At 37.1% G+C, this 50,477-nt stretch carries 37 protein-coding genes; 4 read left to right on the plus strand and 33 right to left on the minus strand.

What is annotated here, in order from left to right:
- Positions 1–8 precede the first annotated feature (8 nt).
- From QME45_01360 to ypeB, 10 genes are all read right to left on the minus strand, one after another.
- Complete coding sequence (locus QME45_01360; GenBank protein ID MDI6617307.1) at positions 9–1,496, minus strand: hypothetical protein; 1,488 nt, start codon at positions 1,494–1,496, stop codon at positions 9–11.
- A 43-nt stretch (positions 1,497–1,539) separates the two neighbouring features.
- Positions 1,540–2,430, minus strand: a complete 891-nt coding sequence (locus QME45_01365; GenBank protein ID MDI6617308.1) for a carbohydrate ABC transporter permease — start codon at positions 2,428–2,430, stop codon at positions 1,540–1,542.
- A gap of 1 nt (position 2,431) precedes the next feature.
- Positions 2,432–3,370 carry a sugar ABC transporter permease gene (locus QME45_01370; protein MDI6617309.1) on the minus strand — a complete coding sequence of 313 codons (939 nt, stop codon included), beginning with the start codon at positions 3,368–3,370 and terminating at the stop codon, positions 2,432–2,434.
- 47 nt (positions 3,371–3,417) lie between these two features.
- Positions 3,418–6,276 carry an extracellular solute-binding protein gene (locus tag QME45_01375; GenBank protein MDI6617310.1) on the minus strand — a complete coding sequence of 953 codons (2,859 nt, stop codon included), beginning with the start codon at positions 6,274–6,276 and terminating at the stop codon, positions 3,418–3,420.
- A gap of 95 nt (positions 6,277–6,371) precedes the next feature.
- The gene (locus QME45_01380) at positions 6,372–8,393 is read right to left on the minus strand and encodes a hypothetical protein (GenBank protein MDI6617311.1); all 2,022 of its coding nucleotides are present in this window, start codon (positions 8,391–8,393) and stop codon (positions 6,372–6,374) included.
- Positions 8,394–8,449: 56 nt separating this feature from the next.
- Complete coding sequence (locus QME45_01385) at positions 8,450–9,766, minus strand: glycoside hydrolase (protein MDI6617312.1); 1,317 nt, start codon at positions 9,764–9,766, stop codon at positions 8,450–8,452.
- Between the two features lie 602 nt (positions 9,767–10,368).
- Positions 10,369–11,388, minus strand: coding sequence for a LacI family DNA-binding transcriptional regulator (locus QME45_01390; protein ID MDI6617313.1), 1,020 nt, complete (start codon positions 11,386–11,388; stop codon positions 10,369–10,371).
- A 45-nt stretch (positions 11,389–11,433) separates the two neighbouring features.
- Positions 11,434–14,115 (minus strand): beta-galactosidase, encoded by a 2,682-nt coding sequence (locus QME45_01395; GenBank protein ID MDI6617314.1) that lies wholly within the window; start codon positions 14,113–14,115, stop codon positions 11,434–11,436.
- Between the two features lie 139 nt (positions 14,116–14,254).
- Entirely contained in the window at positions 14,255–14,434 is a 180-nt protein-coding gene (locus tag QME45_01400) for a small, acid-soluble spore protein, alpha/beta type (GenBank protein ID MDI6617315.1), read from the minus strand.
- A gap of 64 nt (positions 14,435–14,498) precedes the next feature.
- Positions 14,499–15,881, minus strand: coding sequence for a germination protein YpeB (gene ypeB, locus QME45_01405; GenBank protein MDI6617316.1), 1,383 nt, complete (start codon positions 15,879–15,881; stop codon positions 14,499–14,501).
- A 211-nt stretch (positions 15,882–16,092) separates the two neighbouring features.
- Between ypeB and QME45_01410 the strand changes: the two genes are divergently transcribed.
- Positions 16,093–17,229, plus strand: a complete 1,137-nt coding sequence (locus QME45_01410) for a glycosyltransferase (GenBank protein MDI6617317.1) — start codon at positions 16,093–16,095, stop codon at positions 17,227–17,229.
- A gap of 140 nt (positions 17,230–17,369) precedes the next feature.
- Here QME45_01410 and spoIIR read toward each other — a convergent pair whose 3' ends face one another.
- The 18 genes from spoIIR to QME45_01500 all read right to left on the minus strand — a co-directional run bounded on the left by spoIIR (position 17,370) and on the right by QME45_01500 (position 39,048).
- Positions 17,370–18,221, minus strand: coding sequence for a stage II sporulation protein R (gene spoIIR / locus QME45_01415; GenBank protein MDI6617318.1), 852 nt, complete (start codon positions 18,219–18,221; stop codon positions 17,370–17,372).
- A 76-nt stretch (positions 18,222–18,297) separates the two neighbouring features.
- Positions 18,298–19,500 (minus strand): Ger(x)C family spore germination protein, encoded by a 1,203-nt coding sequence (locus QME45_01420; protein MDI6617319.1) that lies wholly within the window; start codon positions 19,498–19,500, stop codon positions 18,298–18,300.
- Complete coding sequence (locus tag QME45_01425) at positions 19,501–20,595, minus strand: endospore germination permease (GenBank protein ID MDI6617320.1); 1,095 nt, start codon at positions 20,593–20,595, stop codon at positions 19,501–19,503.
- A gap of 27 nt (positions 20,596–20,622) precedes the next feature.
- On the minus strand, positions 20,623–22,176 hold the full coding sequence (locus tag QME45_01430) for a spore germination protein (GenBank protein ID MDI6617321.1): 1,554 nt from the start codon (positions 22,174–22,176) through the stop codon (positions 20,623–20,625).
- Between the two features lie 43 nt (positions 22,177–22,219).
- Positions 22,220–22,432 carry a hypothetical protein gene (locus QME45_01435; GenBank protein ID MDI6617322.1) on the minus strand — a complete coding sequence of 71 codons (213 nt, stop codon included), beginning with the start codon at positions 22,430–22,432 and terminating at the stop codon, positions 22,220–22,222.
- Positions 22,433–22,718: 286 nt separating this feature from the next.
- The gene (gene ispE / locus QME45_01440; GenBank protein MDI6617323.1) at positions 22,719–23,576 is read right to left on the minus strand and encodes a 4-(cytidine 5'-diphospho)-2-C-methyl-D-erythritol kinase; all 858 of its coding nucleotides are present in this window, start codon (positions 23,574–23,576) and stop codon (positions 22,719–22,721) included.
- A gap of 172 nt (positions 23,577–23,748) precedes the next feature.
- Positions 23,749–24,192, minus strand: coding sequence for a J domain-containing protein (locus QME45_01445; protein MDI6617324.1), 444 nt, complete (start codon positions 24,190–24,192; stop codon positions 23,749–23,751).
- 361 nt (positions 24,193–24,553) lie between these two features.
- Positions 24,554–27,196 (minus strand): cyanophycin synthetase, encoded by a 2,643-nt coding sequence (gene cphA, locus QME45_01450; GenBank protein MDI6617325.1) that lies wholly within the window; start codon positions 27,194–27,196, stop codon positions 24,554–24,556.
- Positions 27,197–27,285: 89 nt separating this feature from the next.
- On the minus strand, positions 27,286–28,089 hold the full coding sequence (locus QME45_01455) for a cyanophycinase (protein MDI6617326.1): 804 nt from the start codon (positions 28,087–28,089) through the stop codon (positions 27,286–27,288).
- A gap of 270 nt (positions 28,090–28,359) precedes the next feature.
- Positions 28,360–29,922, minus strand: a complete 1,563-nt coding sequence (locus tag QME45_01460; GenBank protein MDI6617327.1) for a DUF3794 domain-containing protein — start codon at positions 29,920–29,922, stop codon at positions 28,360–28,362.
- Between the two features lie 284 nt (positions 29,923–30,206).
- The gene (gene argF / locus QME45_01465; protein ID MDI6617328.1) at positions 30,207–31,187 is read right to left on the minus strand and encodes an ornithine carbamoyltransferase; all 981 of its coding nucleotides are present in this window, start codon (positions 31,185–31,187) and stop codon (positions 30,207–30,209) included.
- Positions 31,188–31,245: 58 nt separating this feature from the next.
- Positions 31,246–32,469 carry an arginine deiminase gene (gene arcA, locus QME45_01470; protein ID MDI6617329.1) on the minus strand — a complete coding sequence of 408 codons (1,224 nt, stop codon included), beginning with the start codon at positions 32,467–32,469 and terminating at the stop codon, positions 31,246–31,248.
- A 396-nt stretch (positions 32,470–32,865) separates the two neighbouring features.
- On the minus strand, positions 32,866–33,360 hold the full coding sequence (locus QME45_01475; protein MDI6617330.1) for a DUF4362 domain-containing protein: 495 nt from the start codon (positions 33,358–33,360) through the stop codon (positions 32,866–32,868).
- 115 nt (positions 33,361–33,475) lie between these two features.
- Positions 33,476–33,742, minus strand: a complete 267-nt coding sequence (locus QME45_01480; GenBank protein MDI6617331.1) for a Veg family protein — start codon at positions 33,740–33,742, stop codon at positions 33,476–33,478.
- A 190-nt stretch (positions 33,743–33,932) separates the two neighbouring features.
- The gene (locus QME45_01485; GenBank protein MDI6617332.1) at positions 33,933–35,366 is read right to left on the minus strand and encodes an N-acetylmuramoyl-L-alanine amidase; all 1,434 of its coding nucleotides are present in this window, start codon (positions 35,364–35,366) and stop codon (positions 33,933–33,935) included.
- 87 nt (positions 35,367–35,453) lie between these two features.
- Positions 35,454–36,311: a sporulation peptidase YabG gene (gene yabG, locus QME45_01490; protein ID MDI6617333.1), complete on the minus strand. Its 858-nt coding sequence runs from the start codon at positions 36,309–36,311 to the stop codon at positions 35,454–35,456.
- A gap of 219 nt (positions 36,312–36,530) precedes the next feature.
- On the minus strand, positions 36,531–37,529 hold the full coding sequence (locus tag QME45_01495; protein ID MDI6617334.1) for a CotS family spore coat protein: 999 nt from the start codon (positions 37,527–37,529) through the stop codon (positions 36,531–36,533).
- Between the two features lie 184 nt (positions 37,530–37,713).
- Entirely contained in the window at positions 37,714–39,048 is a 1,335-nt protein-coding gene (locus tag QME45_01500) for a cation:dicarboxylase symporter family transporter (GenBank protein ID MDI6617335.1), read from the minus strand.
- Between the two features lie 367 nt (positions 39,049–39,415).
- Here QME45_01500 and QME45_01505 point away from each other — a divergent pair, with 367 nt between their 5' ends.
- Genes QME45_01505 through QME45_01515 form a run of 3 tightly spaced genes read left to right on the plus strand, consistent with a single transcriptional unit; the run spans position 39,416 to position 42,957 of the window.
- Positions 39,416–39,784: a metalloregulator ArsR/SmtB family transcription factor gene (locus tag QME45_01505; protein ID MDI6617336.1), complete on the plus strand. Its 369-nt coding sequence runs from the start codon at positions 39,416–39,418 to the stop codon at positions 39,782–39,784.
- A 20-nt stretch (positions 39,785–39,804) separates the two neighbouring features.
- The gene (locus QME45_01510; protein ID MDI6617337.1) at positions 39,805–41,949 is read left to right on the plus strand and encodes a heavy metal translocating P-type ATPase; all 2,145 of its coding nucleotides are present in this window, start codon (positions 39,805–39,807) and stop codon (positions 41,947–41,949) included.
- Positions 41,950–42,009: 60 nt separating this feature from the next.
- A complete protein-coding gene (locus tag QME45_01515) occupies positions 42,010–42,957 on the plus strand; it encodes a D-2-hydroxyacid dehydrogenase (GenBank protein ID MDI6617338.1) in 948 nt (315 codons plus the stop codon).
- A gap of 146 nt (positions 42,958–43,103) precedes the next feature.
- On the opposite strand, the gene QME45_01520 is transcribed toward QME45_01515, so the two are convergent.
- The 5 genes from QME45_01520 to QME45_01540 form a co-directional block, all read right to left on the minus strand.
- A complete protein-coding gene (locus QME45_01520; protein ID MDI6617339.1) occupies positions 43,104–43,817 on the minus strand; it encodes a SprT family zinc-dependent metalloprotease in 714 nt (237 codons plus the stop codon).
- Between the two features lie 3 nt (positions 43,818–43,820).
- Positions 43,821–46,961, minus strand: a complete 3,141-nt coding sequence (locus QME45_01525; protein MDI6617340.1) for a type I restriction endonuclease subunit R — start codon at positions 46,959–46,961, stop codon at positions 43,821–43,823.
- Between the two features lie 35 nt (positions 46,962–46,996).
- A complete protein-coding gene (locus QME45_01530) occupies positions 46,997–48,250 on the minus strand; it encodes a restriction endonuclease subunit S (GenBank protein MDI6617341.1) in 1,254 nt (417 codons plus the stop codon).
- Between the two features lie 14 nt (positions 48,251–48,264).
- On the minus strand, positions 48,265–49,782 hold the full coding sequence (locus QME45_01535; protein MDI6617342.1) for a type I restriction-modification system subunit M: 1,518 nt from the start codon (positions 49,780–49,782) through the stop codon (positions 48,265–48,267).
- A 246-nt stretch (positions 49,783–50,028) separates the two neighbouring features.
- The gene (locus QME45_01540; GenBank protein MDI6617343.1) at positions 50,029–50,181 is read right to left on the minus strand and encodes a hypothetical protein; all 153 of its coding nucleotides are present in this window, start codon (positions 50,179–50,181) and stop codon (positions 50,029–50,031) included.
- Positions 50,182–50,477: the final 296 nt, after the last annotated feature.

Here is a 50,477-nt window from a genome sequence, read left to right on the forward strand (position 1 = left end):
GACATTTTCTACCCATTTTTTTTATTATATTTATATTCCGAATAAAACAGGGTAAAAGTTATTAATAAAAATAAAGCCGCAAACCAGCCTATATATTTCTGAATAGCCAGGCTTCTGTAACCATTATATGCTTTTGAATAATAGCTCTTGCTGTTGCCAAGTTTTAAATAATACATTGCCTTTTCATACTGATCCTGCATCAGATAATTTCTTCCAACTCCGGTATAACCTACATCGTAATTAGCATTCAATTTTACAGTTTCATCAAAGAGTTTCCCTGCATTATTCCAGTTGCCCTTGTAATATTGTTCTGCAGCATTCAAAACTGTCTCACCAAATTCCGTTGGTTCATAAAGATAACAAACGCCTAAGTCTTTGTCAGATATAAGTAATTTTTTGCCAAGCCATGCAATACCTGTTGGATTCTTTACATTCCCTTTCAAATCTCCGGATGAACCAAATATATTCAGCAGATCGCCCTCAAAATCGTAAATAAAAACTCTCCCTTTAGTTTTATCAAGAAGTGCATATACTCCAAAATCGGAAACTGCTATATCAACAAACTTGGATTTCTGTGCAATCTGATTGCTATTACTTGAGTCATTACTGGATTCAATATTTTGAACCAAATCTCCAGTCACCGGCAAATATCCATTTTCCATAAGAACATTTTCCCCTTTTGAATCAAAGCGAAATACCATATTCTGTGCCGATGCATCATATGTAGTAGCATAAATAAGCCCATCCTGGTCAATAGTCAGGTTGTTGAATGACGGGGCGAATACTTTCTTCATTTTTTCTTTCTGTTTTCTTGTAGCTATGGATTCCCATAGTTGATCTATCATATTTACCTTAGGTTTGTTTAATCCAAAATATCTGGAAAACGTGCCATCATTATTTAATTGTATTATGCCTTCGTAACTTCCCTGCACAACAATACTTATTACCCCATCTTTCCCGACTACAAGCTTTGATGGCTTAAATTGTGTAACACCAACCATATTGTCGGGTTTCTCTATTATACGACTGAAACTATATGTTTTCCCATCTAGCACTACAATTCTTTCAGCCGCTGTATCTGCAATATATAATAATCCTGTATTATCATCCATGAATACACCTTCCGGATTTGTAAGCATCAACTGCTCATTGGTTTGAGGATTGACTACAATTCTTCCATTTGCATCCCTTATCAACTTAATGGATACAAGAAAATTAAAATTAGTATCAAATACATTAACGCGGCTTTCCATTGTATCTACCAGAAATATTCTGTCTTTGCTTACAAACACATCGTCGACTTCCGAAAACTTTATATCTTTCATAACGCTGCCATCTATAACATTAACAAATTCAAAGGCCGGAAGGCTTTTATTGGCCTCTCCCCAGTAATTATAGATATAATTGTGTTCAAATGTATTGGCAGCATATACTTTTGTACATGGAAGCATCAGAAAAATCAAGCAAATTATAATAACCGAATATTTAAATTTCATAGCTTGTACATCTTCCTCTCTTCTAGAAAAATATAAAATACACTTATTCTTTAATTCCAGATGTCGCCATTGTTTGAATTACATTGCTCTGGAAAATAACAAATACAACTACCGGTACAATAAGCATTATTAGGGTTACTGCTGAAGCAACTCCTATTCTGGCAATACCTGAATTAACTATTTGTGATAATGCATAGCTTACGGGTTTCAATTTTTCAGTATATAAAAATGAACCTCCCGTCGTACCCCACAAAGTCTGGAAAGATAATATTACCAGTGTTATCCAAGCTGATTTTGAAAGAGGCATCATTATCTTCCAGAATATCGTAAATTCACTTGCTCCATCTATCTTTGCAGCTTCAAGAAGCGAGTCAGGTACTTGTACCATAAAATTCTTCATTAGGAATAATCCCAACGTAGATCCTATAGCTGGAAGAATAACGGACAAATAAGTATCAACCATTCCTAACCTTGACATTATTATGTAATTAGGCAAAGCAGTAACAGTACCATTAAACATAAGTGAATAGACAATCAAGTTAGACATAAATTTCGAACCTGGAAATTTATATTTTGCAAGAGGGAAAGCAGCCATAGAACTTATTATTACAGTTCCAATAGTTCCTAGCACGGTTATAAGTATAGTATTAAAAATATACCTTGATATGGGTATCCACGAATTTCCCACAATAATTGATAAATCAGCAAAATTAGACAAAGTAGGCTTTTGCACAAACAATCTTGGCGGGAATAAAAATATTTCATTAAGCGGTTTAAAAGCATTACTTATGGCAAATATCAAAGGCCAAACACTAAATAATCCAAATATACCAAGAAAAATGGTTAACAATATATCAACAGCTAAGCTTCTGTTTCTGCGGGAAAATTTTCTGGAAGCATAGGATTTCTTTATTTTGCTTAAAATATTAACCAAGTTAAGCACCTACCCTTCTTAACGCCTTCTGTACAATAATATTAGTAAATATCATTATAAAAAATAATATTGTAGCTATTGCCGATGCATATCCCATCTCATATCTTATAGTTCCATAATCATATAAATGAGTCAAAATAGTCTGACCGGAATATTCTACCGAAGGGTAGCCTGCAAGTTCAATTGATATTTGAGATACAGATAAAGAACTCGTTATCTGCATAACTGCTCCAAATAAAAGCTGGGGTTTCATGTTTGGCAAAGTTATATACCAGAGTTCCTGCCAGCGATTCTTTATCCCATCTATTTCTCCTGCTTCATACTGTGTTTTGTCTACATTCTGCAAACCTGCAATAAATGATAGAAAACTTACTCCAAGGCTCAACCACAATTGAACTATTATAAGTATAGGTAAAACATACTCTTTTTTATTAAAAAATAAAATAGGTTCATTCACTATTCCTAGCTTCAACAGCCATGAGTTTGCATATCCATACATATCAGAAGAAAAAATCAATTTCCATATAAGATAAGCATTGCCTGATATAGATGGTGCATAGAAGACTAGCGTCATAATTGCACGAACTTTTGGAGGCAGCTCATTTATTAACCATGAAAATACAAAACACATAAGATAGCTAATCGGTCCGGTTATTAATGCAAATAGTATAGTATTTTTTACTGCGATTAAGAATACATCATCATTTATTAAAAGGTTAATATAATTACTAAGTCCTACAAATACCGGTGCCTCAAGCATGTTAAAAGAGGTAAAACTTATTACAATAGAAGTTATTACAGGTATAACAGTAAACACAATAAATATAATAGAGAATGGCAGTATCAGCAGATATTTCTCTTTATGATATTTCCATATTTCCTTTAATGACATTGACATTTTATAATTATTTTTTGTTGTTTTCTTTTTAATCATCAACATACTACCAGCACCTCTTTCAATCCATTCAAATACATACGTTGAATATCCTAATTTTCATCTTTATAGGACAGATGAAATTCTTTCCGCATTCTTGTAAGCTCCTTATTCACCTGTTTGGTATTTAGATATAGCGCTTCTCTCGGATTTTCACTTGCGCCTCCATTTGTTGTCGCAACTGAACGAAATGCATAATCGGCAGCTCTCATTGTCATATATCCGCCTGGTACTTCAGGCATTCCTACTGTATTTTTAAATTGTTCTTCCAGTTGCTTAGAATACTTTAAGGGCCATGGAAGCTGTTTCATTACATCTATATTGGCTGTCGGATATCTCGCAGCAGCGCCCATAACGGACTCAAGTGAGTTTGCATATCTTGTCTGAGTATTGGTATCAATCCACCAATTCATAAATTTCCATGATTTGTCCTTATCTTTTGCAGATTTTAGCAAAATACAATCGACAGTCTGAGATACTGCTGTATTATTTATTGTCCCATCCGCCTTATTTAATCCTGGCAAAGTAACCATTGACCACATTCCTTTTATTTCCGGTGCAAAAACTTCAAGTTGGTTATATGTAGTATAAGGTGCAATACCTATAGGAATTTCACCCGTCCTGAATCTGTTTGAAAAATCGGCGGATACAGGCAGCTTGTAACTTGTATAAAATTTTGTCAGCTCATTGAATGCCACCATGGCATTATCATCTGTCAATCCGCTCTCTATTCCATAATCACCGCCTGTACCTTTATATAAGTCTCCACCATACTGATATATTAATGAAGAATAAAATTCCACGCCCGGCAAGTAAAAATCATAGTTGTTTGTATGCAAGACAGATATATCATATTTGACTTCATCCCATGTTTTTGGTGGTTTTAATCCCAGCTGGTTCATGATATCTTCACGATAAAACATCATCATGAATGTCTGTTGCTCCGGTAAACCATAAATACCATTTTTGAAGGTCACAGTTCTTATCGCACTATCAAAAAACATTCTTCTTATATCGTCAAAACCATCAAGTTTTGAAAGATCAATAAGTGCATTTCGCATTGCAAAATTAATTACTGTCGCTTGTGGAATATTTAATGCCACATCAGGCCCATTACCTGCTAATGTCGCCGGAAGAATTACATCTGCAGGGATAAGTTGAAGATTCACTGCTATACCGGTTTTTGGCGTGAAGTCCTGGTCGATTAAGTTTTTTATTATCTGAGCCTGGTCACGTCCGGCAGATGTCCATACTTTTACAGCATTTTTAGTCGATATATCTGATATTTTCGTTTCATCTATAAAAAATGTAGAGAGAAATCTTATTGTATTATAATAGAAACGAACAAATATATTAGGTTCAGCTCTGACAAGTTTTGCATTCGGCGCAGATAATGTAAAGCTGTCAAGTTCGAGAGGCATTTTTGATATAGACGTAATCCATGTGCCCAATCCCGCAATATTGCTTTCAAAAGTATTTATCTCATTTACTACATTCTCTGGCTTTGAAGATAGCTCCTCTGCCTGCAATTGCATTTTTTCAATAATGGCAGTATTCTCGCCTTTATCTCCTGTAATACGTATCAATTCATCAACAACATTTTTCAGGCGGGTGCTCTCAGTTTTGAATGTTTCAGCAAATCCTGGAATTTTTTTTGTTATTTCATAATCTATGTTTTTATCGGGTACAACACCTGTTATCTGAGTAGTTTTACGATAAATATCATTCAAAATAGAAACACTTTTTTCCACCTGTGAAAGTGGCAAAGCTAAATCTCCAAGAACCACCTCAAGTGAAATAGTGTTCTTTCCTTTTTTAAAGTGAAATAGAAAATCTTCTTGTCCCTTTCCCATGATATAATTAGCAAAACCCGTATTAAAATCAAATCCTATTGCTAATGCCTCGCTAAATGGTACTTCACCATTAATCCTTAGCCGTCTGTACGAAGTTACGCCTCTGTTAATATTTTGTTTGCCTCTAAAGGAAATTCTATATAAACCTTCCTCTGGTACATTGATTTCCCATTCAATAGTATCTCCTGGCATACTCCAGCTAGTACCACCAATAGTATTCAATCTAATCTTATATGGACTGTATGGTACAGTATTAGAACTGCTGTAATCGGTTGAAAGAATAATATCAGGAGAGGATTTTTTAATATCTAAAGTATTCTTATCTATCCTTTCAGCCTGATATAAGATATTAGTCCCATTATACACATTATATTTTTGCTTCCATTCCTTTAATACATCTACATAAGGTTTTATCTCTGGAGCTGTTTTAAGAGTTATATCAGCAATCTTAAGCGGTTCTTTAACTGATTCAAAAGTTAATGTATGCAAACCTTTGCTAAAATAAAATTTATAAGGTTCAAAATCTCTTCTTTGAGAATCATTTATATAGATAGTTGTCAGCTCAGGTTTTTCTATTGCCACAGGAAGAATCTCGTTACCATTTTTTTTCGCAATTTGCTTGCCATCACTATTATCCCATACTCTGTTAAAGATTATCTGGTTCATCCCATCAAAGAAAATTTTATCATCAATATACATTTTTCTCTCAATTTGAGAATTGGTCCCTTTTACCGGAATATAAGCAACTACAATATTATAAAAACCATCCTCTTTTACTTGAAAACTCCATTCGATCTTACCATTGTCGTCGGTAAATACTCCATCATTCCCTGTGCTTGCTTTCATGCCATCCGTTGTTTTGTATGACGATATATCTACTTTTATTTCATCGGATGCGGTTTTACCAGAATAGTTCTGACTATCGAGATATTTTATATAGGACTCATCATAATAGACCTGCTTATCAGCCGATTTTGCAGTATCTATTGCTTTGCAATCTGTATTAAATAGAAATAAAATAAAAATCATTATAATACTTGAAAATAATACTCTCTTCATATGATCAGTCCCCCATTTGAATCACTTTTATCAAGTTCTTTGATGCTGTGGAATTTATCACAGCATCAAAGAACATTAATATATCTTTTCTTTTATTATTTGACTTCTACAGAAATCTTTAAGTCAGTCTTATTTCCGACATAATCCTTAACTGTCAAAACAACATCATATTTACCTGCAGTAGTAACATCAAGCTGGCTGATATCTGCTGTTACATATGCTTTCAAATCAAACCCATCTTTATCAACAGCTTTATCTATAAAATCATTTGCCCAGTTTATCTTAGCTGCATCTTCATTTTTTGCTATTGTCCTGTAGGTGGCTTTTGCTTTTAATGTGGGAGCCGTCTTGTTATTAGTATCATATACTATAATAGCAAAATTCCCCTTGCCCTCATTACCTGCTTTATCCTTTGCAGATACAGCTAGGCCTTTATCATACTTACCAACCTTATCGAACTTTACAGCAGAAGAATCAAATTTAATATCTGAAACTTTTATATCACCGTCAACGCCATCAGTAGCTTTTACATATTTGTTCCAGTCGATTTTGGATGCATCTGTACCGGAAGGTAGAGCTATGTCTTTTCCAACTAAAGCAAATGTTGGGGGCATATTATCTGTAGGTGCCGATGAACTTAACGCTTTTTCGGTAATACTCATGGAATCATTAATCATATTTTTCATTGAATCAATCGCCGCAGAATATTTTGGCGTATTATTAAGTCCATAAATTGAATTACCTAATATTTGATCAGACCAAATACTAGACCACGGCATAATATAAGCATTCTCATTAGGTTTGTTTCCAGATATAGCGACAAAAGCCTTCATTATATCCTCACCTAATGTTTCATTAGTAACATCAAATCCCGCATTTATTGCCTCGGCTTTAGCATTTTTCTTAAAATAATCAAGAGCCTTATTGCTATTTGCCAGAGTTTTATAATATGTTGAAAAATACAACTGATAAGCTTTTAGTGCAAGCTCCGTCCTTTCTTTTGATACTCCTTTCAATATGCCCATTTGGTCACTCGGCATAACTAGTTGCTGATATTTCTGATCACCTGATGGGATATTGTCAGGCCTTGGGAAAGGTACCACACCCATGGACTCTCCGCGCTTTGCAAGTGCCTGTCCTGAACTATTCGACATCCATGGAACCATATTGGTAAATACGGTCTCCCCATTTGCAAAATCATTTGCATTCCAAGTCCAGCCTGGGACAGGGTTATCATCTCCGTATCTTACAGACATCATTAAATTCTTGGATTTAAGCTCGTCAATATACTGGATAGCCTGTTTAACTTCTGCAGAATCAACTGTAAGGCCATTAGCGCCATACAATGCTCCGCCATTTGCATGTATTGCTTGAAGAGCCGTATATCTATAGTCTGTCTCAAAGGCCTTAATAGGTACATCTGTTCTTACAGGTGCTTTTTTATTTGAATAATATGCATTTACCTTTGTTAAATAATCTTCAAATGCCGACCATGTCCATTTATTCTCTTTCCATAAATCCGTAGGATATACAGTTTTTCCGTTTTGCTTTAGAGCATCAACCTTATCAAGATACTGGACATTGTATACCAAAGGCCATACATTTATAAACGAAAGTATAAAGTTTAAAAAATATGTATGCCCAAACATTTTGTCGCCAAACATCCATGAACTGTCCGGGTCGCTGAATATGCTCTGATAACTATCCAGAGGCTGAAGTATATTCTGACCGAGTATTGTCCCCTGAGAACCGCCCCAGAATAATGCCACGTCACAAACGGGGTCATTGGCTAATACCGATTTCAAGAGTACTTCACGGACATCACCAGAATACTGTGTCCATTTAACCTTTACATTGAGTTGTTTAAGAACGGTATCCATAGCCTTCCTGGCTGCTTGAAGTCCCTCAGGCGACATACCCGATTTACCAGTAACGGGATCTTTCCACTCTGGATTAATTCCAGATTCCGAATGGGTGCCAAATACGATAACAGTTTGTCCCCCTTTCTTAGCAGATGTTGCTGCATTTTCCCCCCCTTTGCCACATGCGCTCATAAATGATAAAAACATAAAAAATACAATTACGAGTGAAATAACTCTTTTAGATTTGATTAACATTTTATTTCCTCCTTTTTATTTTTTTTGCAGCCTTTTATATTTCATGCTAATATACACTACTTAGCCTGAATAACAAAAGTTGTAACTGATTCTGATGGCAATATATAACTCTGTAAATCAGCAATTTTTTTTACGAGACTGCAATTATAATTCACTGATGTTTCGTATACTTCACTATATTTACCATTTAAGCCATTAAAAACTATTGACTTTTCTTCCTTTGATGGATTTACAAAAACAATAACAGTTTTATCTGACTTGGGGGAAACATATGCCGATACAAGCAAATTGTTATCTTCAATTTCTGCCTTTATACGCCTGTAACCCGGCCTGATAAACCTGGAATAATTCCCAAAACTCCATAATCTTTTGGAAGTTTCATATTCTTCAGTTGCTGTATTAACATATACAAGGCCGTCGCGGTAATCGCCCTTTGCTACAGCTAACCAAGCCTCCCAGGTAGAAACCGATAAAATGGTCATATCCTCATGTATCGTTTTGGCAAGGACCAATGCTGCGTCCATACCCTTGGCATTTCCATTTTTCATCTCACACCACTCTGTTTGGTGAAGAGGAAGCATGTTATTAAACTGTGAAAAATATATGGCAGCTTCTCTTTTATCATCTGCATTGGACCAGTAAGAATGAACTGCAAAATGATCAATGGCTTTTGAAAGCAGATCATCCTGCATTACGGTCCTGTACATCGAAAGGGTATAATCACGATCATTCCACTTCCCAGATTCATCTATTGAAAGTTTTACAGGGAGCTTTCTTTTTTTAAGTTCTAAAGTTACTTTTCTTGATAAGTCCAGCACCTGTCCGGGCTCATAGTGGCAACCTTCTTGCCCACTTTTCCAATTCCACTGGGGTTCATTTATAGGGCTTAAATATTTGACAGGTATACCTTTTTCAAAGAAGAGTTGAGTTATATCGGCGAGATACTTTGCATACTCATCTTCATTTTCTTCCGAGAGATTCGATTTTCCAGAAGCTTCTCCGGAGGAATATCCGGACTTAGTTAATCTTGCCGGTGGACTAACTGAAAATAATTCAACTGTAGCTCCATGCTTTACTGCTTCCTTCATAGCATTTATAGAATTTTTATCTCTATTCATGTCATATAATCCGGGAGAAACCTCTATAGTTTGTGTAGAACGCCAGGGATCATCTGTCAAGCAAGGATATCCGGCCCCAATATTATATCTATATATATTCAACCCTATCCCCTTTTTACTCTCATAAAGGAAATCCATAATTTCACTAATATTACTCCATCCGCCGACATCCTGAGCCCACCATGCGCCGGATGCACCAAAGCCCTCGATCTCCTGGTATTTGATATTATAGTTAAGCTTTACCTGTATCCCCATTGGATTAACCCCCTTAAAAGTTTGTTTACTATTTTTAGAAACCGTTTTCATAAAAAGCCAAAAAAACATCGAAAGTAATATTAAAAAAATCAATATTGCTAAAACATATTTTCCCCATAGGTATCTCATCTATATTTCTCCCTTACAGACATATATCCATTATTTTTAAAAATAATATGATTGCTATAAAAAATTTAACAAATGCCATAAAGCATTGTAATATCTTAAGAGATAAACATTCATGAACAATACCCTTCTGTTTTTAAATAAGACTTTTGATTTAAATATTGTATTAGATAGATTGATTAATATAATTATTTTTTGATGAATACTATATTAAAAATCAGTTTATATTATTATGTTTATATATAATATCTATTAATTATAAAAAACATTTAGAATTAATAGATCAAATAAACATTCTATTAACATGAAATAGGTTTCATATAATTTACAAAACATATTATACTACATTATCCTCGAATTGTTAATATTTATTTCAAATTTTTGAAAATTTTTGTTATGAACTTAATTCAAAGAGTAACTTCATGTTTATACCATCAAAATGGTGGAAGTTACTCCTACAAAACGATATGTAAACTTCAATATTGTTTTGATTTCGAACATGATTGCCTGATAGTAAGGCTTGTTTCTATAACCTTTTCTCTTGATGATTTTTTGCCTGCAATCATGTCCACAGCAGTTTTGGTAAGTTTTGGTATATCATGGTTTATAGATGTTAAAGTGGGTGACACAATATCACAAAGATAAGAGTCATCAAAACCTGTTAACGAAATATCCTGTGGAATTTTGATGCCCTGTGAATAAGCATATTTCATAGCACCAATTGCCACAAAATCATTTATGGCAATAACTGCCGTAGGTATTCTGCTTAAGGAAAACAAAGTTTTCGCTGCATTAAGTCCATCATCAATAGAAAATCCGCTGAATATTACCCAGTCTTTATTATATTCAAGTCCGAAATGCTTTAATGCATACTTTAATGCCTTGTGTTTTATAGATGTTGATGTAATGCTAGATATTCCACCTATAAGGCCTATATCTTTATGCCCAAGGGAAATAAGATACTCTATAATGGAGAAAATTCCAGCTCTTTCGTCGCTCCTTACCTTAAAACAATCAACACCGCTCATCCGGCCATTGATCATTACGATTGGAACCTTATCGAGCACAGCATTCATCTCATCTGCAAGCTGCTTGTTGGTTCTTACCATATTAATTCTGCCGCCTAAAAATATTATTCCATCGACCTGCTTTTCAACTAACATTTTTAAATAAACCGACTCTAAATCAATATTAAATGCGTTGCAGAGAATTATAGAGTAACCTTCGGCAGTTAAAAGTTTCTCTGTTTCTAAAAATATATTGGCAAAAAAAGGATTGTCAATACTTGGCATTATTATACCTATAGTTTTTGATTCCTTTTTTAGCAGACTTCTTGCAAGAGCATTAGGTTGAAAATTGTACTTATCTATTATTTCCCTAATTTTACGGCTTTTTTCTATATTTACTCTTGCACTGCCGGTTATCACTCTCGAAACAGTCGCGGGTGAAACTTCAGCTTCTTTTGCAATATCATATATTGTTATATTCTTTTTCAATTTTTATCCCATCCTGTTTAATATACTGTAATATCAGAAATTTATTTAATGCAAATATTCCAAAACAATCTTATCAAATACTGGAGAACTTCCTATTGCCTCAACCAGCATGTACAATTTATTACCTGTCTTATTAAACCATGGCCCCGGAAGATAAAACCTTTGCGAATCTCCCCCAACCATGCACGGGCTAGTTTCACCATCTAAAAATATGCGGCCTACAATTTTGCCGTTAAAAACTGCTATAAATTTTATATCTTTACCTTCTATATGTACATATGCGCATCCATGCTTTATACTATCTAAATCTACACACAATACAACAATCTGACCTGGTATAAACTTTAAGGGTAAATGGGTATTACAGCCTTTGGATTCTAATATATAATGAAGAATCTTTCCCTCGTCAAAAGCTTTAAAGCAGCATTTTTTAATTTTTCTGCAATACAGAATAAAAGGCCTTCCAAAAGGCTCGCTCCAATCCTTCTTCATCACAGCAACAGATATTTTTGATTGCCTGCCCGGCGTCAAATAATTGGAAAGATCTATATATGGATCATATGGGTTTATTCGTGAAATTTTTATGCCGTCAACAAATACCTCAGAATATGCCACATTATCTTCAACCTCCAGTACAAAACTATCACAGTCATATTTTGATGGTATATAGTTTTTGCTATATAAAGCTTTCATCGGAGTCCTTGTTGAATTCCAGCTATTTATATTCATCAATGGCTGAAATATATCAACATCCTTATTTAATAAAACTCTGATATTCCCTTCAATATAATCAAAATACCAACAATCGGATAAATCTTCTTCATGTATTATTTCATAAGCACTTTCTATTCCTTTTGAAGATTTTAACCTTAAAGATTTCAATCTTGGATCATCAAAATTTGAGTGTCCCCATATCTCTACCCTGAAATTCCATTCTCCTGTTTTACCGGAGCTGTATCTTTGCCATTGACCTCCCGATATTCTTGTCCCTAGATACTCATCTCTATCATAAGCTGAAACAATATCTGCTGCTCCCTTAAGCAACAGAGGGAAGCCAGGATTTGCTTTTATTTTGTAAATTCCATATCCTCTCCATAGACCATAATCTTCAAAATACAAAACGGGTGATTCTTTTACATTCTCTGAACAAGAAGCAGGTTTTATACTGGCATTTATGATGCCCTTATATTCCACAGCCTCTCTTGCAGTGGGAATCTCAGCTTTCCATACCGTTAAATCGCTTTCAATCCTTGCAGCTTCCTGCCTGCTGGTTATCATTATCTTTATAAGCTTGTTTCCTTGCCTTATTATGCGATTATCCCCTATACCGGATAGCAATATCTTATTATCTTTAATATACTCACCTTCGGCAGATACTGCATCAGGAATATCAAATAAAGCCTGACATCTACGATCAGCGTATAAAATAAATGTGACTTTATTTCCATGCTTATATATGCCAGCAATCTCTGCAGACGAAAAGACGAGCATTCCATTCACGTCCCATTCACCCAAGGGTATATTGACAGGTAAAATTGAAGCTCTTAAAGGCTCAACATCAACATAAAAATCTACTCCATTACCTTTTATATATGCAGTTCCATTTTTATCGCCTATATTGGGAATGCAGATAAGCATTCCACCATTTTCTAATTCAAGAACGGCATATTTATCAGGCCCTGGAAAATTTGCGTTTATATCAAAACCATGATTTTCTTTATAGAGAGAAACTGCTATTTCTGATCCAAGCGATTTAATAAGACCTGAAAAAAGCCGGGCCTCAAGGGCTTTTTCTCTATATTCTCCTACAGGTGAAATATCTGAATTGAAACCATAATCACTTGTTATGAAAGAGAGAGGACTTTTACCTTTCCCCCAATTATTTATCCCGTTAGTAAAACCAAAATTATATCCTGCTACCTGATTATAGGGACCTATAAGTTTGGCACCGCAGCATAGTTCACGCCGCAACGTAAAATAATCTTTATTCGTCTCCGTTATAAGAAAAGGTTTATTTAGAACTCTCATCCTTTTATATATTGCACCGCAATATTTTTCAAATGAAGCGTTTTTAATATTCATATAAATATTAAATGTATTTTCAACACCTTGTGCAAAGCCTGTCGCGCCCTTCATACTACCCTGCCCGGCACATCCAAATACTGGCACGCTTATTCCGTATCTCGCTGCTATACTTTTTAACTCCTCCATATACTTTCCGGGATCGGGGCAATCGAAAAAGTCAAGCTCATTATCCAGCTGCACCATTACAACTGTACCACCGTTTCCACATTGATAACGTGAAATCACCGGAATTATCTTTGAATACCAAGCATCAACTCTCTTAAGAAATTGACCATTTGCTTCCCTTATAGGATATGGAGATGCAAGACACCATGCAGGAATCCCCCCACCATCCCATTCAGAACATATATATGGTCCCGGCCTTGCAATTACAAACATCCGTTCATCCGAAAGCATTTTTAAAAATTTATCTGCATCCCTTTGACCAGAAAAATTCCATTCTTCTGGAGAAATTTCATGATAATTCCAGGGGAAATAAACATCTACACAGTTATATCCTAATTGTTTTATCTTAATGATGCGATCATGCCAGAGTTCCATAGGAATTCGAAAATAAAAAAGAGAGGCACAAAGTAAAATCTTATATTGCCCGTTTATACAGATACCTCTTTTATCTATGCTTATATTTTCATTAATATTCATTTGATATCACCCATTTAAAATTACATATGAAACCGATTTCTCAATAACTTTATTATATTATCTGATAAAAAGTATGTCAATATAAATTATTTTAAATTGATAAATGCCGGGCAAATGCCCGGCATCGCACGCAATGAGCTTACTTTTGCTGTTCATGAAGGCTTTTTTCAGCATACCGTATCGCGGCTTTGACAAGGTTTCCACATTGTCTCGATGGAACGCCTTCCCATCCTTCCTTTGCAACAATATCATCAACACCTAATTCCTTTGCCAATTCAAATTTTAAATCATCTGACATAAGGCCCTGGCGTCTGCTCATATTCACACCCCCAGAAAACTGGATTGTGCGTGCAATATTATTATTCCTAAAAATATAAAATTTATTACATCGCCAGTTGCCCTCCCGGAGTATCGATAATCTGAAGGATATTTTCCTCATTTCCGTTTTCAGCATTGATATATACTATAAAAGTCGTATTATCGCTTTTACCCACAAATTCATATGTAAAAACTTCTCTCTGTGAAAGAAGAGGAATTATAGCCAATCTTACATTCGTTATCTTTAAAGTACGGCTTACTTTTTCTCTTGCTTGATCTATTGTAAGTTTTGGGGAAGGTATTTTTCTTTTACTATGGGCTATCAGATATTTTTCAGCCTCTATACCTACTATTTCCCCATTGTCAAGTGCTACTTTAAGCTTAATCTGGTCAGGATAAATTATGACGTTAGTATCCCCTTCTGTTACCGTATTTACATAACTTATAACAATTGTATTGTCATCTTTCTGCGAAAATGTCGGTATCATGTCTTTAAAACCCATATTGTTCAAAAATTTCAAGCCAATATCGATTGCTTTTTTGTTATCGATGGTGGACGAGTTTATGTCTCTCGGATCCAGCATATAAACAAGGTGTCCGCCATGTTTGCTTATATCAACATTAACAGCACTATCTTTATTCCTTCCTTTCAATATCACATAGAAAGGATATACAGATATTTTCCCATCTCCTTTTGAACTGTAACTTCCTATTTTCTGTACCTTATCCTTTCCAAAAATATTAATAACTTTTTTCTTGGCATCGTCAAGTGTTATGGTACGCTCAGCATTAACCTTGGGAGTGATATTCAAGACATTTTCAGAAAACGGACCGTCATATATAAGCGTGGGATGGCTCTGCATCTGTTTGTCTATGCCGGTAAATTTCTGATCTACAATATTGGTTTGTGCCTTCTTTAAAATTTCATTACCCTCATATCTTATCTCGGACCATTTGAAATTTCCATCTTCCATTTCCCTCTGCAGGGAAAAAAGTTGTTCGTGAAGATATGCCGCGTTATTTTTCAATGCAGATAAAGTCTTCCATTCTTTATCTGTTAGCTTTACTCCATCGCCTTGTCCTCTTATCAATGCATAAGAAAAGTCCGACAATTGCGATAAAAACTTGCTTGTCTGAGATATAGCCGTATGCGTTATCGGCAGTGCATTTACTCTGTCGGCTGCGGCTCCGGCCTGCCTCCATATGTCACCAAAAAGCAGCGTCATCTGCTGTGAGGATGACACTACGGCAACCTTTGAAAGATCAGTCTCCAAGTTCTGCACATTCCCTGTCAGATCATATAATTCCCTTTGGTATTTACCCTGAAGCCTGTTTCCAAACTGCATCCTGTCTATGTAAATAAGACATGCAAACGTAGTAACGCCTACTACCAGCACAGCAACAATAACACTATAGATTCCTCTTTTCCTCATAATCGGCTGTTCCAATCATACCACCTCTTAAAGTCCTTATTTTTTTTACTGTCTGTATTAAACTCCAATAGAGTGCATCTTTTATATTTGAAGAATATTATCCCAATAATCTTTATACAGCCACCCCGATATTCCAGTACTTTTATTTTTTGCTAATTTCCCTTATTTATACAAATTAAATTATATTTAATGCAAAAAAGAGGAACACTTTAGATGAGGTGATTTTATGAAGATCCTTATATTATCTATTTCTGCAGGGAGCGGCCACGAAATTGTGGCACAGTCTCTCAAGCATTTTATGGAATCCAGAATAAAAAACTGCAGTGTAGAAATAATTGACGCATTAAAATATATAAATCCTATCATTGACAGGTTAATAATAGGCGGTTATTTAAAAACTATCAGAAATACGCCGCATATATACGGCAGGTTGTACAATGCATCAAATAATGATGAATATATAGGCGCCGTATGCAACAAGTTCAACGATATGCTTATAAAAAAAGTCGAATCTTTGATAGATGATACTAAACCGGATGTAATAGTATGTACGCATCCCTTTCATCTTAAAATGCTGGAGCCGGTAAAAAAGAAAGGTCTTTTTGAAATACCTGTTATTGCGATAATTACTGACTTTTCGATACATAGTTTTTGGATTGCTGATTTTGTTGATGCATATGTAATACCTCAGGAGGACTTGAAAATAGAACTTACATCAAATGGTATAAATGATGATAGAATTTACCCATATGGTATACCTGTAAACATGGACTTTTACAAAAAAATAGACAGGCAATCTTATCTTAACGAGCTAAACCTCGAAGATAAAACTACTTTTCTTCTTATGGGCGGCGGGCTCGGTTTAGGTTCGATAAAATGTTTATTCAAGATGCTTATAAAATCTAAACTCGATATACAGATAATCGCCGCTACAGGAAAAAATTCAAGGCTTAAAAAGCAATTGGAGTATGCATCTTTAAACTGTGCAAAAAAAGTTAAAATATTAGGTTTTACGGATAAAATCTATGAATATATGTCCGTTTCAGACCTCCTTATTACCAAACCTGGCGGAATTACTATAAGCGAAGCGATGGCCAAAGAGATACCTATTGCAATAATATCTCCAATACCAGGCCAGGAAGAAGAAAACTGCAATTATTTGGTTAAAAACGGCATGGCAATTATATTAAAAGAAAAGGAAAATAATATACAAGAGGTATATTCACTTGTGAACGATAAATTCTGGGTTGAAAATATAAAGAATAACATCAAGCAAAAGTCTAAACCCCATGCTATTTATAATATATCAAATCTTATAGCCGGATATGCCCAAAAAACATCATATATAAGTACAAAAAGGTAGGAATATTTATCCTGCCTTTTATTAAGCTTATCCTATGCTTTAAATTGAAATATAAACGAAAGACTTTCCGCCAATTGCTCCTTCCATAATATTCTTCAAATAATCTTTATAATATATCCATATAACCTTATTAATATCGACTATTTAAACAGGCCTTTTATCGTAGATATAAAGGATTTTATTATTTCCACACTTTTGAATTTGATTTCAGTTTTTGAGTTATCAGCAGGTATCTTCGAATCATCAACATCATGTTTTGTCGTGGAATCATCGGCATCTTTATCTATCGTGGAATCACCGGTATCCTGTTTTGATACAGAATCGTCAGCTTCTTGCTTTGCCGGAGGTTCAACAGGCTTTTTATCATTTACAGCGTCCTTTTGCACAGTCCCATTATTCTCACTTTTTGTAACCTCATAGCTCTCACTTTCTTCCGGCTTTGTAAGAATGCTGTTATATTCATCATCATTTAAGACTTTTTTCAAACCGTTTTCAGTTTCTTTTGATGTTATATTATGAGTTATATCCACAAAACAGAGGGGTGGGAACATAACGCACCACCAGTTTTTACCCACGCCTTTTCCAAGAACTATCTTTAGCGCATCATATTCGCCTGGCGGAAGTGCGATATTGCTATATACTTTTACCGGAAACTGCGATTTGCCGAGTGTGACATCCACTCCATAACTCTTTCCATTCTTAGATAATTCACTTGACGCAATTTTTTTAATATATCCGAGATTGGATTTTATAAACTTCTCAGAATCGGTTTTTGTCTTTAGCTTTTGCATTTTAGGGGCTATCTCCTTCAGTACCCTGTCCCTTACCTTAAGTTTAACATTCTGGTCTGAAGCAGAATCGCTATTTGCTATTACATGAAACCTTATTATCTTTTCAGAAATATCTTTAGCAGTATCTGTCGATTGTGCACATGATGACAGCATAGATATCGATATTAGAACGGCCATTATATATGTAACTATTCTTTTCAAAGTAAAATTCCCCCCATTATAATACTTTTTTTCTTTATGCTTTAAGTATTTCCATAATAGGAGGAAATTAAACATATCATTTTACTGTTCCTATTCTTCTGATTTTATTATCGACAGTCGGGATTATTTTTATAGTCGGATAAACTTCATTCCATTTATCCTTTACTTTATTCCATAGCGATGGATTATGTTTTCTTAAATATTCCCCTATCAATAATGCATCATTTTTATAGTCTTTCTGGAGTTTTTTTATTACAAAACTGCAGCTTTCCTCATCTACGTCATTTAGATCCCTTTCAACTTTCTTGATGAAGTTATCATCATATATTTCCATGCCTGCTGAAGCAGATGAAATTACTCCCTCAGTTTCAATATTTATACCGACTTCAATATTTTCAGGATCATCATTTATAAGCTTAATGGATCTTCCGGTATTTCTGATCAAATAGTTTACCGTAAGTCCATTGGTATTTATGCTTTCAGAACCTGCTTTTCTCTTGCCGCTTAAAGCATTGAAATAAAATGAATCATATTCCGGCAAAAATCCCTGCAGTTTATAATCCTTAATAATCGCATCGCCTGCAATCTTTAGCTCGTCACCTTTTACGGTAACTTTAGGCATTACGCTATCCCCGTTGGCACTCAGCATTGTTATAAATTCATTAAATGTTATATCCGATATTCTGCCGTTTGAAGATTCGTTTTCCAAAATTCCGCGTATATACCTGAAAAGAAGTTTTTCATTTTTAGGCTTTATTTCGGCAACTTTGCATGCTTCTCCCTCTGCGGCAAGTACTCTCATGGATCTTCCAAACTCCGGGGCCCGTCTAAAGTAGTCCAGCACTTCCTCGAATTTATCCGGATTTTTTAAAAGTTCCTCACCGAATATTATGGTCTGCGTAAAGCCGAAAAACAGCCTTCGGCTCAGTCTTGAGTCGATGTATCTGTTTGTTTCATCTATCGTTACGGCCACGCTTGATATGCCGCCTTTTTCCTCTTCTCCCCCTCCGCCTCCTCCGCTTCCGGTATCGTTTCCTGCAATTTCGGAAGCATTAGGGAACTCATATGTCACCTTTATCATTTTTCCTGTTTGCTTTTCGATTCCAGGTATGTTCTTTACAGACTCCTCTACTTTTTCTTCATAGCCGGGAGGCGCCATATCTACCATGATTACTCCCACAAAGGCCCTCTGATCTATCTCAACTTTATCCCAGCATCCTGAAAATAAGGATGCTGAAAATAAAATTATAGTTATGATTAAAACCGTCTTCTTGCTCATTTATTTGTTCGCCCCCATCTTCCTTAAAACTGCCGTAATCAAAAGTAAAACCGGAATTATAAGTATTACCGGAGTTTCAAGGTATTTTGTTATCTTATCCAGGAAATCATATGCCTCAACGATATTATCCGGTATAAGGGATATTAAATATATAATCGGTATGGAGATAGATGTAAAATGTTTAAAATTTTTATGCTTGAATATCCTGGATAAAATATATGATATAGCATACGATATAGGAACTATGGTGGTAAAAGCAAGAATTATCCACTGGCTCATAACAATACCTTCCAGCCTCTCTATAAAAGATCCCGGGACTTCTATCGAACGTATCATGGTAAGCGTAGGCCATATAAGTTTTTTCGTATCTATAATGCCGAATTTCCCAATTGCCAATATCACTACGGAAATATATGTTAATATTATAACGATAAACGCTATTATCCCCGATTTGAACATTTTGCCCTTATCCTTAACCTGGGGGGCAATTAAAAGGATCAATTCGAAGCCGGCATAACTATACGTTGCCTTATATGCACCGTCTAAAATCCGTGCTGCACTTGAGCCAAAAACAGGAAGCATATTTGAAAAATCCGTCCTTGGAATGGAAAAAAACAGTACAAAAAAAAGAGTAACCATAATCAATGGGAATACAAATTCGTCAAATCTCACTATAGGCTCTATGCCATATCTTGTAAGCCAGATAACCAGAACAAGCATAGTTATCATTATAACTTCAACAGGCGTTCTTAAAAGCAATGTCATTTTAACCACTTCACCAAAAATCCTTAGTGTTATGCCTATAATCGTGACCATATACAGCGTGAATATTAAAATGACAGGAACCGAAAGTATATTCCCAAATACCTTTCTTGATATTTCAACTATAGTATCATCAGGGAACTTTCTGACAAGCCTGCACATTATTAGAAATAAAAAAATGCTGGCTATCCCTCCTAAGATCACCGATATCCATCCGTCCTCATCTGCAGATTCCACAACTATCCTGGGAAGAGCGAATATCCCGACTCCAATTACTGTAAGAACTATAAATATCCATAATTGAGTATTTGTAATTTTATCGTTTTCAATCAATTTTTCTTCGCCTTCCTGATTTTCAAACTATCTTTTCTTCCTGAGAGCCATTCTTTTTTTATCATTTGCCTGAAGGTATTCCGGCCTGTAGATAAAGGACCTGATCGGGAATCTTACTACACTGTCTTTGAAATCCCGGGCCGACATTCCGGCAAAGGGTGCAAGATACGGCACCCCAAAACTTTTTAGGTTTACAAGGTGAATAAGCAAGGCGATCAGCCCGAGCATTACTCCATACAGCCCTAATACCGCTGCGAGTATCATAAGCACAAACCTGACTATCCGCATGCCTGTATTCAGACCGAAATTTGGAATCGTAAATGATGATATAGCGGTTATCGATACAATTATAACCATAATAGGGCTCACGATTTTTGCGCTTACCGCTGCCTGGCCGATTATAATACCTCCGACTATACCGATGGTTCCACCTATGGGATCCGGCAGCCTGACTCCGGCCTCCCTCAAGAGCTCAAGGGATAATTCCATTATGATAGCTTCGATGAACGCGGGAAAAGGCACTCCTTCCCTTGAGCCTGCAATAGAAAGTGCAAATCTATAGGGAATTATGTCCGGATTGTATGACGTTATGGCGATATAAAGTGCTGGAAGGAGCAAAGAAAATATCGCCGCAGTTATTCTGGTACCCCTTACGAATGTAGCAATTATCCATCTCTGATAGTAATCCTCTGAGGAGTGAAGCATCCCTATCAATGTGCCCGGCACAATAAGCACAAAAGGTGAATTATCGACGATTATGCCTACCCTCCCCTCCAGTATTTCAGCCGCAACGGCATCAGGCCTTTCTGTAGACTTAACCTGTGGAAACGGTGAAAATATATCGTCTTCAATAAACTGTTCAACATAGCCGCTTTCAATTATCCCATCTATTTTTATACTGTTCAGCCTGTCAAATACTTTTTGTAATATATCCTTTTTTACAATATCCTCAATATACATAACAGCTATATCGGTTTTGGAACGATACCCTATTTTCATCTGCTTTACCTTAAATTTAGGATCTCTTATCCTCCTTCGGACAAGGGCGGTATTAAATCTTAAAGTTTCAACAAAGCCATCCGAAGGTCCTCTCACAACCCCTTCGGATTTAGGCTCCTGAGGCTGCCTCGCAGGCCACAGTTTTGTACCGATTACTATAGCCTTGTCGAATCCATCCATAAAAAGTGCCGTATCTGCCGATAATATGCCGTCAATAACCTTATTAAGGTCATCCTCCTCTCTAAGCTCTGTAGTTGCAAGGGTCCCGTTCTTGGTAAGATCAAAAAGCCTAGATTTTATTTCCTCCGCATCCGGCTTGACCTTTCTTGCATCCAGCATAAGGGACTCAAGTACAAAATTATCGACAAGCATCTTGTCGCTAAGCCCATCTACGCATATTAAAAGATACTTAAGCTTCTGACCTGTCCCAACATTAAACTCCCTGAAAATTATGTCATTGCAGTCTTTAAATATATCCTTCAGTTTTTTATTCGTTTCATCTATATTTTTAGGTATGGGAACCTTTTCTACTTCATCTTTACCATCATTTGCATCATAAGTATATCCACTTATTTTTTTCATAAATAAACCAAACAATCCCAAGTTAATGCCCCCCAGTATTCCGTTATAGATGCATGATAATTATAGCAATCAGTGCACATATTGCAATCGCTGCATAAACAAGCCCTGCTATAAACGAAAATCTCGATTCATTTTTGAACCCTTCAGTCTTAAGCTCTTTCGTATCGGCAAATACAAGCAAGTATGACGATATCAAAAACAAAAAAATCGTGTATCCGGAAAAATAATTTCTTATAAATTCAGATATTTTCCCCATAAAAGCACCTGCCTCATGGATATTCATCCATGAATATAATTTTTGCATGTATTCTATTTATTATTCATAGACCCTTGTAAAAATATGCATTATTAGAACTTACAAAGTTTGAATTTAGCAAATGAAGTATTCATGAATATGGAAGTCATATTGCAAAAAAATAGCGGGCCTATGCTCGCCGCCAATGGTATATGTGAATTTGATTCTGAGATAAAATGGGAAAAGAGTATTATAGATTTAAAAAATATTATGAAAAGAGCATTGCGGAAATGTTTTATAGAATCTGCTAACGAAGTTTGGGACCTATGGTTCTGACAACATAAACTTCTTTTAAATAATCTCTGAGCCTATCATAGCATTTTTCCGCGTATCCATGATTCTCAAATATGCCAAATACAGCGGGACCGCTTCCGCTCATGAGGCTTCCGAGAGCTCCCGATTGCATGATTATACCCTTGATTTCACCTATTACAGGATACCTCCTGACAGTCACCGTTTCAAGAACATTTACCATATGATTGGCTATATATTTAACATTTCCGGCCTGTATATTTTGCACTATCTTATCAATATCAGGCCTTGCAACGATTTCGTCAAGTTTTAAATTTCGATATATATCCTTTGTCGATACGGACACAGCAGGTTTTGCAACTACCATATATATGCCTTCAATGGACGCAAGCCGCGTTATTTTCTCACCAATGCCTTCAGCTAGAGCAGTCCCTCCCTTTATACAAAAGGGAACATCCGCTCCTACGGCTTTTGCCGCCTCCATCATATCTTTATGATCCATATTCAAGTTCCATATATCGTTTGCAGCGACTATTGCAGAGGCAGCATCCGAGCTTCCTCCTGCAAGTCCTGCTGCAACCGGTATGCTCTTCTTTATTTCAACTTCCATTCCCCAGGGGATGCTATACTTCTCTTTGAGCAAATCAAGAGCTTTGTAGACTGTATTCTTCTCATCACGGGGAACATATGGATTCATGCAAAATATTTTTATGCCATCATCAATTTTATCAAACTTTAACACATCATACAGGTTTATAGACTGCATTATCATTCTGACTTCATGATATCCATCGGCTCTTTCTCCGATAACATCTATTGAAAGATTCACCTTTGCATAAGCTTTATAATCCACATGACTCACATCCATCCGTTAAGAAGTACATACATTAAGATACACCATACTTATAATACAGGAAGCAATATTCTAAACAACATATATATTAACATCAATTATAATACTTTCTCTACTTTCGCATAACCCCATTCTGCCGTTAAGGGATAAAATTTAATTTATTTTTAATAATCTATCTGTCGCTGCCCAGCAACTTGTGATATATATCGAGTATCTCTATCATTTTTTCATTATCCCCTCCGCGATCCGGGTGGTACTTTTTAGCCAGCTCCCTGAACTTCTTTTTAATATCGTCAATTGAGGCTCCGGGAGCAAGACCAAAAGCGGACAATACATTCGGGTCGTAGATATCGCTAAACTCTAAGCCGCTTTCTTTGTACTTGCGGAAATAAACTGCATAAAAATACTCTTCGATTATTTCCTTTATTTTTTGTCTGTCCAATTTGGACATCAGCCATAATGGATATTTAACCCGCTCATCGCCTCCGGATTTAGTTGAAAAATATTCATCCCAGACAAATTCTCCGGACAATGCATTATCTCCATATCCAAATCGTATTCTTTTTTCGACTTTTTTCAATCCGCGCAATTTACGTTTTAACCGGTCAATATCCATTTTCAACCCATCCGCTTCAACAATACCACAATATGGTATACTTTTATGATATTCAAATTATATCATATAATACCATAACCTACCGGTATTATTTTTTACAATCAAATAATTTTAGATGTATGCTGGTATTATAATCCTGTTAACATATGAGAACTCTATTTCATATGTTCCGTCCAGAGCCATGTCAAAAGCAGCTGGGCATGTATTCCGGTGGTCGGATAAGCTTATAAAATTCGGCAAAAAATTTTTCATGTTGCCCATGGGTAACATGAAAAATTAATAATTAAATATGCAATAATCATTTGTCAGTAAGAGAAAATGCATAAAAATATTTACGCTCCCAAAATAGGAGGGCATTTTATCATAACTCCATCCTGTATATACTCTCATCGGCCTTTATGCCTGCCGAATATTTTTTAATCACGCTCATTACATCATCAAACTTTTCATAAAAAATTATTATCAAATCCCCTGGCTTTGCATTCCGCATGGCAGTCTCAAGAGCTTTCTTTTCAGAAAGTATTATATTGATGGAATCTCTTGACTTGCCTGCTGAAAATGCGCCAAGTTCCAGCAGTTTTGCTATTTCTCCCGGGCTTCTCCCACGCAGATCTTTGTCCTCTTTTATATATATATAATCGAGACTCTTCCCGGCAATCCTGCCTATTTTGATCGCATTTTCATCGCTCCGATCCCCCGGTACGCCGATAACTCCCACAATCCTTGAAGCGCCAAGTTTTTTGGCAGCCGAAAGCACGCCTTCGTATCCTGCTATATTGTGGCCATAATCCACCAGTACTCTATAATTTTCTATATTGAAGATATTGAATCTGCCTGGATTTTGTATTTCATTCAAATAAAATGTCTTAAGCCCCATGGCGATTGAATCGACGGGAATACCCAGCCCATAGCTTCCTGCAACAGCCGCTAAGCTGTTTTCGATGTTATATGCAATCCTTCCCTCCATAGTAGACGGTATATCCATTATATTAATAACCGGGAACAGTTCATCTCCTTTTGCAATGCAAATAATGCCGTTATCTATATAAACTCCCGTTTTGCCCTCCATTATATGTTTTTTTAATATAATGTTGGATTTGTTTCTCGAAAAGTATATTATATTTGCCTTTACGCGGCCTGCAATGTAAGGAGTCATACGGTCATCGGCATTAAGCACGGCATAGCCATCGCCCTTAACCGCTTCAACCACTAAAGACTTAACGAATGCCAGATCCTCCAAGCTTTTTACGCCATCTATAAACAAATGGTCATCGGATATATTTGTAATTATCCCTACATCGGCAACATCATAACCGAGACCTGACCTTATAATCCCGCCTCTTGCAGTCTCCAATACGGCAGCTTCAACGTTTTTATCGCTTAATACGATCTTGGCGCTTAGCGGCCCTGTCGTGTCACCTTTCAATATACACGTGTTGTTTATATATATTCCGCCCGTCGTGGTCATACCGACACAATATCCATAAAGTGTAAGTATATGGCCTATCATCCTCGTCGTGGTCGTCTTACCATTTGTACCTGTAACAGAAACTATCGGTATTGAAAATCTTGAACCCGGAGGATAAATCAAATCCACTATTGCTTTTGCAACATTTCGGGGCTTTCCTTCCGTGGGATAATGGTGCATCCTTATTCCTGGAGCAGCATTTACTTCTATGACGACCCCGCCATTTTGAGTTATCGGTTTGCTTATATCCGGCGTTGTAATATCAACGCCTGCAACGTCAAGCCCTATAATCCTTGCGGCTTTTACTGCGATTTCCATATTGAAAGGATGGATGATATCGGTACAGTCTTTTGCAGTTCCACCTGTTGAAAGGTTCGCATTTTCCCTTAGAAATACCTTCCTCCCGCTTTCCAATACCGTATCCTGCGACATACCCATCTTCTTTAATGTTAAATTGCTTATATCATCAATGATAATTTTGGTAAGCTGCTTTTCGTGGTCCAGTCCCCTTTTGGGATTTTTATTTTCCTTTTCTACAAGTTCCCTGATAGTGGATGCACCGTCGCCTATCACATATGGAGGGATTCTCTGGGATACCGCCACGACATTATCACCTATTACCAGCACACGGTAATCTTTCCCAGCTATATGCCTCTCGACAATTATTTCGCTGCTGTATTTGCGTGCAATAGTAAATGCTTCCTTTAACTGATCTTCACATTTTAAATTGATCGATACACCCTTGCCCTGGTTGCCATCCTTTGGCTTTACAACAACAGGATAACCTATCATCTGTGCAGCATCTATGGCTTCTTCAATATTATATACCGTTCTTCCATCAGCTATAGGAAGGCAGGCATCTTTTAATATTTTCTTTGTAAGTTCCTTGTCACATGCGACATCAACCGAAACACAGCTCGTTTTTTCGGTCAGCGTCGCCTCAAGCCTTTTCTGATACTTTCCATACCCAAGCTGTAGTATGCTGTCATCACCTATCCTGTTTACGGGTATACCCCTTCTTAAGGCTTCTTTATATATTGCTTTCGTACTTGGTCCCAAAGAATATTTTACGATGCTTTCCTCAAGATCAATATATTTTTCATTAAATGGAAATTCCACGCCGTTTATAAGGGAGTTAAACATGTCTATTACCATTTCGCCGCAGAGTATCCCTATCTTTTCAATTTCATACTGGTATATGACGTCGTATATCCTTTTATCGTCGGTCACACGGGCTTTCCCATATTTTACATCAAAACCGAGCATATTCTGAAGCTCTATGATGGAATGTTCAGCTACGTGCGCAAGGTAGGTACCCTCATTTAACAGCCTTTCTAAAAATCCGCCTTCATATCCTGTCGAACATGCATGTTTTTTAAGTCCCGGCAAATATGAAAGCAATTTTTGATTGAACCCGTTTATTTTATTCGTTGGTGTATCATAATACTCACACAGGTCTACCGCCATTTTTATTACCGCTTTATGGCTATAGATATTTCTTCCCCTATAGACCTGCGTTGATAAAATTTGCATCATCTGTCCTCCTCATAAATTTCCCATTTTGTTTACCATGGGTGCATATTTATATCTGAAGATTAATCTGTATACATCCGTTTATCATTTTTTTACATAATAATGGGTCTTCTACTTATTAAATCAAATCCATATCCCTTTGGAAGTATATGGAGTTTTATATCCGTTAAAGCAATAGGCTCTTCAGGCATGAGCTCTGAAACATTTGTATGCGAAATATACATGCCATCTACGACTGTCACGCTCTTTGACCCTATTACATTGAAAATTTTACCGCTTACAATTATGGCCGTATCCTCATCGATTCCAACCCCCAGCATATTGGGGTTTTGCGCTACAGCCACAAGGAGCCTGCCTATTCTGCCCCTTTGTGCAAAATGTTGATCGATTATGGTTCCATTCAACATGCCAAGTCCAGGCGCCATCTTTAGCGTACAGTATTTCGGAGCGTCGTCGTTTTCACCGGTAACAATCATATCTGCGCTCATTGCCGAGGCTCCGGCGCTCGTTCCAACAATCAGCGAACCGTTCCTATACGCTTCGTGCAAAGCCCTGTAGGCCTTTGTACCTCCAAGCAGGCTGGTTATCCTGAGCTGGTCGCCACCCGTAAAAAAAATGCACGTCGCATCCTTTATGGATTTAACATATTCATCATTTGAAGCATCTTCTCTCGAACTTATATTAACAATATCGATATTACTGACCCCTAATTTTCTAAAGATCTTTTTATATGTCTCTCCGACTTCCTTCGGGTGCTCTGTCGCCGTAGTCAATACCACAATTTTTGAGTTTTCGCATCCCGACATTTCAACGACTTTATTCAGTATTTCACATTTTCCTTCTTTATCTTCTGCTCCTCCGATTATGATAATGTTTCCTTTCGTAGCATATTCCATACCAGTCCTCCAATATATCCTCCCCGCCGTACCGGCTGAAATTTTACTTAAGTTAAATAAATACTTTCATAAAAGCCAGCATTTTACAAAGCTGAATATTGTTTCATCCGTTTCAAAGGTTAAATTACGATAATACATTTGATATTTTTACCCTTAAGAAAAGATTTATTCTTTTTTATCAATTAATTAGTTACATTTTTCATTAATGTAAAAAAATAACTGCCGTTTGACAGTTATTTAAAAGATAATAAATATTTGATAGAACTTATATTATAATTTTTTGGGGATTATTAGTTTCATGCCCGGCGTTATCTTGTCCGGATCTTCTATTTCATTCACTTTCACTATATCTTCAATAGTCGTACAATATTTCTTTGCTATATTCCACAGCGTATCCTTTGGCTGCACCATATATATCGTTATGCTTGGTTTATGCACAGGAGGCCCGGTCTCGAGCTCTTCGGCCTTTATAATAAATTCCTTGCTTAACTTCTCATATAACATGACAAGGCAGTCAAGGGTTATTTTTACTTCAACTTCGTCTTTTGTAAGTATCGTGCAGTCCATGCTTTCTACATTTACCTCGACTTCAGATTTCATACCTGTCTTGCAGCCGGGTATCACCACGGACGTTTTAAAGGGCACTTCATCTGAAAAACTATGAACAAGTTTCCCTTCTCCACGCACGAGATAAATGATATCGCAACCCGCTACTCCTTCAACTATGACCTTATCATCTATAACTTTACAATCGGTAACTATCGGATTGCATACAAGATCATATACTTTTTCCATTCCCGGAGAATCCTTTGGTACTTGAAGATTTTCCTTTATCATGGCCTCTGATGTATTCTTCCCATAGAAGATTTCGTAATCTATGTTTACTTTCTCAGGTTCTATCCTTGTAGACGGTGCATACATATCCACAACTACAGGGTATTCTTTCCTCTGCAGTACCCTCGCGTTTATCCCTATAACTCCCTCGATATCTATCTGTCTTCTTTCATTATCTTCATTCTCTTTTATCTCGGTATTTATTTCATCTATGCTGTAGTCTATATTACAGGTCATATCCGGCGTTATACCCGGTATTTCCATAGTATATGTGAATACGAAGTCATCATCTACCTTATATATGTCCACATTTTCATCTGCTCTTGACAGGAATAAAACAGGTACAAATACAGAACCAGAAACATTCACTTTCCCTTCCTCGAGGCTTACTTCCCTTTTGTGAATCATTGCTCTGCACTTTATTACCTCGTCAGCCTGAGGCAGCGTCGTAGGAATCTGAATAGAACCCCTTACTACAGTTTGAGCAGCATTTTCACCAAAAACGTCATCTACAGCAACGGTATCTCTAAGAAGCTGTATGTCCTGTATACCCTCAACCTCTTTTACAATATCTACCGGGACTTTATCCTTAACTTTTCCATCCATGTTTATAACGCATTGAATATTCAATTTTCTGCCGTTTATCCTGTTGAAGTCAATATGTTCAATATTGCATTTAACATCAGCTTCCATCTTTGGCATTGCTCCTGGTATTTCTATATACTGCGAAAAATTATCGCTGTGGGCTATTGAATAGATAGGCTGAGGCTCGTCGCTTGTAGAATAAAGTATTGAAAAATCCACCGTGCCGTCAACCGCTATTCTGTCCTGTTCAACTTCCTTGCCTGTTATATTTGCCTTTCCTTCGACTGATAAAATCTTTGCAATGTCAGGCTTTATATCGGGAACGTTCATATCTTTATCAACCAGTGCCTGGCTTTGGCCTTCTCCGATTACCTGATCGAATTTGAGCGTATCATTAATAAGTTCAAGCGCCATTTTTTCCCTCCTCCAAAATATAGAAGTTACCTATTATAATAATATATGGATATATATAAAAATATGTTTACTTGTACAAAATTATTATATTTTCCTGAGCATTAAAGAAATAATTCAGCTATAGGTATATGTTTTATATTTGAAGAATATTATTCCAATTGATAAGCTTCAGGACAAAAAATCCGTAAAAAAATAATAGATAGGGCATACATATATATTTTATATTTTTAATATGTAGTCCATCTATTATCATAATCGGTTATTCTTAACGGCGCTTTATTTGCTCAGGCAAGCGTCGCCACCATAACGGCCTTGATAGTATGCATCCTGTTTTCCGCTTCGTCAAATACTACGGAGTACTTGCTCTCAAATACATCTTCATCGACTTCACATATTTCAGGATTCTTCGATGACACTTCCGTATCCAGGTTATGAAACGAAGGCAGACAATGTTCAAATATCACATTTTCGTTTCCCGTAGCCTTAACCATATCCATCGTAACCTTATAGGGTTTTAAAAGCGCTATCCTCTCTGCCATCTTATCCTCTTCTCCCATGGAAACCCATACGTCCGTATAGAGCACATCGGCGCCTTTCACAGCCTGCAGAGGATTGCTTATAAATTCGATAGTGCCGCCATTTTCTGCGGCAAGCGTCTTTGCTCTCTCAATCAGCCCACCGGACGGAAGCAACTCTCTCGGCGCGCAATTTACATATGCCATACCCATTTTTGCGCACCCCATCATAAGAGAATTTGCCATATTGTTTCTTCCATCACCTATAAATACCAGCTTTCGCCCCTTTAATTTCCTTCCAAACTTTTCCCTTATAGTCATAAAATCCGCAAGTATCTGCGTCGGATGAGCATAATCGGTAAGCCCGTTCCACACAGGCACTCCTGCAAACTCAGCAAGCTCCTCAACAGTAGACTGCTTAAAACCCCTGAATTCAATTCCGTCAAACATTCTGCCAAGCACCCTTGCAGTATCCTTCACAGTTTCCTTTTTGCCAAGCTGTATGTCGCCTTTCCCAAGATATTCGGGGTGAGCACCTTCATCATAGCATGCCGTCACAAACGAGCATCTCGTCCTTGTAGATGCCTTTTCAAAAATCAAAGCAATATTTTTGCCTTCAAGAAGTTTCCCCCTGACACCGGATCTTTTTTTATGTTTAAGATCATCCGCAAGATCTAAAAGATATTCGAACTCTTCATTCGATAATTGTTCAATAGTTAGAAGCGACTTCCCCCTCATGTTTACAGGCATAATTGATTCCTCCTTTAGTATTCATTTTAACTTCCATTGCCGTCCCATACAGGCCATTTTATACATTTTCCCTTATAAGCGGCATGCTCATGCATCTTGGTCCGCCTCGGCCCCTAGATAATTCAGAGCTTGCAATAGTAAGCACCTTTATTCCATGCTTTGACAGGAGTTCATTTGACACATAGTTTCTTTCATAAGTTATAACTCTGCCGGGTGCGATGGCAAGGGTGTTCGATCCGTCATTCCACTGCTCACGCGCTGCAACTATGGGATCGCCTCCACCGCATCTTATGAGATCCACGCTATCTAAATCAAGCTCATGTTCGAGAATATGCTCTAATGTATCTGTTTGCGATTTGATTTTTATATCACCCTTCCCATCGGGAGTTACTATATAAATATTAAGAGGACCTTCTATACCCGGGTGTATGGTAAACTTGTTGACATCAACCATGGTAAATACGGTATCAAGATGCATAAACGCACGGCATTTGGGTATATCGAATATCAATACTTTATTAAACCCGCCGTATTTAAACACATTCTTAGCCACAATCCTTATTGCATCGATGCTTGTGCGCTCGCTACAGCCTATGGCAATGGCCTTGCTGCTTAGCACAAGCTCATCTCCGCCTTCAATTGAATACGGCATCTCCCGGCTATACCAGACAGGAGTATCCGTATTTTTAAAAATAGGATGATTATCGTATACAAGCCTTAAAAACATCGTTTCTCTTTTTCTGGCTTTAGTTTTCATCTTATTTATCGTAAGTCCCGTGCCAATAGCCGCTCCGATGTCGCGCGTAAAGTACAGGTTTGGTATGGGGTCTATGTAAAACATATATTTATCATCTGTGGTATTTGGGATTTTTTGCTGCAAAATTTCCGGTAAATTTTTCTTTCTTATGCCGGAGATCAAAGTACTAACAAGTTCACTTATACTAAGGGAAGATAAGTAATCCAAAAGAACATTCTTTATGTTTTCGCTTTGTATATCCGACTCTTCCAAAAAAGCTTTTATGAAGTCTGCCCGCAGTTTATCGTCACCCAGCACTTCTTCAACTAATTTCTCTATATAATAAACGTGAGCACCGTTTTCTTCCAATACTTTTGCAAAGCCGTCATGTTCCTGCTGCGCTATCTTAAGATATGGTATGTCATCAAAGAGCAGCCTCTCCAAATATTCCGGGACGAGATTTTCAATTTCCTTCCCAGGTCTATGCAAAAGCACGGCTTTTAATTTGCCTATCTCTGAAGTTATATTTAAAAAAGTTCTGCCCATTGCGCTTTTCTCTCCTTAAGTGAGAATGAGGAAACAAAATACTATCATATATGTTTCCCTTTATTATTTAATTCATGATAAAAAGTAAAACGTTCTTATTTGCCGCAAATAAACAATATAAGACAAGCATTCTTATAAACAAGCATTCTTATAATTACTTTTTTTATTATACATTCACAGTATACAAAAATCAATAAAATATAAAAATCTGCTCCAAATTCGTCAAATTTTTGGTTTGTCAAACTTCCAGCTTGTATTTTGAAGAATATTATTTCAATCGCTAAATTGAAGTTTTGTAAGTTTCGAGATTTGATGCATTCTTTAGGTTAGGCGATTTGAAGAAAAATCCAAGAGGTGTATATTTTCATGGAGAGAAAAGTACGGGAAAGCTTTATTTCACATCGATAATAAGCTTAGTTTTTCACTATTTACAACAGCATAATAATAATTCCCCTCGTGTTGAATCTTGGAAACTTTATATTGTCTTACTTCCCTTGGTCCAAAGCCATCACGGGTTGTATCTTGAATCAGCACTATATTTTCGCCATTATAAATTATATCCTGTATTATTGCGCCGCCTTCGATTGTAAAAGAAGTTATTCTGATTCTATCTTTGTTTCCCTTATTGACATTATCAATAAATTTTATAAATTTTTCTGTGTTTATTGTTCCGATTTTTGAACTCGCTACTACATCTCCGTTTTTACACGCTAATTCAGGCGTATATTTTTCAGGCAATTTTTTAGTTTCATAGTCCTTTAAGAGTTTATAATCCTTTACTTCACTGGAATCCGCAGATTTGCCGATCTTATCTGCTGTGCAGCCTGAGGCAAAAATACAAATATATACAAACATAAGATATGCTGATATTAGCATCAGTTTTCTCCTCATTTTAACACATCCTTCAATAATTTTATTCAAATGTCCATGTCATTTATTATTATATATGTTTTATTATGGAAGTTGAATATTTTTCGTCAAAAAAAATAATCCAGCTTTTACTGGATTAATTATATGCAACATTTTCTTTACTTTTTGAAAATATCAATTGAACTGTTTCTGTCAATATATCTGAATAGCTGTAAGATATCGTTCTTATATCATTGGAGTTTCCTTCAACTCTCACTACAAAAATATTCGGGTAGGTTTTCTCAAGGATGCCTTCCTTGACAAAAATCTTTTTTCTTCCCCCGTTTGCCCTTAACATAACCTTTTCTCCAACATGGCTGTCAATTTCCCTTTTGATGGCGTTTAGTATTTCTTTACTCTTCATGTAAACACCTTCTTTCATAATATCATTTTACATCATGAAGGTGCATATGTCAACATTAAATATTATATTTTAGCAGTAATATATATGCTTGTCAATATTAACAATTTGTTAAATTTCTTAATATTTTAGTATTTTTAATATGCTATCGGGGATATTGCCCCTTATATGGTGATGTTATCTCACTTTTTTGTTATATACCGTAGTAATCCATTATACCCCTGTAAATTGCCTTCGCTGTTTCGTCCTTAACCTTATCGTCCTTTAACCTGCTCTCTTCCTCCGGATTGCTTATATGCATGCATTCTACTACAACTGAGCTCACCTTCGATTCTCTCAGTATATACATATCTGCGGTTTTACATCCCCTGTTTCTTGTTCCCAATGCTTTTACTATGTTATCAAGTATAAATTTGCTTAATTTTTCTCCCTCGGCATCTCCCCTGTAATAATAAACTTCCGTACCCGATACTCCAGAAGCAAAAAAGAAATTCTGGTGTATACTTATCAAAAAATTAGGTCTGTTGCTGTTTACGATTCCTACTCTTTCCGGAAGAGGCACAGCATCATCCTGCACCCTTGTATATATTATTTGGGCACCGCTTTTTGCAAGATACTCACCCAGTTTTTTTACTATATACAAATTCACGTCCTTTTCTCTCAAACCGGAAGGACCTATTTCATCATCGCCCTGTTCTCCCCCGTGGCCGGCATCAATCACGAACGCCTTCCCTTTAAGGGGCATCGCATCGTCCGCAATATCGATATTTCCGATGTCTATATTGGTATAATAGTATTTAAGTATATCGATATAGCTTTTCCCCTGCTGAGCCATGGAATTAGCCCCGTACAGGCACATTCCAAGGCCTTCGCCGCTGCCTCTTACATTAAACCTTATCGCCACGGGATCCCAGCCGAACCTCGATGAATTTAAGCCAAGTATATCTTTTATTTGTTTTCCAGTAAAAAATCTTCCGCCTATTCTGATGCTTCTTATCCTTCCGGTCTCATCCCTGTCAATCCTGTCTACTATCCCTTCCGATTCCGGTCCCGATATGCTGCTGCTTTTAAATATTTTTACATTTAGTTTATCTTCTATTTCTTTAACCGGTATATCTACTGTACTTTCCCAGTATGGAGAATTCGAACAATATTTACATAATACTTTTCTGAAATACATGACCCTGTTTCCGAGCACATCCTCCGAATTTTCCGTACCGCCACCGCACGTCAAATGGTAATCCGCCGTAATAGGTCTTCCGCCGCATGTTATGATAGTGCCCGACGTTATATCGGAAGCAGTACATGCTATATTGTAAAATTCATCGAACCTTTTCCCGACATTTTTCCTTATAAGTTCAATATTTGCTATCTCTCCATAGCCATTCATTCCTGTGGATATATCCGCTCCCGGGTATTTTTCGCAGCCTACGCCGTCGAACATCTTAAGCCTTTTTACTATCGTCGTTCTTACGGCTACTGCTAACGCTTTTACCGCTTCCATTTCAAAAATATCCGGAAGCTCGCAGGTTACTACTCTTTTTACTGCATCGCATAATTGTAATCTTGCCATTTTTTCATTTTGTTCATCAAATATGTTAATCCAGATATCACGATCCGTGTGCATATCTATCTCCCCCCTTGTATAAACCCAAGTCACTCTGATGCATATGTCTTAGCTATGTGCCTTTAAGTTAAAACTTCTATCAATGTATTATACGAATTGCGACTTGGGAAAGCCCTGCCTGTACTTACCTCTTGTTTCCAGACCCCCTACCCCTTTTATTCCAGTTATTGTAGTGCTTATTGCTTCCTGTATCGACAAAACTTTATTTATGCTCGTAAACGCAACCTTTTCACATACAAATACAGGATCAAGGGCATGGATCAATACTCTGTGGGGAGAACTTGCAAAATTAGCACCTGATTCGATTATGGCCTCAAAAAAAGATTGACAGGCACCTGCAAAAATAACAAGATCATCCAGCGACGGCTCATATCTTCTTGCCATTTTTACAGCCTCGATAAAATATTTAGAACTTCTGTAACTGTTGATATCCGTATAATTATTCTGGCCCTTGAGCATGCCGTCATGTCCTGTGAGCACAAGTATATCCGGCCTTATCTCATCTAAAAGCTGAGTTATCACATTGGGCTGTTCCGGCTCATCCACAAGCTTTGCGGTAACGTCGATATTCAGCTGATTATATGTTTTTATACATGTATTTAAATATTCCTGATCCGCATCTATGTGAAGCACCTTTCCTGCCCTGCCAAACATCTCGTCATTCCTATATCCTCTGGAATTCTGGCCTGACTTTCTTTCACCCAGTATTCTTCTTATATTTTTATTGACCTTCTTTGAATATAACATATTATCTGCGTTAACATCCTCAAGATCCGGTTTCTCAAGGTCTGATGTTGGAGCATCGGCTATCAGCCTGTGGTCCACACCCTTTAGTATGGCTTCCGACTCGGCCGCATCTTTCATCAATATATCAATTATTTTAAAATATACATCTTTTCCATGGGATTTTCTAACTACAACATCCCCTATTTTAAATTCTGTCATCCTTTTCCCCCTGGTTTTAAGTAATGCTGTATTATATATTATGAGATGCGCCTATTTATTGTGCATTAAGGGCATATATTTTATATTTGAAGAATATTATTCCAACATCCAAGTTTCAAGGCTGGAGAGCTTCTAAATCAGAAGATTGATTTGAAACGTTTATATGCTTAAAAAATCAAAGGCACACTTCATATCAGTGTGCCGTGAAAACATCCATTTTCATTTTACATACGTTTCCTCAAACTGGCCTATAAAATCGATGTATTCATCCTTTTCTTCGATAATTTCCCTTATCTTTCTTAAAAAGGTGTTATCCGGCCAATTCGATTCATTGTAATAATATCTGTTTGCAAGCCTCCAGAGCCTCTGAGGAAATTTTAAAAATGCAAGCATAACCATGTTTTCCTCATCTGTTATGGGGCTTATTTTAATATATTCGTCGATTAAATCCCTCGAGAGGTCAAAATTCCACATATTCCTCTTTAAAACTTTGGTTAAAAAACTGGTAATATCGTATGTTCTTATTTCGTATTTGCAATAGTCAAAATCTATTACAAATATATTATCATCTTTATCAAATATTATATTATGGTACGTATAATCATGATGGCAAAAACTCTTTTCTTCAAGAGTTTTCTGGACAACATAATCGTATTTTGACCTGTTTAATGTATCGATCGCTTCATTTGCAAGCCCAACATACAGGTCGATGTTATCAATATATAATTTATCGAATTCCGATTTGTCGAGTTTATTTTCAGCGATCGTCTTCATTTTTTTAAGGCCATCTCTTCTTTTTGTCATGAGATGATGCCATCTTCCAAGATCGGATTTCAATTTGGCTCCTTCGTACATTTCATAGCCTTTTGACGCTTCATACAGTTGTGCAAGGGTGGACGCTGCGCGAATTGTCTCATTGTAATCTCTAAAGTCGCATTCCCTTCCCTCTACCCATTCAGTTATTACATATATATCATCTCCATATTCGACATAAGGATTTCCATCAGGCGTCAAGATATACCTGTCTATATTAGAAAATCCATGATTGATTAAATGTTCTTTCGCCCCATATATAAATAATAATTTCTGAGTACCATAATTTAATCTTTTAAGACATTTCAATCCTTTATTTGTTCTTATAAGATAAACTCCTCTCGTTGGCGAAATGCTTTCAATCTGGAGACCAAACTGTTTAGCTATTTCTTTTTCCCAGAACATTATACCACCCCCATGGTATATGTTATGTGCGACTTTATCATCCTATAACCTAAATACTGATGAACTTCAGAAAAGAATAACCACCGTCAAATCGGGATAATTGCCTGCAATATAAAATGCTTGACTCGATATATACCTAACCATATATTAACATAAAATAGATTGTCCTGCAAAGAAAGCATTTTCACCGGCTGAATATATCATCACTAAAATCTTTATCTAATTTTGAAGATATAACTCCTGCGAGTATCGCGTCATTGACGTTGAGAGCAGTTCTGCCCATGTCTATAATAAAATCGACTGAAGCTAATATGGCCACTAATTCAATAGGCAGGCCGAACAATGAAAGTACAAGTATCGAAGCGTTGGTAGCGCCCCCGCCGACACCTGCTATCCCTATGGATGAAACTGTTACATAGATAATCAGTAAAATTATAAAACCCGGGCTTGACACATTCCAGCCAAGTGCCGCCGCTACAAGTGTAGTAACCATTGCAGGATAGACACCTGCACAGCCATTCTGCCCGATTGTAGTACCGAATGCTCCCGCAAGATTTGCATGCGCCTTGTCCACTCCTAACTTGTCGGTCTGTACCTTGATGGTAAGAGGCAACGTAGCGGCACTGCTTCTTGAAGTAAAAGCGAATATCAGCGCAGGCGACACTTTGCCTAAGTACCTTCTTATATTAATTCCGGACACCCTGAGTATTAAAAGATGGATAAGGAACACAAAGATAAGCGCTGCAAAGCATGCAATGACAAATAAAAGAAGATTCAGGACACTTTGGAACGTATTTGTTGCAGTTACCTTGCTGATAAGCGCCAGTACTCCATATGGAATAAAATTTATGACAAAATCCGTTATTGTCATGATCAGTTCATTGGCCCCATCGACAATTGCCAAAAATTTTTCACCAAGTTGAGAATTTTTTTTGCTTATAGAAAGGATTGCAAAGCCTGTAAGCACGCCAATAAATACAATCGGCAGCGCAGCATTAGACGTAAATGCACTGAATATATTTGACGGAATAATATTTAATATACTGGTTGGAACATCCGTGGGTACCGGTATCTTTTCTTTTTGGGCGCTTGAAACGCTTTTCACCAGCGCACTGGCATCCAAACCAAATATTCGAACTGCCAAAAACCCTATAAATCCTGAAATAGCAACTGTAATCAGTAGTATCCCAAGAACTCTGCCGCTTGTCTTGATTGCCTTTGAACCTGTCTGTATTTTAGTAATAGCACTGACGATGGATATCAGCACAAGAGGCACTATTAAAAACTGCAATGATTTTGTAAATCCTGACCCTACAATCCCGAACCATCTGGCGGCGCCCTGAGTGACACTGCCTTCTGCCCCGAATGCCATCTGAAGAGCAGAGCCGAAAATAATACCAAGGCCCAAAGCGATTAATGTCCTTACTGTAAATGATACTTGTTTTTTCTGAAGAAAAACAAGCAAACCTGCAAAGACTGCAAAGATTATTAATGCGATTACTATATAAAATAAATCCATATATTATCTCTCCCTTATTATTGATGCATACAGATTATTTGAGGATTATTATTTCAATCGCTCCATCAAAACAGCACAGGCTTTCTAAAAAAGATTCGTCAGCTTGCATGGTCAAATCATTTTTAATCTCAGCCATTTTATCGACCTCCTAAAATTGTTCATTTTATGTATATGTCATATATGAATACATATGCGTTCTTATTTCAGCTGCAATACTTTTATATCAAGGTGTATGTATATTATTTTAAGAATATAAAATATGCACCTTTTTATCTACCCGTCTATTGACATATTCATGTATTTAATATATTATACTCATATGAACATATACTCAATTGTTCATTTATTCAGAAAATGAGGTGATTCTATGGCTGAGCATAAAGACGAAATTGAAAAATGCGACTGCACTATTATACATCAGGACATTGTAAATATGGTTAAAGCCAAAATGCCTCCTGACGAAAATCTATACGATCTTGCAGATCTTTTTAAAGTCTTCGGTGATACTACAAGAGTAAAAATGCTCTGGGCTCTCGATGAATCTGAAATGTGCGTTTGTGACCTGGCAGCTCTTTTGAATATGACCCAATCGGCGATTTCCCACCAATTGAGAGTACTGAAGCAGGCCAGACTCGTTAAATTCAGGAGAGAAGGTAAAGTCGTGTTCTATTCACTTGATGATGAACACATAAGGCAAATATTCGACCAAGGTTTAAATCATATAAACGAATTATAATTTTGAAAGGAGATTTTCCAATGGATGGGGCAAATAAAAAAGAACTGATTCTGGAAGGCTTGGAATGCGCAGACTGTGCTGCGAAAATCGAAGCAGGCGTAAATAAAATAAAGGGCGTAAATTCAGCAACATTTAACTTAGTCACTAAAAAGCTTACATTTGAAACAAACACTAAAAACGATACAGACGATATTACATCTGAAATAAAGAATCTTGTCAAAACCATCGAGCCGGATGTCTGTGTTTTAGACAATGCGGAAGATAGATGCGATTGTCTATCCTGCAGAGCAAATAATACGGATAGAAATACGAACGATGTTGTTTTTAAAAAGGCTACCCGTTTTGGAATATCCGCAGCATTTTTTGCAGCTGCGATTTTTTTTAAACTTCCGTCTTATCTCAATCTTTCATTCTTCTTAATAAGCTATGTACTATCGGGCGGCGAAGTAGTTTTTAAAGCTGTAAAGAACATTGCGAGAGGCCGGATTTTTGACGAAAATTCCCTGATGAGCATTGCGACTATCGGCGCTTTTGCAATAGGAGAATTCCCCGAAGGGGTAGCGGTAATGCTGTTCTTCCAGGTTGGCATACTCCTGCAAAATATCGCCGTGGACCATTCGAGAAGATCTATCGCTGCACTTATGGACATACGCCCCGATTTTGCCAATTTAAAAACCGGTGATGATATTAAAAAGGTATCGCCGGAAGACGTGGGGATAGGCGATATTATCATAATAAAGCCGGGAGAAAAAGTACCCCTTGACGGTAAAATTATCGAAGGAATGTCAATGGTAGATACGTCCGCTTTAACCGGCGAATCGGTTCCGCGGGAAGTCAAAGCGGGAGACGATATCCTGAGCGGTTTTATAAACAGGAACGGGCTTTTAGAAGTCCAAGTATTAAAGAAATTCAGAGAATCCACAGTGTCAAAGATACTTGACCTGGTGCAAAATGCCAGCAGCCGTAAGGCTCCTACTGAAAATTTCATTACCAAATTTGCAAGATATTACACACCTGCTGTCACAATAGCAGCGCTGCTCATAGCAACGGTTCCACCGCTTATATTGCCGGGCGCCCTATTTTCAAATTGGTTGTACAGGGCTTTGATATTCCTTGTCATATCCTGTCCCTGCGCGTTGGTTGTGTCCATCCCCTTGGGCTTCTTCGGCGGCATCGGCGGCGCATCCAAATGCGGCATACTGGTAAAGGGCAGCAACTACCTGGAAGCCTTAAATAATGCGGATATAATCGTATTCGATAAAACCGGAACACTTACAAAAGGAGTATTTAAAGTTACACAAATAAATCCTGAAAATAGTTTCTCAAGCAGCGAGTTATTGGAATACGCCGCATTTGCCGAGAGCTATTCAAACCACCCCATCGCCCTTTCCATCCGTCAGGCATACGGCGGGGAAATAAGCAAGGATGAAATACAGGATTACAGCGAAATTCCCGGCCAGGGGATAAGGGTAAAAGTAAAGGGTAAGCAAATACTTGCCGGCAATACAAGGCTTATGGAAAATGAAAATATAGCCTGTGATGAAACAGACGCCATGGGAACGGCAGTACATTTGGCAGTTGATGGAGAATATGCCGGATTTATAATCATATCCGACGAAGTAAAGGAAGATTCTGCAAAAGCCTTGAACGCCCTCAAGGATATAGGCGTCAGAAAACTTGTAATGCTTACAGGCGACAGCAAAACAATAGGTGAGCGTATAGGCAGGCAGCTTGGGCTTGATGAAATTTATACCGGGCTTTTACCGGATCAAAAGGTTGAAAGGCTCGAAAGTCTAAATAAAGAAAAGACATCCAATGGAAAGCTTATCTTTGTTGGCGATGGCATAAATGATGCTCCTGTACTTGCAAGGGCCGACGTCGGTGTTGCCATGGGCGGTTTGGGTTCTGATGCGGCCATAGAGGCAGCCGATGTAGTATTAATGACAGATGAACCGTCAAAACTCGTTAGCGCCATAAAGATAGCCAAAAAAACAAAGCGCATCGTATGGGAGAATATTATTTTTGCATTGGGAGTGAAGATAGCCATTTTATCCTTAGGCGCTCTCGGTTTGGCAAACATGTGGGAAGCTGTATTTTCGGATGTGGGAGTTGCCTTGATAGCCGTGGTAAATTCACTCAGGGCAATGAGAACAAAGGGAATCTGACCTGAAATTTGGAATATTGAATTATATAGATAATTATAAAATATGATCGGGAGGGAAAAAATGAAAAAACTTCTTATCTGTAATGGTTTTCCGGATGAATTCGCTTCGAAATTGATCGTAAAACATAAGGACGACATTTCAATTACTGTCTGCAAAAGCAAGGATGAAATGTTGAAAGATATCGAAGATGCCGAAATGTTTATAACCTTCGTATGCAACAGGGAAATGCTTGAAAAAGCGAAAAAATTAAAATGGATACAGGTGCTAAGCGCAGGTGTGGACGGTCTTCCTCTTGACTTAATAAGCAAGAAGGGCATCATGCTTACAAACGGTAAGGGCATCCATAAAAATCAGATGTCCGAATATGCAATATGGGCCATGATAAGCCTTGCGCGAAACAGCAGCATAATTTTCAGAAACCAGGTAAATGGCAAATGGGATGACAGCATACCTCAGAATGAGATAAACGGGTCCACTGCAGGTATATTAGGCCTTGGAAGTATCGGCCGTGAGACTGCGAGAAAGGCTTCTGCATTGGGAATGCATGTTGTAGGCGTAAAGAGGACGCCTCAAAATGTAGAATATGTAGAAAAAGTCTATGGAGAGGATGGCATGGAAGAAGTCTTTAAGAAAAGCGATTATATCATAAACATCCTTCCTCATACACCAAAGACAGATAAAATCATAGACAGGCATTATTTTAGCCTTATGAAAAAAACAGCCTGCTTTATTAACATCGGCAGGGGTGCTACTGTAAATGAAGAGGACCTTATAGAGGCACTTCGCGAAAAAAGGATAAGGTCCGCGGTACTGGACGTATTCGATGAGGAACCGCTTCCTAAAAGCAGCCCTCTCTGGAGGATGGAAAATGTCATAATCACCCCTCACGTATGCGGTGAATCATCAAAATATTTAGAGCGGTCCATGAAAATAATAGAACATAACCTTGAAGCGTATCTAAACGGTGAAAACATGATAAATGTAATAAACCTTGAAAAGGGATATTGATTCGATATCCCTTTTCAAGGAGCGTTGCAACTATTTTATAAGGATCATCGCTAAAATCTTGGCTCAATTTAAAAATATATACATCAACAAAATAATAAATGTTTACTAAATACTGTTTAATATGTTTCCGCTTCTCCTATGCATATTTACAAATCCATCCTCACTCCATAATTTTTAAGCCATTCTTTTCTACCTGCATAATCCGGCAATACTGCTGCGACCATGTCCCAAAATTGTTTGGAATGATTCTTATAGAACATATGACACATCTCATGTACTATGATATAGTCAAGAACAGGTGAAGGCGCCATTACACATCTCCAATTGAAATACAATTTATTTGCTGGTGTGCAACTTGCCCATCTTTTTTTCTGTTCCTTAGCCCCTATTCCATTAGGCTTCTTATTCAGCATAGGCTCATAATATTTAACCCTCTCTTCTGCCTTTTCAAGAGTCTTTTCCCTGTACCATTTTTCCATTGCACTCTTTATGATATCCTCATTGACTTTCGGTAAAGTCACATAAAACTTTCCCCTGTATATCTTGACTTCTGCTCTTTTTATGCTTTCGTCCCTGATTATCTGAAGGGAATAGTTCCTACCAAGGTACATAAATGATTCGCCGTTTACGAACTCTCTGTTTATACGCAAATATTCCATGTCTTTGAAACTAAAGAGTTTCTTTATAATCCAATTTGCCTTTGATTTTACCTTTTCAAGTACAATATCCTCTCGAGTGCCAATAGGAGCAACTGCATATACTTTATCCGGGGGAATAACTCCTATCTCAATAGTCTTCCTCTTTTTATATGTCAAATCAAATATAATCGTTGTAGTGCCATATTCAAAACTAAAATTCATAGATTATCCCTCAATCTTTGAGTAATGCCTTTTTGCAAGTTGCAGCAGAGGCTGCACAAGTTGCTTTCTTTTCTCCAAACTTATCTGCTTAAAATACTTAAGATTCAGCATCATAAAAATACTTCCCTCTATATCCGCAGTTTTGGTCGGATTTGCAGCCCAATCGACCGTATAGTTCTTTTCAACAATGTCTGCAACATCCTTTGCTATGTTCTTTGATAGTTCAATATCATCCTCCGTTATATATTCCGCCATGTCCTCTTTAACGACGCTATCTTCATGATAGGATATATTCTTCTCTACAACCTCGAAGAATGAAAATTCCTTATCTGTAAGCCCCAGACTTTCTGCTTCATCCTTTTCTCCATGCTCAATTTCACTATTTATGAACTTCTCGAGTTGTTTTCTTCTCTCAATCCAGTCATTATTTGTTTCGTCAATTATTTTCTGCAATTTTTCAAGGAGGCTTGTATAATATACCGGATTGTCCTCAAGCTTTACATGAATAACGCATTTTACCGCATGCTCCATTGCAGATGCTATTGCTTCATCGCTTTTAAGTTTGCCTATTTTCTTATTAAAGTCCGGGTCAAACAATGTTATCGGCTTTATCCACTGCTGAACGCCCAGGGACTTAAGGTGGTCATAGATTATTTTTTTCACCTTTTCACCGCAGTCTGATATATTGAGTTTGGACTCAGGCTCAAACCTTGCCTTCGCTGCGGCTCTTATATATGTAAGCCATCTTAAGTCGTTTATATTTTCTGTGGGTACATGACCTGGAAGCAACTGTTCCATTGTACCTGCAAACCTTTTATATGCCATTTCAAATTCTGCTCTTTTATCTTCAGGCTCAATGCATTTTACAAGTTCATCAATATTGTTTTTATCCGCCCCTGCAAATATCCCCATTACCGATTCCCTGTAGGACAACATCTGCTTGTAGACAGAATCTGTTGACTCCATCGGCTGGCCCAATTCCTTCTTATCAAATATCGATAATGCTTCTTCCAAAAAGTTTGATATTCCGTAATAGTCCACCACATATCCGCACTTTTTCCTGTCTCCGCAGGTCCTGTTCACCCTTGCAATCGCCTGGAGAAGGTTGTGTTCCTTTAATGGCCTGTCAAGATACATCACCTGTTCCACCGGTGCATCAAACCCGGTAAGCAGCATATCCCTTACAATTATAAATACGAGTTTATCCTCATTTAAAGGTTTTATAAACCTTTTTATAATCCCATCCTGTTCAGTCTTTGTTGTATAATATTTCTTCAAATAAGGGAGATCGTTTAGTTTCCCCGAAAATATTATTTTGGCTTCGAGGGGTTCTCCCATTATTTCTGCCATATGTTTGTTCAATGCATTATAATATTTCACACATGCTTCCCTCGATACACATACGACCTGGGCTTTAAATCCGTTTGGATATACCTGAGCCTTGTAATGCCTGAGCAAATCCTGTGCAATATCATCTATCCTGTCATCCGACTCAACGAGTGTTTTCTTGCTGCCATACTTTGCCTTTATGGCTTCCTTTTCCTCGCCAGTCTTATCCTCAAATGCCTGCTCAAACAATTCCTCCAGTGAATCTCCTTTTATCTGTAGGTCAGGCCTCCTACCCTCATAGATGATCCTGACAGTTTCTCCATCGTCAACTGACTGCTGTATTGAATACTTATCTATGTAAGAGCCAAATGTCCTTGGGGTTGACTTATCCTCTCTGTCAATAGGCGTGCCCGTAAAGCCGATGAATGCAGCATTGGGAAGAGCGTCTCTCATATTCCTGGCCATTTCTTTATACTGGCTCCTGTGTGCTTCGTCGACCAATACTATAACATTTGACTTTGTGGTTAAAACTTCGAACTCCTTTTCAAAGTTAAGCCCGGTCCCCTGCTTTTCATCCTTTAGAATTACCCTTTCATCCTTATCACTCTGGAATTTTTGTATTGTTGTCGTTATAACCTGAGGCTGGGCAAGAGACAAAATTTTCTTCATCTCACTTACGGTTTCAGCATGAACCGGAGTAGTCGTACCCGACAATGTTCTCATAAACGTGTTGAATATCTGATTGTCCAAGTCAATCCTGTCCGTTACCACAACTATTATGGCATCGGCAAGTTCAGGTATATGTCTAATCTTTCTTGCCAGAAATACCATGGTAAGCGACTTGCCAGAGCCTTGGGTATGCCATACGATGCCGCCCCTTGACAGGCTGTCCTTGCCATTTACAAGCCTGTGTATCGCCTTGTTTACTGCTCTGAACTGTTGGTATCTGCATATTTTCTTTAACCTTATTCCAGAATCTTTGTCCGTCTCAAAAAGTATAAAGTTCTGCAGTATATCCAAGATATTGTTTTTCTCTAATAATCCCTGAAGGAATATATTCTGCCCAAAGTTTTCTGCATTCTCAATTCCCTCTATTTTAAAAGGATATGGATCCTTCCATTCAATGTAATGTGTATAATCCGTGGTTATGGTACCAAGGTAACCGTGGTATTTATTCAATATGCCGGTAAAAAAATTTGTATAAAAAAGCCTTGGGGCACCTTCCATGCTCTGAGGTTCCCTCTCATTCATATATCTTCTTAACTGGGTATATGCCTCTTGTTTTCCTGCTTTTTCATCACTGTCTTTTTCAAGAAAAGGTGATTTGCATTCAAGTACAACCACCGGAATGCCATTGATAAATATGACAATATCAGGGATAGCCTTTTCGTCAGGTCCCTGCACCTTAAACTGCCTCGTCACAAGGAATTCATTATTATTGAGGTTATCCCAGTCAATGAATTCTACAGTATGGTATTTTTTTAGCCTGCTTCTGTCGATATCCTGTTCCAATGAATAGTTTAGGTTTACTATTGCATCATATATCTTTTCATTAATCTCAAGGAGGCTTGCGCCAAGATTCTCCGGCCTTGAAAGATACCTCACCGCTTTATTTATATTGCTCTCGTCCATCCATGGATTAATCCTCTTTAATGACCTTTTCAGCCTTTTGACAAGTATAACCTCAGTATATGTATCCCTTTCTCCCTTTTCAGGAGTAAGTTCGTCTCCATGGACGAATTCGAAGCCAAGTCTCTTTAGATATTCTATTGCCGGCAATTCAACAAGGGTTTCTTCGTTACCAAGATATGGCATATATCACACCTTCTTAATACTTATCTTATAAATGATTAAACTTTTACTCGTATTTTACCTGTAAGAAGTTTTTGCATAAGCCCATTTTTAAGTCGTTTAAGATTTTCTTTTTGCGATTCATACTGGGATATTTTTTCGTCTATTAATAATAGAATTAATGCTAACTTCTGCTGTTCTTTATAACTTGGTATCGGAATTAATAATGTTTTAAAATCTGTCTTATTAAACTTTGGTTGAGCAGTAATTGAAATTATATCTTTTAAACTTTCCTGGCCGAACCTACTTTGCAACCAATAAAAAATGTAATCTTTGTTTTCATTACTCCTTACTAATATTGCATTAGGGCCTAAGGTCATTGGTTTGTTTATATTTGGAATTCTAAATGGAAATCCTGCATAAGCACCAACATTGGCAATTATTATGTCTCCTGGCTCTAAACAACTTTTATTAAGAAAGTTATACCCTTTTTTATCAATATAAATAAATGGTCCTTGAAAATTGTTATTATAATCAGTCAATCTTATTAGTATTGCATAATCTTCTTCATCTCTATAATTAACGTTCTCTTTTAATGAAGCAAAACTTCCATTCGCAACATAATCAGTTACTGTGTAAAAGACTTCTCCAGCCCTCTTTACCTTCCATTCCACAGGTATTTCTCCGACTTCTGTCTTCTTAAACTTTGTATGCCCTATTCCCTTTGTGAGGAGTCTTTGCATAAGCCCTTTTTTCAGCTCTTTTGCCTTTTCTATTAAACTTTCAGTTTCCTCAATATGTTCATCAACAGTAGAAAGAATCGAAGCTATTTTTTGTTGCTCTATGAGTGTTGGAATAGCAACTAAACTGTTGTTTATATCTTCCCGTGTGATACCAGGAATTAATCCAACTGCACTTTCATTATAATTATCCTGCATGCTCTGAAGGAAGTAAAAAATATATTTATAGTTCCATTTGTTTGTTCTAATAGCCATCAACTGCCTACTGATGCAGTATTGATCGTCAGATATAATAACTTTTCCGGCTCCAGAACCTTTTACAGTAATAAGTATATCATTCTTTTCACACATTGCTTTTGGCTTATCCGTATACTTTGTCCTATGTATTTTACCATTTGGAAAGTCTATTGGACCTGTCAAATATCCAATGCCAATCTTTTCCTCCGAATAATCACTTGCACATACATGTTGCCCAGATATTAATTCAATATCGTCTTTGAGTGAATTTACTTCCCAATCTTCCGGTATCTCACCCAATTCAGTCATCTTATATCCTTCTCTTGCCTTCTTCATCTGTTTCACCTGCCCTATATTGTGCTATATCCCAGTTCTTTAAGATACTTATTTAACTTTTCTTCTGTATCCGCCATTTTAAACTTAAGCTCCCTTATGTCATCCAAAACCTGGTCTATATCAATTTCCTCTTCTTCCTCAGTTGTGTCCACATACCTGCTTATGTTGAGATTGCAGTCATTTTCTTTAACGGTATCAAGAACCACGACAGATGCGTATTTCTCCACATCCTTATACTCTTCATAAGTCTTCACAATCCTGTCCATGTCCTCGTCCCGAAGTTTATTCTTATTTCCGTCTTTAACAAATCCCTGGCTGGCATCAATGAACAGTATTTTCCCTTTATGGTCCTGCGGTTTATTCTTGTTTATTACAAGTATTGCTGCAGGAATGCCTGTTCCATAGAATATGTTCTGAGGAAGTCCTATTATGGCTTCAATCAAGTCATCTTTTATGAATCCTTCTCTGATTTTGCCTTCCGCCCCACCCCTGAAAAGCACTCCATGGGGAATTACCGTTGCCATCCTACCTTTTGAATTAAGGCTTGCTACCATATGTGATACAAACGCAAGGTCTCCGTAGGATTTTGGAGGGATTCCGTATACAAACCTGTGATATGGATCAGCCTGTGCCTCGACATAGCCCCAGTTTTTAAGCGAGAACGGTGGATTGGCAAGAACAATATCAAATGTCTTCAATGTCCCACCTTCAAGATGCATGGGTGTTCTTATGGTATCGCCCTTCCTGATATCTGCTCCCTTTACATTATGAAATATCATGTTCATCTTGCATATGGCCCATGTTGAAAGGTTTATCTCCTGCCCGTTTACAGAAACATTTTTATGGTTTCCGCCCTTCTCTTTTATGTACTTAATCGACTGAATCAAAAACGAGCCGCTGCCGACAGTCGGGTCGTATATCCTATCACCTTCGTGAGGCTTTAGCAATCGGACCATTGTCCTTACTACCTCCTGGGGAGTATAGAATTCTCCCCCTTTTGCACCGCCATCATCTGCAAACTGCTTTATAAGGTACTGATATGCATCTCCGAGCACATCGTCATTCTCAAGGTTGTCTCTTGAAAGATTTAGCGTGTCAAATAATAATAACAACTGGGACAGTTTCTTGTCGGGCACCCTTTCCTTATCATTATAGTTTGCTGTTGTAAGCACGCCAATCAGTTCAGAATTTTTCGATTCGTCCTCGATTGCCTTAAATGCCTTATCAAGTTCAGGCCCAATATTTAGCGTAAGGTTTCTGAGTTTATCCCACCTTGCTCTTTGAGGAACAAAAAATGTTTCATAAGTGAGAGGATATTCAAGCAGCCTTTCAATCTCAGATTTAGACATTCCCTTGGATAAGAAGTCCTCTCTCTTTTTCTGCCTTTCAGTTTCAAAGTCATCATTCATTTTCTTTAAAAACAAAAGACCGAATATGTAATCCTTATACTCAGCCGCATTAAGTTCTCCCCTCAAAATATCAGCGGCTTTCCAAAGCGTCGATTCAAGTTCCTGTAAAGTTAATTTTGCCATTAGTTTTCACACTCCACATATAAGTACAAATTAGCACAATTTTTAGTAATTATCATTTTTATAGTAGCACATTAGATATAATTATTGAAGGACTATGATGCTTCCATTTGCCCATTATATTTACAATTTTGTACAATATCAAGAAAAAGGGAAAATGACTGCCGGTCTAAGCAATCCATTTTCCCTTCAATTCCTTTTATTATCAAGGCTTACGATATCGTGCCCTGTGCCGAATTCATATTCAATTTAAGATCCAATTACACACTTTTTATGTAACCCAAATAAAGTCTGCTCTAAAAGATAAAAAAGTCTGCTCACACATACCCTCCCAGGCCTTGTCAAATCTACATCTCCCATATTCTGTTTATTGCCCACATTTTCCCTTTTTATGTTTTCCATTCATTTTTCTTCCCATATTTCTTCCAATCCATATCCCTAAACTGAAACAAAGTCTGCTCAAAATTCAGGGGGGAGGGGTAAGAAGAAAGGGAAAAGGACTGCCAATTTAAGCAATCCATTTCCCCTTCAACTCTTTCATTATCAAGGCTTACACTATCGTACCCCGTGCTGCATTCATATTCAATTTAAGATCTGATTTATTAAACCCGTTAAAAATTTTTGGTCAAACTTTGTTTTCAGTGAGCAATGTTTGTTTAAGGAATGTGTTTTTTGAGCAAACATTGTTTTCATATCAC

The organism is Clostridiales bacterium (assembly GCA_030016385.1).
GTDB lineage: Bacteria > Bacillota > Clostridia > Clostridiales > Oxobacteraceae > JASEJN01.

Excerpts from the sequence above, each read along its gene's own strand:
- QME45_01445 (MDI6617324.1), bottom strand. The coding sequence starts at position 24,192 with ATGGATATTGACCGGTTAAAACGTAAATTGCGCGGATTGAAAAAAGTC.
- QME45_01485 (MDI6617332.1), bottom strand. The coding sequence starts at position 35,366 with ATGCACACGGATCGTGATATCTGGATTAACATATTTGATGAACAAAAT.
- QME45_01385 (MDI6617312.1), bottom strand. The coding sequence starts at position 9,766 with ATGGGGATACAGGTAAAGCTTAACTATAATATCAAATACCAGGAGATC.
- QME45_01395 (MDI6617314.1), bottom strand. The coding sequence starts at position 14,115 with ATGAATATTAATGAAAATATAAGCATAGATAAAAGAGGTATCTGTATA.
- QME45_01375 (MDI6617310.1), bottom strand. The coding sequence starts at position 6,276 with ATGAAGAGAGTATTATTTTCAAGTATTATAATGATTTTTATTTTATTT.
- QME45_01510 (MDI6617337.1), top strand. The coding sequence starts at position 39,805 with ATGGATGGGGCAAATAAAAAAGAACTGATTCTGGAAGGCTTGGAATGC.
- QME45_01540 (MDI6617343.1), bottom strand. The coding sequence starts at position 50,181 with ATGGAAAACATAAAAAGGGAAAATGTGGGCAATAAACAGAATATGGGA.
- argF (MDI6617328.1), bottom strand. The coding sequence starts at position 31,187 with ATGCCTGTAAACATGAGGGGGAAGTCGCTTCTAACTATTGAACAATTA.
- QME45_01515 (MDI6617338.1), top strand. The coding sequence starts at position 42,010 with ATGAAAAAACTTCTTATCTGTAATGGTTTTCCGGATGAATTCGCTTCG.
- QME45_01475 (MDI6617330.1), bottom strand. The coding sequence starts at position 33,360 with ATGAGGAGAAAACTGATGCTAATATCAGCATATCTTATGTTTGTATAT.
- QME45_01460 (MDI6617327.1), bottom strand. The coding sequence starts at position 29,922 with ATGGCGCTTGAACTTATTAATGATACGCTCAAATTCGATCAGGTAATC.
- QME45_01520 (MDI6617339.1), bottom strand. The coding sequence starts at position 43,817 with ATGAATTTTAGTTTTGAATATGGCACTACAACGATTATATTTGATTTG.
- QME45_01505 (MDI6617336.1), top strand. The coding sequence starts at position 39,416 with ATGGCTGAGCATAAAGACGAAATTGAAAAATGCGACTGCACTATTATA.
- QME45_01495 (MDI6617334.1), bottom strand. The coding sequence starts at position 37,529 with ATGTTCTGGGAAAAAGAAATAGCTAAACAGTTTGGTCTCCAGATTGAA.
- QME45_01500 (MDI6617335.1), bottom strand. The coding sequence starts at position 39,048 with ATGGATTTATTTTATATAGTAATCGCATTAATAATCTTTGCAGTCTTT.
- cphA (MDI6617325.1), bottom strand. The coding sequence starts at position 27,196 with ATGATGCAAATTTTATCAACGCAGGTCTATAGGGGAAGAAATATCTAT.
- QME45_01525 (MDI6617340.1), bottom strand. The coding sequence starts at position 46,961 with ATGCCATATCTTGGTAACGAAGAAACCCTTGTTGAATTGCCGGCAATA.
- QME45_01535 (MDI6617342.1), bottom strand. The coding sequence starts at position 49,782 with ATGGCAAAATTAACTTTACAGGAACTTGAATCGACGCTTTGGAAAGCC.
- QME45_01410 (MDI6617317.1), top strand. The coding sequence starts at position 16,093 with ATGAAGATCCTTATATTATCTATTTCTGCAGGGAGCGGCCACGAAATT.
- yabG (MDI6617333.1), bottom strand. The coding sequence starts at position 36,311 with ATGACAGAATTTAAAATAGGGGATGTTGTAGTTAGAAAATCCCATGGA.
- QME45_01400 (MDI6617315.1), bottom strand. The coding sequence starts at position 14,434 with ATGAGCAGACGCCAGGGCCTTATGTCAGATGATTTAAAATTTGAATTG.
- arcA (MDI6617329.1), bottom strand. The coding sequence starts at position 32,469 with ATGGGCAGAACTTTTTTAAATATAACTTCAGAGATAGGCAAATTAAAA.
- QME45_01455 (MDI6617326.1), bottom strand. The coding sequence starts at position 28,089 with ATGGAATATGCTACGAAAGGAAACATTATCATAATCGGAGGAGCAGAA.
- QME45_01435 (MDI6617322.1), bottom strand. The coding sequence starts at position 22,432 with ATGGGGAAAATATCTGAATTTATAAGAAATTATTTTTCCGGATACACG.
- QME45_01480 (MDI6617331.1), bottom strand. The coding sequence starts at position 33,742 with ATGAAGAGTAAAGAAATACTAAACGCCATCAAAAGGGAAATTGACAGC.
- QME45_01370 (MDI6617309.1), bottom strand. The coding sequence starts at position 3,370 with ATGTTGATGATTAAAAAGAAAACAACAAAAAATAATTATAAAATGTCA.
- QME45_01380 (MDI6617311.1), bottom strand. The coding sequence starts at position 8,393 with ATGTTAATCAAATCTAAAAGAGTTATTTCACTCGTAATTGTATTTTTT.
- QME45_01420 (MDI6617319.1), bottom strand. The coding sequence starts at position 19,500 with ATGAGCAAGAAGACGGTTTTAATCATAACTATAATTTTATTTTCAGCA.
- QME45_01360 (MDI6617307.1), bottom strand. The coding sequence starts at position 1,496 with ATGAAATTTAAATATTCGGTTATTATAATTTGCTTGATTTTTCTGATG.
- QME45_01530 (MDI6617341.1), bottom strand. The coding sequence starts at position 48,250 with ATGAAGAAGGCAAGAGAAGGATATAAGATGACTGAATTGGGTGAGATA.
- QME45_01430 (MDI6617321.1), bottom strand. The coding sequence starts at position 22,176 with ATGAAAAAAATAAGTGGATATACTTATGATGCAAATGATGGTAAAGAT.